This is a genomic window from Siphonobacter sp. BAB-5405, assembly GCF_002872335.1.
Lineage (GTDB): Bacteria > Bacteroidota > Bacteroidia > Cytophagales > Spirosomataceae > Siphonobacter.
Genome location: NZ_NJAG01000036.1, coordinates 346029 through 403699 on the forward strand (window position 1 = coordinate 346029; position 57671 = coordinate 403699).

33 protein-coding genes and 1 pseudogene (2 of these 34 cut by a window edge) are annotated in these 57671 nt (G+C 50.0%); 9 read left to right on the forward strand and 25 right to left on the reverse strand.

The genetic code is table 11. The features are described 5' to 3' along the window. The 3 genes from BWI97_RS20750 to BWI97_RS20755 form a co-directional block, all read left to right on the forward strand. Window positions 1-1355: the 3' portion of a SusC/RagA family TonB-linked outer membrane protein gene (locus tag BWI97_RS20750; protein WP_199182047.1), read on the forward strand. Its footprint begins 775 nt before the window's first position; 1355 of the gene's 2130 nt are visible here — the last part of the coding sequence; its start codon lies off the left edge, out of view; the stop codon is at window positions 1353-1355. A gap of 71 nt (window positions 1356-1426) precedes the next feature. Beyond that, a complete protein-coding gene (locus BWI97_RS28085; RefSeq protein WP_199182048.1) occupies window positions 1427-2269 on the forward strand; it encodes a hypothetical protein in 843 nt (280 codons plus the stop codon). A 20-nt stretch (window positions 2270-2289) separates the two neighbouring features. Continuing rightward, window positions 2290-3615: a RagB/SusD family nutrient uptake outer membrane protein gene (locus BWI97_RS20755; RefSeq protein ID WP_233207924.1), complete on the forward strand. Its 1326-nt coding sequence runs from the start codon at window positions 2290-2292 to the stop codon at window positions 3613-3615. Between the two features lie 86 nt (window positions 3616-3701). On the opposite strand, the gene BWI97_RS20760 is transcribed toward BWI97_RS20755, so the two are convergent. After that, a complete protein-coding gene (locus BWI97_RS20760) occupies window positions 3702-5345 on the reverse strand; it encodes a DUF4980 domain-containing protein (protein WP_102202619.1) in 1644 nt (547 codons plus the stop codon). Between the two features lie 316 nt (window positions 5346-5661). On the opposite strand from BWI97_RS20760, the gene BWI97_RS20765 reads away from it, so the two are divergent. From BWI97_RS20765 to BWI97_RS20775, 3 genes are all read left to right on the forward strand, one after another. After that, on the forward strand, window positions 5662-6441 hold the full coding sequence (locus BWI97_RS20765; RefSeq protein WP_102202620.1) for an SDR family oxidoreductase: 780 nt from the start codon (window positions 5662-5664) through the stop codon (window positions 6439-6441). An 80-nt stretch (window positions 6442-6521) separates the two neighbouring features. Beyond that, complete coding sequence (locus BWI97_RS20770) at window positions 6522-6866, forward strand: hypothetical protein (protein WP_102202621.1); 345 nt, start codon at window positions 6522-6524, stop codon at window positions 6864-6866. Window positions 6867-6920: 54 nt separating this feature from the next. Next, complete coding sequence (locus tag BWI97_RS20775) at window positions 6921-7829, forward strand: AraC family transcriptional regulator (RefSeq protein ID WP_102202622.1); 909 nt, start codon at window positions 6921-6923, stop codon at window positions 7827-7829. 636 nt (window positions 7830-8465) lie between these two features. On the opposite strand, the gene BWI97_RS20780 is transcribed toward BWI97_RS20775, so the two are convergent. From BWI97_RS20780 to BWI97_RS20795, 4 genes are all read right to left on the reverse strand, one after another. Further along, window positions 8466-8795 (reverse strand): hypothetical protein, encoded by a 330-nt coding sequence (locus tag BWI97_RS20780; protein ID WP_102202623.1) that lies wholly within the window; start codon window positions 8793-8795, stop codon window positions 8466-8468. A 123-nt stretch (window positions 8796-8918) separates the two neighbouring features. Beyond that, window positions 8919-9626, reverse strand: a complete 708-nt coding sequence (locus tag BWI97_RS20785; protein WP_233207925.1) for a LytTR family DNA-binding domain-containing protein — start codon at window positions 9624-9626, stop codon at window positions 8919-8921. After that, window positions 9623-11086 carry a TlpA disulfide reductase family protein gene (locus tag BWI97_RS20790; RefSeq protein ID WP_102202624.1) on the reverse strand — a complete coding sequence of 488 codons (1464 nt, stop codon included), beginning with the start codon at window positions 11084-11086 and terminating at the stop codon, window positions 9623-9625. Before BWI97_RS20790 ends, BWI97_RS20785 begins: the two co-directional genes overlap by 4 nt. 13 nt (window positions 11087-11099) lie before the next feature. Continuing rightward, window positions 11100-12149 (reverse strand): sensor histidine kinase, encoded by a 1050-nt coding sequence (locus BWI97_RS20795; RefSeq protein ID WP_102202625.1) that lies wholly within the window; start codon window positions 12147-12149, stop codon window positions 11100-11102. A 310-nt stretch (window positions 12150-12459) separates the two neighbouring features. Between BWI97_RS20795 and BWI97_RS20800 the strand changes: the two genes are divergently transcribed. Continuing rightward, window positions 12460-13470, forward strand: a complete 1011-nt coding sequence (locus BWI97_RS20800; RefSeq protein ID WP_199182049.1) for a hypothetical protein — start codon at window positions 12460-12462, stop codon at window positions 13468-13470. 117 nt (window positions 13471-13587) lie between these two features. Here the strand turns inward: BWI97_RS20800 and BWI97_RS20805 are convergent, their stop codons facing one another. Continuing rightward, window positions 13588-14586 (reverse strand): sugar transferase, encoded by a 999-nt coding sequence (locus BWI97_RS20805; RefSeq protein ID WP_233207926.1) that lies wholly within the window; start codon window positions 14584-14586, stop codon window positions 13588-13590. Window positions 14587-15114: 528 nt separating this feature from the next. Further along, window positions 15115-24189 carry a T9SS type A sorting domain-containing protein gene (locus tag BWI97_RS20810; protein WP_146010991.1) on the reverse strand — a complete coding sequence of 3025 codons (9075 nt, stop codon included), beginning with the start codon at window positions 24187-24189 and terminating at the stop codon, window positions 15115-15117. Window positions 24190-24935: 746 nt separating this feature from the next. Between BWI97_RS20810 and BWI97_RS20815 the strand changes: the two genes are divergently transcribed. Next, entirely contained in the window at window positions 24936-25118 is a 183-nt protein-coding gene (locus BWI97_RS20815) for a hypothetical protein (RefSeq protein ID WP_102202627.1), read from the forward strand. Window positions 25119-26335: 1217 nt separating this feature from the next. On the opposite strand, the gene BWI97_RS20830 is transcribed toward BWI97_RS20815, so the two are convergent. Beyond that, window positions 26336-28003 carry a RagB/SusD family nutrient uptake outer membrane protein gene (locus tag BWI97_RS20830; RefSeq protein ID WP_102202629.1) on the reverse strand — a complete coding sequence of 556 codons (1668 nt, stop codon included), beginning with the start codon at window positions 28001-28003 and terminating at the stop codon, window positions 26336-26338. A gap of 6 nt (window positions 28004-28009) precedes the next feature. Next, window positions 28010-31129 (reverse strand): TonB-dependent receptor, encoded by a 3120-nt coding sequence (locus BWI97_RS20835; RefSeq protein ID WP_102202630.1) that lies wholly within the window; start codon window positions 31127-31129, stop codon window positions 28010-28012. Between the two features lie 1126 nt (window positions 31130-32255). Here BWI97_RS20835 and BWI97_RS20845 point away from each other — a divergent pair. Beyond that, complete coding sequence (locus BWI97_RS20845; protein ID WP_102202632.1) at window positions 32256-33890, forward strand: glycoside hydrolase family 28 protein; 1635 nt, start codon at window positions 32256-32258, stop codon at window positions 33888-33890. Between the two features lie 582 nt (window positions 33891-34472). Here the strand turns inward: BWI97_RS20845 and BWI97_RS20850 are convergent. The 16 genes and pseudogenes from BWI97_RS20850 to BWI97_RS20930 all read right to left on the reverse strand — a co-directional run. Next, entirely contained in the window at window positions 34473-35459 is a 987-nt protein-coding gene (locus BWI97_RS20850) for a pectinesterase family protein (protein ID WP_102202678.1), read from the reverse strand. A 4-nt stretch (window positions 35460-35463) separates the two neighbouring features. Beyond that, window positions 35464-36434 (reverse strand): annotated as a pseudogene (locus BWI97_RS29285) (alpha/beta hydrolase fold domain-containing protein). After that, window positions 36431-37411 (reverse strand): pectinesterase family protein, encoded by a 981-nt coding sequence (locus tag BWI97_RS20860; protein ID WP_102202633.1) that lies wholly within the window; start codon window positions 37409-37411, stop codon window positions 36431-36433. The pseudogene BWI97_RS29285 and the gene BWI97_RS20860 overlap by 4 nt, the downstream one beginning before the upstream one ends. 8 nt (window positions 37412-37419) lie before the next feature. After that, window positions 37420-39069, reverse strand: a complete 1650-nt coding sequence (locus BWI97_RS20865) for a glycoside hydrolase 43 family protein (RefSeq protein ID WP_102202634.1) — start codon at window positions 39067-39069, stop codon at window positions 37420-37422. A 32-nt stretch (window positions 39070-39101) separates the two neighbouring features. After that, on the reverse strand, window positions 39102-40304 hold the full coding sequence (locus tag BWI97_RS20870) for a glycoside hydrolase family 105 protein (RefSeq protein ID WP_233207929.1): 1203 nt from the start codon (window positions 40302-40304) through the stop codon (window positions 39102-39104). Window positions 40305-40458: 154 nt separating this feature from the next. Continuing rightward, window positions 40459-40806 carry a hypothetical protein gene (locus BWI97_RS20875; protein ID WP_102202636.1) on the reverse strand — a complete coding sequence of 116 codons (348 nt, stop codon included), beginning with the start codon at window positions 40804-40806 and terminating at the stop codon, window positions 40459-40461. Between the two features lie 42 nt (window positions 40807-40848). Beyond that, window positions 40849-41409, reverse strand: a complete 561-nt coding sequence (locus BWI97_RS20880; RefSeq protein ID WP_102202637.1) for a GNAT family N-acetyltransferase — start codon at window positions 41407-41409, stop codon at window positions 40849-40851. A 110-nt stretch (window positions 41410-41519) separates the two neighbouring features. Further along, window positions 41520-41969 carry a DUF3291 domain-containing protein gene (locus tag BWI97_RS20885; protein ID WP_102202638.1) on the reverse strand — a complete coding sequence of 150 codons (450 nt, stop codon included), beginning with the start codon at window positions 41967-41969 and terminating at the stop codon, window positions 41520-41522. Window positions 41970-42784: 815 nt separating this feature from the next. Further along, complete coding sequence (locus BWI97_RS20890) at window positions 42785-43033, reverse strand: hypothetical protein (protein WP_146010992.1); 249 nt, start codon at window positions 43031-43033, stop codon at window positions 42785-42787. 341 nt (window positions 43034-43374) lie between these two features. Next, complete coding sequence (locus BWI97_RS20900; RefSeq protein ID WP_102202641.1) at window positions 43375-44322, reverse strand: hypothetical protein; 948 nt, start codon at window positions 44320-44322, stop codon at window positions 43375-43377. Window positions 44323-45185: 863 nt separating this feature from the next. Further along, a complete protein-coding gene (locus BWI97_RS20905; protein WP_102202642.1) occupies window positions 45186-46718 on the reverse strand; it encodes a RagB/SusD family nutrient uptake outer membrane protein in 1533 nt (510 codons plus the stop codon). A 295-nt stretch (window positions 46719-47013) separates the two neighbouring features. Next, a complete protein-coding gene (locus BWI97_RS20910; RefSeq protein ID WP_102202643.1) occupies window positions 47014-50361 on the reverse strand; it encodes a TonB-dependent receptor in 3348 nt (1115 codons plus the stop codon). A 116-nt stretch (window positions 50362-50477) separates the two neighbouring features. Next, complete coding sequence (locus BWI97_RS20915; RefSeq protein ID WP_102202644.1) at window positions 50478-51338, reverse strand: hypothetical protein; 861 nt, start codon at window positions 51336-51338, stop codon at window positions 50478-50480. A 213-nt stretch (window positions 51339-51551) separates the two neighbouring features. Beyond that, window positions 51552-52310 (reverse strand): SDR family oxidoreductase, encoded by a 759-nt coding sequence (locus BWI97_RS20920; protein ID WP_102202645.1) that lies wholly within the window; start codon window positions 52308-52310, stop codon window positions 51552-51554. A gap of 39 nt (window positions 52311-52349) precedes the next feature. Further along, a complete protein-coding gene (locus BWI97_RS20925; RefSeq protein ID WP_102202646.1) occupies window positions 52350-54602 on the reverse strand; it encodes a hypothetical protein in 2253 nt (750 codons plus the stop codon). Window positions 54603-54867: 265 nt separating this feature from the next. Further along, window positions 54868-57671, reverse strand: the 3' portion of a protein-coding gene (locus BWI97_RS20930) for a two-component regulator propeller domain-containing protein (protein WP_102202647.1). Its footprint extends 304 nt past the window's final position; 2804 of the gene's 3108 nt are visible here — the last part of the coding sequence; its start codon lies beyond the right edge, outside the window — the gene reads right to left on this strand; the stop codon is at window positions 54868-54870.

Here is a 57671-nt window from a genome sequence, read left to right on the forward strand (position 1 = left end):
AAGGCAAACCATCCATTACGTTCTCTACGCAGTTTCGGGTCAGTCAGCTTCGTAAGAAAATGGCCTACAACGAATATCCGTTTGCTTTCGCGAACACTACGCCGACGGACGAGACGCAGGTTCCGGTTACCCGTTACGATTATCAGGATAAAATCTTCCAGAATGCTTTTGGTACCGAAAACTACCTGTCGCTTTCGGGCGGTACGGCTAACACCAAATACTTTGTTTCCGGATCTAATTATTACAATCAGGGAATTATTAAAAGTACGGATTTCAACCGCAATGGCATTCGCCTGCGGATTCAGCAGAAAATCGGCAACAAAGCCACGATTTCAGCGGGTAGCAACTATGTGTACAGCTCCAGTAAGGAGATTCCGAACGGCGGTATTAGCGAGGCGTATGGGGCTCTGACGGGCTTCATTTTCAGCAACAACTCCGTCAATCCGGAACCCGATCCAGTCACGGGTGTCTATCCCTCCACCGCTCCCGTCAGCGTAGTACGCCGGACCAACCCGCTCGAAGCCATCAACCGTTTCAAGTTTGGACAACGAACGAGCCGGATCATTTCGGATTTCAATTTCAACCTGAAACCGATCGAAGGCCTGAACATTGATTATACCGTCGGTATCGACAACTACACGCAGTCGGCTACGGCTTACATTCCACCGAAAAACACCACGCCGACCTACGATCAGGGACTCGCCCGCCGAGCCGATGCTACGGTTTTCCAGATCAACAACGACCTGAATGTCAGTTACAATACGAAAGTAAACGACTGGCTGACCTCCACTTCGGGAATCGGCGGCACGATTCAATACGATCGTACATTGACTTTTGGAGCGACGGCTCAACAACTGGGAGCCTTTGGCGAGACGATCAACAACGGAACCATTATTGCGATGGAATTCCGCTCGGAGCGATCCATTCTCGGAGCATTCGCCCAGCAGAGTTTTGGCATTAAAGATCGCTACTTCATTACGGGAGCGGCCCGCGTGGATGCTTCGTCGGTATACGGCATCGATAACCGCTGGCAGTTTTTCCCAAAAGTGAGTGGTTCGTACGTGCTTTCCAACGAAAAATTCTGGAGTGAAGGAGCCCTGGGCCGCGTTGTCAATTCATTCAAACTCCGGGCCGCCTGGGGGCAGTCGGGCAACCTGACCGCCATTGGAGCCTACGACCGCTTTACCAATTACAGCCCCGTCATTTACGGTGGCCAGACGGGCTATACCTCTCCCGCTCAGTTCGGAAACTTTACGGTAAAACCTGAGCGTCAGACCGAAACCGAAATTGGTGCGGACTTCAGCCTGTTCAACGATCGCGTGAGTGTGGAGTTTCGTACTTCAACAAGAGCGTAGCTGATCTGATTCTGAACCGAACGCTGGCTCCCACGACGGGCTTCAACAACCGACTCATCAACGTGGGTTCAATGACCAACAAAGGCTTTGAAGTCATGGTGAAAGCCGTACCCGTGCAGACCAGTGGGTTCCGCTGGATCACTACGCTGACCTATACGTCTAACAAGAATACGGTCAATGGTGTGGAAGGCAACGGCGTACTACCCTTCGCGGGTGGATTTAGTCAGGTGGCTGCCGTCAATGGCTATCCGCTTGGAGCGTATTACAGCACCTTTTTTGCCCGCAATCCGGACGGTTCCTTACTCCTAACCGCCCCTACGGCTACGAACCCCAATCGCTATCCGCAACGGGAACGAGGTACTCAGTTGGCCAACGGACAGTACACCGTTCAGCGGGATGCCAACGGTCAGCCCACCGGAACGATTTTGAGCAAGGTCATCGGCGATCCCAACCCTTGGGGTATTGTTGGCTTTACGAATGAGTTTGAGATTGGAAAGTTCAATTTCCGGATGCAATGGGACGGCATGCTGGGCTTTGAGGTGTTCAACTTTACCCGTCGGGTCGGCGAGCGTGACCTTTATGCTTCGCTGAAAGGATACGAACCCGAGCTTCGCGGCGATGTGCCCAAGGGTACGAGTGCGGCCCTGTTTTCCATCTTTGAAAATTACATTGAAGACGGCTCTTTCGTGAAACTCCGGGAAATTTCCGCGTCGTACGTCCTGACGCCGAAGCTCTGGAAAATGCAGAACCTGCGGCTTACGCTCATTGGCCGTAACCTGCTTTCGATTGATAACTACAGTGGCTGGGACCCGGAAACCAACGCCGCCGGTCAGGATAATGCCGTGCGAGGTTTCGACTTCGTAGAGGTACCGATTCCGCGTAGCTTCCTGTTCGGCGTAAGTGTCAATTTCTAAGCATTAATCCACTGAAGATCATGCAATTCAAAACATATATTCTGGCCTCTTTTCTGGCTGCTGGTTTACTGACGGGTTGTAAACTGGATATTCCCAACCCCAATGCTCCCACCGACGAACAGGTACTGTCGAGTCGGGAAGGGATGCTCACGCTGAGTCTGGGGATGAAACAATACTATTCGACCTCGGCTCTGGAAGCTCTCATCATTACACCGGGGACGACCACGCGTGAGCTGAAAGGCATTACTACCTTTACCAATGTACTCGAACTCGAAGCCGGGGGTACGGCTCTGCCTTCTTTCAACGGCAACGTCCTCAACCTCTGGGCCCGAATGTACCGGGTAATGGGCATGGCCGACGAATTGATCGCCAATGCCCCCACCGTACTCGCTACCGACGAAGCCACCCGCAATGGTGTACTCGCTCACGCGTATCTGTTCAAGGCGATGGCTCTGGGCGGACTGGCAACGGGTTTTGAGCAGTTCCCTACGCAAACGAACAAGAATGGACAGGCCCCGTTTGTACCCCGCCAACAAGCTCTGACCGAAGCCGTAACGATACTTTCGCAGGGCATTGATCTGATTACGGCCACGGCTCCTTCGACGGAATTCAATACGCGGGTGCTGGGTACGGATTTTCAGTTGCGGGATTGCCTGAACGCGTACCGGGCTCGCTACCAGATGATGCTGGGTCGCTACGCTGATGCACTAGCCTCGGCGAATGCGGTTAACCTGACGTCGCGGTCGCAGTTTGTGTATTCGTCGCAATCGCCCAATCCCATTTACCAGCAAATTGTCGTTAGTAAAAATTACCAGCCCCGGGCTACATTAGGGTTACCGACGTCGCTGCTGGAAACGGGAGATGCCCGGATTAATTTTTACACGGCTACGCCGGAGGTTACTGTGGGTGGCGAGGTACTGCGTTCAGTAGCCGGATTTTTCAATGAAATCACCAAGCCCATTCCGGTATATCTGCCCGATGAGATTCGTCTGATCAAAGCCGAAGCACTGGTCCGGAGTAATGGTTCGATTACCGAAGCCGTAGCTCAGATCAACGCCGTTCGTACGCAAACGACGGGTGATCCCTTCGGTGTAAATGCCGCTTTACCCGCCTACGCTGGCGGTACCGATGCGGCCAGTCTGCTCACGGAGATTTATAAACAACGCAGTACGGAGCTTTTCATGCAGGGTTTACGGCTGGAAGATAGTCGCCGTTTCAACCGTACGGCTCCTGCGGTGAATGTTAACCCCATACCGCTTACGGCCGAACGCACGCGAAACTTCTATCCCTATCCGGATCAGGAACGTTTGACGAATCCGAATACACCGGCGGAACCGGCGATTTAATACTTGGTTGGATTTTCGAACGGGTGCAGAAATGAACGGAGGTGGTTCGTTTCTGCACCTTTGTTTTTATACCTACCCAACTAGCCTTACTTCCAAATCGACTTCACTTTGTATACCTGAAGGTCTTTCACCTCCATCCGATTGCCCCAGAACTGAAGCCCTTCCTGATTGCCCGGCACGGGTTTCCGTTCCAGCGAATAGGAATACCGACCGCCGTCCACAAACACCTCTATCGAGGTTCGATCTACGAAGATATCTGCGGTAATCTCCATGCTTGTCATATCCTCCGGGGAGTAAAAGGCTCCGTTCAACTGATTGAAATTCAGATCATAATTTAGGATCCGCTGACCAAAAAGCGAAATACCCGCGTCCGTCGCGTGGGAAAGTTTGAGCGTAGTTTTAAGTCGAAACGCATCCTGTACGTCCACCGATTTGAGTTTCTCCCGGGCTTCCTCGACCCGTAGTGAAGTCCATTGACCCGCTGGCGTAAACAGTTGTTCCGTTTCTTTGACGGGTACACTAAAGAGCCGGGGACCGTTTTTGGTCGTACGAAGCCGTAGCTCAGTGGGCAGTAGCATCATGCCATTGAAGGGCATCCCCGGCTGCTGTACCCGCCCCCAGCCAATCTGAATCCGTCGAGGGTCCTTTTCGGGCATATTCGTAAACGTTTGAGCGGCGTAGATGGTCCCGTGCGTATATGAGTGTTTACCCGACTCCGGCGTGAATTTTTTCCCGTCGAAATCGCCAATCATGTACGTGGTGGAGGCTCCGTACATTACCCATTTGGTTTTATTTGGATCACCATCGATGGGAAGTTCGAACAGGTCCGGGCACTCCCAAAAGCCAGTAATGTGACTTTCATACGTCCATTGCTTCATGTTTTTTGAGGTATAGATCGAATGGCCGTCCCGCTCATTCAGTACCATCACCCAGTGCCGACCCGGTTGGTACCAGAATACTCGGGGATCACGGGTATCCTTACTCTCCCATTTCGCTTTAGAGTCGATCAGCGGATTCTGGTCGTATTTGGTCCACGTACGTCCTTTATCCAGACTATAAGCCATGCACTGCACCTGCTTTTCCGGACTATCCACCGTGAAAAAAGCAACCATTGCCGGTACATTCCCCCGGTTAAAACCCGCCGTATTTTCGTAATCAATCACCGTTGAGCCGGAAAACATAGTTCCCATCCGATCGGGTGATAGGGCCGTGGGCAGTTCCTCCCAGTGAACCATGTCTTTGCTTACGGCATGACCCCAGGACATGTTTTCCCATTCGCGTTCGAAAGGATTATGCTGGTAGAACAGGTGGTATTCGCCCTCATAGAAAATCATCCCATTGGGGTCATTGATCCAGCCCCGCCGGCTGGTAAAGTGGTATTGCGGTCGATATTTTTCGTGATACAGGGAATCCTGACCCGCCAGGCGATCATCCTGGTAAATCTGGTTTAATCCTTCGGGACTGCCGTCGTAGCGAAGGGTAAGGGTTTTGCCCTGCCAGGCTGAGACATCATAGAAGACCCAGTAATCGGGTTTACCCGGAGCCAGCCGTATTTTAAAGGACCGTTCCGTCTGGTCTGGCGTCACTAAGGCCATGGTTCCCCGGTGCCGGGACTGAGCTACGGGCAGATTCAGGTAGCGTTTGGTAATTTTCAGCGAGCGAGTCTGGGCGTGGAGAGTCAAGCTTAAGCCCGTCAGGCTCAGCGTAATCCATTTTACGGCTGCGTTCATTCAACTAGGTTTTAGCGTAGAATAGTGGCGGAATCGAAAGGGCGGAATGCATGGGTACCTCTCCATTTACTGAAGATTGACTTGAGCAATCTTCGTACCCCTCTCGTTTTCTTGTCCTATACGCCTCTAAAGTAAGGCAATCCCTTGTGTTTATACGCATGAAAAACCCGTAAGTACCGTATTAAGCTCGCGGAATACGCAAAACCTCCTACCCTTTCGTGTCGAATCTTCCCTTCTGGCTACATCCTTGCGACAATCGGCTACAAGTGTTTTTGGAATCGTGACTGACCTTTGTAGAAACAAAAACGAAAAGAAAATGGACTTGCACAACAATACCATCCTGATTACCGGCGGCACCAGCGGATTTGGACTTGAATTCGCTTCCCGACTTCTGGCCCTAGGCAATACCGTGATCATTACGGGAAGAAATGCACAAAAACTACAGGAAACCCAGCAACAACTTCCGGCAGTTCATATCATCCAAAGCGATGTAAGTAAAGCGGAAGACATTGTATCCCTGTATGATCAGGTGACCCGACAATTTCCTGCCTTGAATATAATCATCAATAATGCCGGTGAAATGCGTAAACTCAGTCTGAATCAGCCCCACGAGCTTTTGGACATCACCCGTGAAGTGGAAATTAACCTGATGGGACCGATTCGCATGGTACAGCAGTTTCTGCCGCATCTGAAAACGAAACCTAAGGCGGTAATTTTGAATGTGACCTCGGGTATTGCCTTCATGCCCTTCCCCATTTCCCCGATTTACAGTGCCAGCAAATCCGGACTGCGGGCGTATACCCAGGCCTTACGCGTGCAATTGATGAAAACGAGTATTAAAGTCATTGAGCTGGTGGCCCCCGGTAGTTCGACGCCCCTCAATGACAAATTCATCGAAGAAGATGGCTTCAACGCCAAAGCCCTGATGGCTCCCGAAAAAATTGTCGATGCGGCCATCCAGGGCATGAAAAACGACAAGGATGAAATTTATCCCGGTCTGGCTGGACTGATGCGGGTGATGAGCCGGGTAGCTCCTAAGTTAATGCTTTCGCAAGCGGGTAAAATGGGGGCGTCTACGATGTATGGTACGAAGTAAAGCTGGCCAACGTCGTCCTCTGGCGTATACCCCCGATCATCTAATCACCATTCACTACCTCGAATCTTTCCTGTAATTCCATGAAAATTGTAGCGATCGTACTCCTGTTGATCTCGGCCTTTCTGAGTATTAAACACAGCTGGGACGCCTTCCAGCCCGCTAACGCGGAACAGGCAAAAATGTTGTCGGCCCTCGGGCTCTCCAAAACCATTATGCCCTACATGGGCGTATGGTCGATCGCCGTGGGGGTCCTGCTGTTTTTCCCGCAGACCTTTTTCGTGGCCAATGTGCTGAATGCGGTTACGATTGTTTTGATCATGGCCCTGTCGTTACGGGCGGGAAACAGTAGCATCGCTTTGCTGGAAATCCCTTTTCTCGCCTTGCCCTTACTACTGATCTGGTTGAAATATCCGTTTAAAGGATAGATAAATGCCGTTTGCCAGATGCTACCCTTTCGGAAGAATAATTAACTTACCCACATGGAAACCAAAACGCCACTCCGTATTAAATCCATTACCGAAGGGCATCGGCTCGCGAAACTTCCCAAACCGCATCATCCGCTCATTAGCGTGGTGGATGTGTCCGAATTGACGAGAGACGCAGGCGTTACCGCGGTCGTATTCGACTTTTACACCATTTCCCTGAAAAGAGGTTGTGATACGCTATTCTACGGGCAGCAACAGTATGATTTCGACGAGGGAATCATGGGTTTTACGGCTCCGGGACAAATTTTACGCGGTGATGGAAGTGACAGCGTACCCAGGCTGGAAGGCTGGATGTTATTTGTCCATCCCGACTTTTTGTGGAACACGCCGCTGGCAAAGAAAATCAGGCAATACGAATTCTTTGGGTACGCGGCCCATGAGGCCCTGTTTCTCTCTGACAAAGAGGAAACCCTCATCAACAGCATCGTTGATCATATCAAGCAAGAGTACCATTCATCGATCGATAAGTTTAGCCAGGATGTGATTGTTGCCCAGTTGGAACTCCTCTTCACCTATGCTCAACGCTTCTACGAGCGACAATTCATCACCCGGAAAATCACCAACAGCAAGGTACTGGATCGGCTGGAGCAGGTACTGACGGACTATTTTAATCAGGAAGATCTGTTACTTAAAGGCTTGCCCAAGGTGCAGGACATCGCCGATACGCTGCACATGTCCACCAAATACCTCAGCAGTTTACTGAAGCAGCACACCGGACAAACTACCCAACAGCATATTCATAACAAGCTCATCGAAAAAGCGAAAGAGATGCTCTCCACCACGGATTTGTCGGTCAGTGAAATCGCGTACGAATTAGGCTTCGAGCATTCGCAATCGTTCAGTAAACTCTTCAAAACCAAGACCAAGCAGAGTCCGTTGGAGTTCAGACAATGTTTTAACTGACGATATTGTTTGTATAGTAATATGTTCGTTTTACGTCCCGTAGATGGGTCTGGTCTCATTAGTAAGTGAGTGTAATAACAGTACTCAATTAATATCAAGCAACAGACAGCTCCTAACCCTAGTATTAACGATCACTATTTCGTCCCGTTGAGACGGCTGGTCATTTTAGTCCGTATCGCGAACGCCGCTGACTTCATCCTGCTTCGGGCCACCGCATTGCTGAGGGAGCCATCATGGAATGGTAGGCGGCTTGAGCCCACCATGGAATGGGATAGGACGGGGTTCGGTTTTATGCCGTCCATGTAAACTTTTGCTTGTATACCAACAACTACCTACCATAAATTACAGTTAGAAGATGAAAAGCTCTCCCGCTCAGAAGCAACGGAACGGCCTACGACAGCCGCAACGCGGTGGCCCAGAGCAGGCGGTCGCCGCCATGGAATGGTTAGTCATGGAGAGGGTTCTGGGCTACCCAACAGCCAGCAAGGAGGACCAAACTCAGTCTAGGTGAATATGAAAACTCCCAAAATAGGAATTTTTTTCGCCATCGAATGGGCATACACTAGTCATCTCTACAGGACGAAATAGGAACTATTTAACCAGACGTTTTTCCAAATTGTAAAGCCAGAAACAACCTTACGCCCTGCGAACAAACCCTATTAACGCTGAACACGCAAAGGCAATGACCGTTGAAATGCCCAAGGCCAGCAACTCTACACTTTGACGCGTCTCATTTTCGGGAAAATTGGTAAAAACCCAGTAGCCTACCCATAGAATGGCAACTTCGAGTAAGGCAAACTTCCAGCCTTTCTGGGGTTCCAGGATACCCAGCCCAAAAGCCGTCAGGATGGCTACCAAACAGGGCAAAAAGAAGGAGGTAGCGGTTTTAATGCAGTAAATGATTAGTATCCCTCCTGCAATTACCAGAGACAGGGCGAGCAGGGTCGTTTTAGAAAGGTTAGGCATGGCAACAAGCGTTTAAGGGTGGCGTTACACGACCCAGCTACCGGCTGGTTTGTCGAGTTCTACGCTTGGTGAATAGACATTTCGCGGTACGCGTAGACTCCCTTCTTGTTGCAAAGATAGCGGTTAGGTTAATCGATTCAGCAATTCATCCCGATACAAAGCGGACAAGGGTAAAACAGCACCCGTGGTCAGGGTGACCTGATGCCGTTCAATTTTCTCAACTTTGCTCAGGGAGACGATATACGACTTATGAATGCGTATAAACTGATCGGCGGGCAATCGCTCCATGGCTTCCGACAATTTCATTCGGGTTAAAGTCCGGCGGCTGGGTTCGTGAAATGTCAGGTAATTATCATCCGCTTCCACGTAGAGCAAGGTCGCCCGGTCGATGCGTGCCCAGTCATAACCCGTTTTCACGAACAGGGAATCAGGGGCTACCCATTCTGATAAATGTTGCTGCGAGCGTTTGGCCATAGCCCGCTGGCAGGCCTGAACGAAACGACTCAAACGGATGGGCTTTAATAAATAATCGAGGGCTTCCAGCTCAAAACCGTTCACTGCATATTCTGCGTAGGCCGTCGTGAAAATGATTGGCACGGACGAACCAATGATCTGGGCCATTTCCAGTCCGGATAAATCGGGCATCTGAATATCCAGGAATAGCAAATCCACGGATTCCGTCTGTAAAAAGGCCAGGGCCTGCGTAGCACTGGCAAAGCTGGCAACTACCTGTACATAAGGCACCTGTCGGGCGTGCGACTCCAGCACATGCAGGCCCATGGGTTCATCATCAATCAATACACAACGGAGCGGAGCGGAATCTTTTTTCACAAGAGTTGCCGGATTTGTTCATACAGAGCTTCCTTTTCGGAGGGCCGTTTTGCGTGTACGGTCACTATTTTACCCGATTTGTCGACTAAGATATACGATGGAAACTGAAGATGACTCCGTGGCGAATAGTGCCGCTGTATATCGTCCACCAGTGCTTTCCCAGCCAGAATGTGGTAACCCGTTAACTGATAGAACGCAATCGTCTCCCGCCAGCCTTTTTCTGGGTTCGTCGTATGTTCAACCGCTACGTACAGGAAATCAACGGCTTGTCCCTTGAACTGTTCTTTCAGAGCCTGATTGAACGTAAATTCCTCCCGACAGGGGCCGCACCAGCTTCCCCACAGATCCAGATAGACCACCTTACCCCGGTGAGCTGCCAGCAGCGAATCCAGCGTAGGTATGGACGCGGGATGCACGTGTATATCCGACCGTTCGGTTTGTCCCATACGATCCCAGTAGGGTTTCATAAGTTGTTGTACATAGGGTCGATAAGAACTTTGGGGAAAGCGGTGCATGAAGTCCTCATACGCCTCGCGTTGGTAGCCCAGCTCACCGTGCTTGATTCCCTGCGTCAGGAACGAGGCAATCGCCCGTTCCAGCGACGATCCGCTGAGGCCGTAGTTGATGGCTTTGTACTCCCAGTAACGCTCGCCCTTCTCACGTACGTCCTGATTGACGGCAGCAAAGGGTTTTTGAAACATTTCTTCTGCCAGCGTCGCAAAGGCTTCTTTCGAGGTACACTGGTGCTGGAGATAGCGGGAGTAATAGGCAATCACCTGTTGGTAGGGATAACTGCGTAGGGCCGTTGCGTCGGAAAGATTTACTGCCTGATACACTTGTTTCAGAACAGCCCGCCACTCTGGCTGACCATACTGGGATTTGTTACGGGATGTCCACACGCCATTTTCCCAAATCAGGTCCCAGACTTTACTCGCCGCAAAATAGGTAAGGTCGGCTTTTGTCATTTCTAAAAACGCCGACGTCGGCTTGAAAGCAAGGGTTTTGAGCTGATCGAAGGCCCAGCTTTGACTTTGCTGAAGCTCCGCCAGAATGGTAGCCGGGCTACTCAGTGAATCGTTATAGATCGTTCGCCCCAGTCGATTATACGTCAGGCCCAGTTGCTGGCGAAACTGGTTTTCTTTACCCAGACTTCCACCGAATCGGATGTCGCTGCGGTCGGCCCGCATTGCCAAGGTCTTGCCGGGTTCGGCGTAGAGGTACAGGCGTTGATCGGCATAATCCATGAAAATGATTTGGGGTGTCGTTACGGGTAGCTGAACGGAAAAGTTCCCCTGAGCGTCCAGATCTACTTTTTGCGAATCGGCCCGGTACACCCAGCAGTCAAAGGGTACGTAAAACGTGAGCGTTTTCACGGTTGTACTTAGCTTGCCCAAAAGTTTCAGTTGGGCATAGGCATTCAACTGCACGCCCAGGAGTGCAAAAACAAGAAATAATCGCATGATAACTAGTAGATTAGTGAAGAATAAGATGCAGATGGACGAAGTACCGATCCGCCAGAGATTGTACGCTGAGTTGATGTTTATCCGGATACAGCAGCGACAGGCGTTTTTTCGTGTTGACTAAACCGGTACCCAGGCCCGGCTGATCATTCCGCCGGGGAAACAGGCTGTTTTCAATGACCAATTCCAGCTCCTGTTGCTGAACGCTCAATCGTAGGGTAATAAAGCAGGGCTCATCCATGCGAATACCGTATTTAAAGGCATTTTCCACCAAAGGGAGCAACAGCAAGGGAGCAATCTGAGTAGGCTTTTCGTCGTAGGTAAGCTCGGTTTGAATCTGAATATTCTCCCGTACGGGCAGCCGCAGTTTTTGTAGCTGCACGTAATCAGTAATAAACGTTAGCTCTTCGGCAACCGATACCAGATCGTTCCTCGAACGGTCAACCGTATATCGCATAATGCTGGCGAGCTGTTCAATGCTTTGAGCCGTCTGCTCCGCCTGTTCGAGTAAGGCCGTTCCGTACAAGGTATTCAGGGTATTGAAGAAAAAGTGGGGATTGATGTGAGCTTTCAGGGCATGCAGTTCGGCATTGGTGAGCTGAATCTGCTGTTGCGTCTGATCCACCCGCTGCTGGATATACTGCCGCAACAACGCATAACTAAGGCTATAAGCTGCCACGACCAGAGTGGGTTCTCCGATCGGATTCGGCAAACCCCCGAACTTCCACTGGTTGAAGTACGCAAGTAGTACAGTAAAACCCACCGAGCCCAAACCGGTGCTGATCAGAAAAAATCGGATGGATTTTTTTCTGAAAATCAGGTGATAGTTGAGTTCGACCAGTAGCGTTCCTACGGCCATCACCGCCCACAAGCCCTGCCTGTAATTGTGGTTCATGAACCGTTGCCAGGCCGTAACCGACGAGCCATCGGGATTGATGAGATAGGGCCCCTCCCTGTACACCTGATAGCTATAGGAAAGAGCATCACTCAGCTCCATTCCTAGCCAGAGGACCAGGGCATGGACAAGCCATTGTTGCCAGATGGGTAAACGTGTAATAGCCATAATTGCCGAATCGCAGACGATGAATGCTTCAAAGCAAAAAGGTAAGCGGCTGTATCGCAAAAAAATGGGGTAAGAGCTTCGGAAGATGGGGTGAAAAGCTTCAGGGTAAGAATCTATACCCAAAATGAAGCAAACATGACCCCTTTTATGATTGATTCCTACTTTAAAAGGCTCCGTTCCTAAAGATCTCCGTATCGAATGCAACCACTATTTCAGGCAGGACTAAAACCTTTTTGCTTTAGATTGAGTCTCATCAGCGAACACTTCTTTTCATTGATTTTCTATCACGAATAGCAATCCTAAAGATTTGATGATGACATCCAACCCTATTTTGCTCATCGGCGGCTCCGGTATCGTGGGCCGCTGGACCGCTCATTTCCTACGAAAAGCTCATCCGGAAGTACCCCTGCTGATCGGTGGAAGGGATCTTGCTAAAGCGAAAAAGGCGGCGGCCGAAATCAGTCAGGCGGAAGGTGTGAAGATCGACCTCACGGCCGAGGATCTCGGTCTGGGCGATCGTCCGGTTAGTGCCGTCGCCCTCTTTTTTACGGATGAACGGGCTGCCGGATTGCGTTTCGCTCAGTCACGCGGCGTGCCGTACCTTACGATTTCTCCGGGTTTGCACGAAATCGCCCCGGAACTAGCCGCCTACATCCATAGGCCAGACGCCGCTCCAATCGTATTGGGTACGGAATGGCTGGTGGGTGCTACGACGATTCCTACGCTGGAATTTGCGAAGGCTTTCAGCCGTGTGCATGCCATCACCCTCAGTGCACTCCTGGACGAAGAGGACGCCGGAGGTCCGGCAGCAGATGCCGACCTGGAACGACAAATGAAAACAATGCCTTTATCGCTCACTCGCCGCGAGGGTGCTTACGTGTGGCGGAGTGGTGACGAGGGCAAAACTACCTTTCGGGCCGTGGATGGTACGGAAATGGAAGCTTTTGCCCTGGCTCCCAACGACGTGATTAGTCTGGCTACGGTTACAGGCTCCCCCAACGTTCAATTCAATCTGGCTATTGGTGTGACTTCGACCCGTCGTCGCGGGGAGCCGATGTCAACGGAAATAATAATTGAACTGGAAGGAGAAGATCATACAGGCCAGCTTTTGCGTACGCGTCATGCGGTTGTTCATCCGGAAGGTCAAATGCCCCTTACGGGATTCGGGGTGTCCATGGTTCTGGAACGGCTGATCGGGCTTGACGGGAATGCCGCAACTCCGGCAGGCTTGTATTTCCCTTATCAGTTACTGGATTCAACGGCTTATTTTAGCCGCTTGAAGCAGATGGGAGGTATCCTGTTGGATCTGGACGTTCTGTAAAAGAACGGAGGGGTTCATTTACCACAATGAAGGTCTATCAAGGAATTTTCCCGAGAACCTCATTCGCAGGAATTCGTCGCCGATAAACCGTTTACCTCTTATCGGCGACGAATTGTATTAGTATCCCTGCTTGGTCAGTACGGTAACGATGGTTCGGAAGAAAATGTAAGCCTCCAGCCGTACGCTCCAATGCTTGATGTAGTAGAGATCATACATGAGTTTATGGCGGGCGTCCTGAAGACCCGCTCCGTACGGATAGCATATTTGGGCATAGCCCGTAATTCCGGGTTTAATGATGTGCCGTTCCTGGTAATGAGGAATTTCTTCTTCGAACACCTGCGTGAAGACCCGACGTTCGGGACGGGGACCGATGAGTGACATTTCTCCTTTGAGAACACTTAACAGTTGCGGCAGTTCATCCAGCCGTACTTTTCGCATGAAGGCTCCGAAGGCAAATGTTCTTGAATCATGTTTGCTGGAAAAGGCCGCTCCCGAAGCTTCGGCATCCAGCCGCATGGAGCGAAACTTGACGCAGGTAAACTCCTGTTCTTTGCGTCCCACCCGCATCTGTCGATAAAACACGGGACCAGGCGATTGTTGGTTGATTTTGAAAGCACTCCACAGCCAGGCCGGACTGCTTACCACTAGTAAGCCAAGGCTTAAGAGGGTATCCAGACCTTTCTTAAACAGGCGTATGCCTGGCGAAAATCCGGGGAACATACCACTGGAATTGATGTGAGGAGCGGATTGAGCAATGTACACTTTACCCAATGTCTCTTCGCAAAAATCTGAAATGGTACTAATGTGAAAATTTGAACGTTTCTGGACGAGCAGGGCCTTCGAAGGTTGCCAGGAACCTGGGCAGGTAACCAGATGTACGTATTCAAAGGGTTGTACCAATGTCTCCAGATTCTGGCTTGCTCTCATATGGGCAGGTACCAGAATGATGCGTTGATAACTGATCAGCAGACGCTTCAGATCGCGTTTCGTGAGAAAGTAATCGTAATCCGTAATCACCAGAACCTTTGAACTTACGTTACGCGGAGAGCGAATCTGATGGATAACCCGTTGAGTAGAAACATTTTCGGTAGGGGACGGGAGTACAGCTAACATCATAGAGTATCAGTAATATGGGGCGTTGGAATTATGCTATACTGATTCACGAATTTCTGGCCTGTAGCGAAGGGACCGCTGGATTGAATTTCGTGTTACTAGTTTATGGGCGTAAGAGGCAAGATTATATTTCTTAAAACTTTAGACGTATCCTTCATACGTTGCCACTTTGGCTTAGGAATACGCACTAACACTTGTGCTGGGACCTCTTCTATTGGATTAGCTTCGGAACAAAAATTACTTACAGCTAAGCCAGCTAGTCATCCGTCAACAATAAAAACCAGATAACTCATAATCAGCAACAAAATCTGGATCGGTTGCCGAAACGTTAGCCAATTTTCTAACAAAGTACTTCTCTGATGGGCATTTAAACTATAGTAGTAATTGAAAATTCATGTAGTAATAGTTTACAAATTCATATAGTATTAATTGTAGTTCTCCATTTCCCGTACGGAAGTACTAAACAAAAAAGGGGCTGCTCCAACTGGAGCAGCCCCTTGGCTGGTCAGGCTACTAAACCCGCCCAGTGGTTTATTTAACAATCACCACGCGGTGGCCGTATACCGAACCATCCTGATGCTGGATGCTCAGCATGTACACCCCGGAAGGTACGTGTTGCACCGACAGATAGTCATCGCCCAGCCCCTCCGATTCGGCAACGGTAGTACCCGTTACGCTAGTCAGACGAAGCGATTTTACCTGCTGGGGATCCGTGACCCGCACGTAGAGTTTATCTGAAGCCGGGTTGGGATACACCTTCGTTTCAAAAGGTGCTTTCACCAGCACCGAGCGGCTGCGGCTGTAGTCAAAGCTACCATCCTGATCGACCATTTTCAGGCGATAGAGACTCGTGCCTGAAAGCGGCTGCGAATCTGCCAGGCGATAGCTTTGCTTGCTCGTGCTCTGGCCTTTAGCGGCCACCACGCCCAGCGTCGTCCACTCCTGGGCATTGCCCGAGCGGCTGCGTTGGACTTCAAAGTGCTGGCTGTTTTTCTCCTGAGCCGTCGTCCAGGAAAGTTCTACCTGCGATCCTTTCAACGTGGCTTCAAAGCTCATCAGACGCACGGGCAGCGGACCACCCCAGCTTAACGTATACGTCACGGATGGCGAGATACTACCCGCCGCATCGTGGTAGGCGTAGGTAAACTCAGTCGAGGTGTAGCCCGTACCGGTGAACTCCAGCTCGAGCTTCGATGGATCGTAGTTAGTCAGCACCTGACCCGGCGTCACTTTCACGCCATCGTACCAGAGCGTACCGTTGGTGGGCAGGCTGGTGATGGTTACCGTACGGTTTTTCTGCTCGCCACTCAGACGGCCGTCCTCGGGATCTTGTCCCGTGAGCTGGCCGGGGGAAGCCGTCCCTGTACCGGTAGAGACGTGACTGCTATCGAGTTTGATTTTGACATTCGGGCTCGGTACATCAATCAGGTACGTCTTCGGCTCGGCAAGCGGCGGTTGTTGCACCCCAAAGTTGGCATTGGTGACGCTCGTGGTAGCAACCGTGATGTTCGGCAGGATACCATTCACCGTACCATCACTACCCTCATTCGCTCCCAAATGCTCACCCGTGTTGATCCAGCCCGAAGGCAGACTTGGCGTGGTTGAACCACCAGCCGTCTGATGCAGTACGACACTGTAAGTACCCGCTGGGGTCACTCCGAAATCGTAAGCACCATTACTACCCACCGCTACCGTCTTCACCCCCTGACCGTTCGCGTCGACGAGCGTCACGTAGAATCCCGTCGGGATCGCCAGTTGCGAAGTCGAGTTAACGGTGGTGTCCGTCAGAGCGTTGGCATCGTGGAAGACGTTACCACTTAAGCTAACGACAGGCGTCGTAAAGGGTACCATCACCGTGCTCGTGTTACTCTTGGCTCCGCCGTTATCCGTTACATAGAACGGTACCTGTACCGTTACTTGACCATCTTTCGGATCAGCCAATACGGTTAGATTCGTCACCGGAACCGTTACCGTTCCCGGCCATACCTGCTGTCCACTTCCCGGCGTTTGTCCCACTGGCACGTAGGTCGTTCCGTTAATCGTCACGGTCGTCGTGTTGGCAGGGAACTGCGTGAAGGTGATCGTCTGAGGCGTACCGTCTACGTCCGAGAAGGTAAACTCATTCGAAAGATTCACCGTCGTCGTTCCACCCGGATTCACCCGCGAAGGCAGGGTCTTGTCCGAGGTCATCGGTGGTTGCTGCACCCCAAAGTTGGCGTTGGTGACGCTCGTGGTAGCAACCGTGATGTTCGGCAGGATACCGTTCACCGTTCCATCACTACCCGCGTTAGTTCCCAAATGCTCACCCGTGTTGATCCAACCACTCGGCAGAGCCGGAGTCGTCGAACCCGTCGACGTCTGATGCAGTACCACGCTATAAGTTGCGGGAGTTACCGTACCGAAATCGTAAGCTCCGTTTGAACCCACCGCTACCGTCTTCACCCCCTGACCGTTTGCGTCGACGAGCGTCGCGTAGAGTCCCGTCGGGATTGCCAGTTGCGAAGTCGAGTTAACGGTGGTGTCCGTCAGAGCGTTGGCATCGTGGAAGACATTACCCGAAAGCGTCACCTGAGGCGTCGTGAAAGGTACCGTCACCGTGCTCGTGTTGCTCTTGGCTCCACCGTTGTCGGTTACGTAGAACGGCACTTGTACCGTTACTTGACCATCTTTCGGATCAGCCAATACGGTTAGATTCGTCACCGGAACCGTTACCGTTCCCGGCCATACCTGCTGTCCACTTCCCGGCGTTTGTCCCACTGGCACGTAGGTCGTTCCGTTAATCGTCACGGTCGTCGTGTTGGCAGGGAACTGCGTAAAGGTGATCGTCTGAGGTGTACCGTCTACGTCCGAGAAGGTAAACTCATTGGAGAGATTCACCGTCGTTGTTCCACCCGGATTCACCCGCGAGGGCAGGGTCTTGTCCGAGGTCACCGGCGGTTGCTGGACACCAAAGTTGGCGTTGGTGACGTTCGTGGTAGCAACCGTGATGTTCGGCAAAATACCATTTACGGTACCGTCACTACCCGCATTCGCTCCCAAATGCTCACCCGTGTTGATCCAACCTGAAGGCAGACTTGGAGTTGTGGAACCCGTCGACGTCTGGTGAAGTACGACACTGTACGTACCTGCCGTAACGTTACCAAAGTTGTAGGAACCATTGGCGTTTACGGGTACGGTAGCTACCGCCTGATTCGAAGCGTTGACGAGCGTTGCATACAAGCCCGTTGGAATGGCTAGTTGCGAGGTCGAGTTAACCGTAGTGTCGGTCAAAGCGTTAGCATCGTGATAGACATTACCGGATAGGTTGACAACCGTGGTAAATGGCACCTTTACGGTACTGGTGTTACTGGTAGCTCCGCCGTTGTCGGTTACGTAGAATGGTACCTGCGAAGTCACCGCTCCGTCCACCGGATCGATGAGTACCGACAGGTTCGTCACCGGAACCGTCACCGTTCCCGGCCATACGGATTGGCCTGAGCCCGGTGTAGTACCCGGAGCTACGTAGGTCGTTCCATTAATGGTCACGGTCGTCGTGTTGGCAGGGAACTGCGTGAAGGTGATCGTCTGAGGCGTACCATCCACATCCGAGAAGGTAAACTCATTCGAAAGATTCACCGTCGTTGTTCCACCCGGATTCACCCGCGAAGGCAGGGTCTTGTCCGAGGTCACCGGCGGTTGCTGGACACCAAAGTTCGCATTGGTGACGTTCACACCCGCTACAGTGATTCCAGTCAAAATTCCATTGACACCTTCATCACTGCCCACACCCGCACCCAGGTTTTCACCCGTGTTGATCCAGCCCGAAGGCAGACTAGGCGTGGTTGAACCACCAGCCGTCTGATGCAGTACGACACTATAATTGCCCGTTGGCGTTACTCCAAAATCATACGCTCCGTTTGAACCTACGGCTACGGTCTTCACCGCTTGACCATTGGCATCTACCAGCGTTACGTATAGTCCCGTGGGGATCGGCTGCGTAGAGGTTGAATTTACTGTCACGTCCTTCAGAGCGTTGGCATCGTGGAAGACGTTACCCGTCAGCGTTACCGGTGAATAGCAGGCTTCAATCGGATTGACCGTTACATTGACGGGCAGTACCAACTGACACTTGGAAGTATTATCGGTAATGGTTACCGTATATAAACGGTCCGTCGAGGTCGTTACGGTTGGGTTGGCACTGAAGGGGTCGGAAAGTCCCGTCGAAGGGGCCCACACGTACGAGTAATTCCCCGTTGAGCTTACCGTTAACGGCATGGCCTTTGCCGAACCCGCACAAACGGCCAGATCCTGCGTCGTGGCAGCAATCGTATTGGTATTAACCACCACGACGACTTCCTTGAAGTTGCTACAACCTGTGGGCTGCGTGGTTTGCGTCAGGCGGTAGGTTTGCGTAGCCGAGGGCGTAATCACGGTTGAGGTAGCCGTCGGACTGGCCACACCCGCTACCGGGCTCCACTGCCAGGTAGTACCCACGGCCGGTGTTCCGGCTAAGCCTAACGTCGTGGCCCCCCCCTGGCAAATCGTGGTGTTGCCCGTAATTGTAAAGTCTGCGGGAGTATCAACCGTGACGGTTACCTGACTCGAAGACGTACAACCATTCGACGTAACGTTTACGGTATAAGTCGTCGTTGCCGTTGGTTTTACCGTAGGCTGAGCCACGTTGGCTGCTCCCACGATACCTGCACCCGTCCAGGAATAAGTAGCACCCGCAATAGCCGGCGTACCAATGACGGTGGATTGACCCGGACAAATCGTTACCGGAGCTCCGGCACCCGCCGTAGGCGTCACCACCACCTGATCCGTAAAGGTACAGCCATTGGCTAGCATAACCGCTACGGTATAGGTCGTACGCTGACTAACCGTAGCCGTAGGGTTCGCTGCTGTAGTGCTGCTCAAACCCTGAGCCGGAGACCACGTATAGGTGGCCCCAGTGGGTGCGGCTGGATTATTAGCCGATCCATACCCAATCGCTACCCCTCCGCTGCACTGCGTCTTATCCACCAGGCTTAAACCGGTAATAGTATTGACAGTAACGGTGATCTGATCGGTCAGCGGCGTATTACAACCGGGGTAACTTACCTGAACCGTATACGTAGTGGTAGCCGTCGGATTGGTAACCGTCGGATTCGCACAGGTCGTGCAACTCAGACCCGTAGCGGGTGACCACGCGTACTGAGCTAACGGTTCCGCCTGACGACCCAATGTTACAGGAACGCCCTGACAGGTGGTCACGCTTTGACCCGCGTATTCACCCGTAGCTGCGGTGTTTCGAAGCACTACGGTATCTGCATCCGTACAGCCCGACACGGGGTCCGTTACTTTCAGAATATACGTTTGAGGCGTAGAAAAAGCGAACTGCAACTGAGGCTGCGGCGAAGAGGCATTCGTGCCATTCGTCCAGGCGGCATTGGCTGGGGTCCAGGAATATACCCAGTTGGTCCCTGCCGGAGCGGGGGTACCCAGCGTAACCGTGGCTCCATTACACACGGCCCGGTCTCTGCCGGCATCGGCTACGGGAGCGGAGGCATTCACGCGTACCGTATCCGCCGTCCGACAACCGGAAGCCGCTTCGGTAACCTTTACGATGAAGGTTTGGGTCCGGGCTACAGTGGCGAGCGGATTGGCAATGTTGGGATTGCTTAACCCCTCGTCCGGAGTCCAGGCGTAGTTGAAACCAGCCAGCGGGCTATTGCCAATCTGTACGGGTACATTCGGACACGTGTATTTATCCGCAGCCGTAAACACGGGTAGCGACCATCCCGGCGGGTTGATCACAATCGATTCACTACAACTGATGGACGCATCGTACTTGTTGGTGATCGTGACTGTAATGGTGGCCTGCTGCGTGGAGGTAATCGTGACCGTAGCCGCCGTTGGGTTATCGACCAGATTGGCAGGACTCCACGAGAAGTTATAATTCGAACTGTTGCCAACGGTAGTTCCCAGCCGCAATACCGTACTGCCGAATACTTTCGGACAACCCTGATTAGACAAGGTAACGATGTCGAAATTACAGCTGTTACCCGAGCAAGGCTGGATCAGCACATCCGCTGTACAGGCAACTCCATTCAGGGTCGTCGTCCGGCGAAAACGGGTCACGCCCGCATTGCTTTTCAGGTACGCATTCTTCCCATTATTTGAAGTTTGAAGAATAACACCATCGCCACTGACGATACTCCAGGTGTAGGTTGTTCCCGGAGCATTGTCTTCATCCAGATGCGACGACCAGGCGGGACCACAAACGGTTTCATCCTGATTGGTGATCCGAGAATTGATCACCGATACCCGTACCTGATCGGTAAAGACGCAGCCATTCTTTTCAGCATTGACTGTATAATCAATGAAACCATTGGATACGGCAGCCGTTCCCGCTGTAAAGGTAGGATTGGCAACCTGAGAATTATCCAGGTACTGACCCGAAGTCCAGGTATAGGCAAAGCTAGCATCAGCCGTGCCGCCCAGTTGAACCGATTGATTTTTACAAATGGTTTTGTCTGAACCGGCAAAGGTTACCGTGTTGCTGGGAGCAGCTACGGGCGTAACTGTAGCTTCACTGGTGGTGGTACAAACCGTGCCATTTTTCTGCTTAACACTTACGGTCAATCGGTAGGTAGTAGCTACGCTAGGATTAGCAATGGGTTGGGCACAGGTGGTACAGCTTAGGGTACTCAGGGGCCCGCCCGATACTACGCTCCAGGCGTAGGTCACCGAAGAGCTGGCTACGGGAGCCGTCCCTAACTGTACGCCACCGCTGCCCTGGCAGACGGATTTGCTACCACCGGCATTCGCCACTGCGGGAACAACCGTTACCTGATCAATATCAAAACAACCGGCTCCGTCTTTGACTTGTAAGGTGTAGGTGGTAGCCTCCGTAACGGCGGGTGTGGTGAAGGTGGCCGTAGTGGCTACCGGTGAACCCGTCGACGTACTTCCGGCAAACCACTGGTAGGTAAAATTACCCGTACCGCCCGTGGCACTGCCGTTGAGAGCTACGGTATTGGCACCCGTACCACAAACAAACCACTGCGGGCCATTGGCACTAGCAATGGGAGCGGCATTGGCTCCGATCACTACCGAGGCTACGGGCGAAGTCGCGATGACTTGCTGATCGCAGACTTTGACCTGACGGCGGTAGTAGAGCGTCGTTTGAGAAGCCAGGGGCTGTAAGTCTTTGAAAATCTCCCCGGGCAGATCCTCCCAGGGGCCGTTGGCACTCGTGGCCTTTTGCCATTGGTAGAACACCTTGCCCTGGAACGTAGAGGGACTCGTCACCTCAACGGCACTACCCGTAATGATACCGGGAATTCCCAGGATACAGGCGTTTTGCGTGAGGGGTGAAAGGGTACTGGCAGAAGTCGTAAAGTTATCGGGCAGTCCTTGCGAATTGAACTTGGCAATCACTGCATCCGTACCTCCATTGGAACTGAACTGGTAAGAACCGGACGTGGCATGGCCTGCACTACCGGCGGGTACGTAAAACGCAATAATAGGATTACCCTGGGGATCGATGGCTAAAGTATTGTAGCGAGTAGGGCTAGTATTACTTTCCACCACCATTTCATCGGCTGCATTGCCCAGATACGTACCCCAGATGCGTTGACCAGACGTGACGTCAAAGCGGTTGATAACCAGATCTTCACCTCCCCCTGGCATGGGCTGATAGCTACAATCGCTGGCTAGTTCCCCGGTAGTTGTAGTGGTAGTCCCAGATACCAGTAGATTCCCCTGGGCATCCAGCCGGACTCCGGATAAATATGTATCACCCGCTTGGGCACCCAAGTACGTGCCTTGCTGATAAATGCCATTCAGATCAAAGCTGGCCCAAAAGCCGTCTCTGTTTGGATTTCCCAAGCTAGTACGAAAGGCATTTGCTGAAGCAATTCCTGTCGTACTACTCGTACCCCCTACGACATAGATACGAGCTCTTGCTTTATCCAGAGCGATACCGTGTATTCGGTCATGATCGGGTCCGCCCACGTATCTTCCCCAGATCCGGGTTCCGCTGGTCGGATTCAATTTCAAAATAAACCCATCTATGTTTTGTCGGGTCTGTCCTTCAGAAACACCCCCAACCAGCTCCTTGTAATAGTTGGCTGTAGATCCGGTTCCTATAGAGGTCCCCGTCACATAAACGTTGCCTTCCGCGTCCACCACTACCCCAGAGGAGACGTTTGGAGTAGTAGTGCTGTTTTCAAGAAAAGTGCCCCAGGCTTTCGTACCTGAAGCAGTATACTTTACTAGACAAGATGGATACGTATTTCTCGCAGTAGGACGAAACGTGCCCGGCGTGCCAAACCCACCTGGATTGTCTACTGCACTACTTATGATTCTTGCGATACCTACTACGTAAAACGCTCCGGTTTCGTCTACGGTCATGTGACTTGGAGTCAGCCAGCCCGTTGCGTCGCCTGCATAGGTGGTCCAGGTTCTGGCTCCGGTTGAGGCGTTAAATTTGGCAAAGTAACTGTTTGTTGTACTACCAATTCTAGTACTCTGATAAGCTCCTGGCGTGGCTAGACCATCGCTGTTAGAAGTTCCTGCTACATAAAGCTCTCCCTTACTGAACGCAACAGCGGTTGCTAGGTCACCACCAGATCCCCCAAAATACGTACTCCAGACCCGCTGCCCCTGGTTGTTGAATTTTGCAATAAAGGCATCGCTTGCTCCGGTCAAAGTACCCCATTGAGCACCCGCAGAAGCAATAGTATTGGGACTGGTCGTAACCCCCACAACGTAAACGTTTCCGCTGTCATCGTTTTCAATCGAATACAGGGTTTCATTACCGGTTCCTCCGTAATACGTGGCCCAGTCCAGATTCGGCGTGGGGTCAATGACCAGCGTTTGAGTTTTGTCGTAGGCGGGTACGTTGAAGGCGTACACATCCGAACCCAGAGCCTTGTAGTGCACGCGTACCGGTTTTTGATCCTGCTTGATCCAACTGGCGGGAATATTTTCCGACAGCTTGCCGTGGTTCAGGGACATGACGACCCGCTCGTTTTGCAGGGTGGTTGTTTTGGCCCCCTGGTAGCGAAGGTTGATCGTTGAGGCGTCTCCTCCCGGCCGAACGATAAAGTTGTACTCAACGGGCTTCTTCGTTCCCGGTTGAGCCACAAATTCCAGGTCAATGCCCGGATACACTTCATGGTACGTAACCGACTGGAACTTACGGATATTAATAAACGATCCGTGTTCGTTGATCACGTTGACGGGCTGGGAAATAGCCGGTCCGGTAGTCATCAAAGCGTTGGGGTTCGCACCGACGAGTTCAACGTCCACGCGGTGAAACCCGGTCTTTTTCGAGGAACCCTTCTGAGCATACGTATCGTAGCTAAAGCCGGAAGGCCGCAACTGAACGTTGAGGCCGGGCATGTGGAGCAGATACTTAACGGCGGGATTAGGCTTACCCGTCTGGTCCAGAAACTGGCCCTTGTTTTCGGTAAAACCCGACCGGTCCTGTCTCAACCACCGGGCAGCCTGGGCCTGCTCGGCAGGCGGCGGGCTACTCTCCTTCAGCCCGTCCTGCGTCCCTCTGGGTTTCTGCTGGGCAGAGACCGAAAAGAGGGCCGAAGCGGTCAAGAAGGAAAAGAGTAATAGTTGTTTAACCATGAAACATTGATTTGAATAAATGATGTATAAATTGAAATTGGGGTGGATTCAGGCAAAAGCAATCGGTGATCAGAACACGGCGTACTGATTAGTTGAAGGAGTATGATAAGGGCACAAAAGGGCCTGAAAAGATTACATCAAGCGTAATCTTTGGTGATAAGGGTATAGAAACAAACGGGAGTGTTTGAGGACTTTTATTTCAAGTCCGATGCAAATAGAATGGTCTGGTAAAAATTCAATAGGAAATGCGTCGACCCATTTATTCAATGGGAAAGCAGCAATGCCTCTTTTTTCTGAAAAGAGGCCTATGGAAGAGTGCAGTCAAAAAATGGACTAACGAAAAAGAATAAGAGCGTAGCTTGTACAGCTATCGAACCAGGGCAAGCCAGGTGGACACGATCCATAAGTAGCGGTTTAAACTAATGAATGCTTCGTTAAGGTGGATTAAGGTCTTCAACAAAAAGACTTGGCAAACTTATCTTTTATCTAGGGAAGCACAAATAGTATTTATTGAATACTTATGTAGTTTTACTACTACAAATTCACTCCGCTCAGTAAAAAATTACCTGTTTTTTGGTAGAAATCCATAGTATTTAAACGTCCACCTAACATTTAGCCGGTCAAACCTAACCCCTTTATACAATAAACAGCTGCAAAATTTGTCATCGAATAAGTAGATAAACTTAAACCAGAGATGCCCTGGGCTTTCTTCCATAAATCAGGGGTTTTCTAATTCCTCATACCCGTTGGATAAAGGTTTTTTGACGGATACCATTCACGCCAAAGCTCCCTTTGATGTCACGCATTTTCGCAGCACCATTCCCCGTTTTACTCCCGAAAATCGAAAGATAAATACCGTTCTGGTTGATTTGCTACCATCCAATCACCATCCGATGGCCTTGACCAGACTGCTGGCTCAAAAAGCCTGAATTGTGCCCATTACAGCCATGACGAAATTTGATCAGCTTGAAAAAAACCTTGGTACGATTTATGTATCCTTAACGCCAAATGAACGCCACCCCTTGTAAACGGTAGTAGACCAGAGCACAGTCAAAGGGCTTACTGCCCGACTAAAGTTGAACAGAAAAGCGGCCATTTAACGTATAGGATTACGTTAAATGGCCGCTTCAGTCAGGAAATTGCCCTAAATCGTAAACGAATGTTGCCGTCTGGTTGAACACACCCCGTTTCATTCGGACGTGACTGGTATCTTCGTATCGCAGCTTTGGTCCGACGAGTGGCGGCTCTGACGACTGAGTATGCTACTATAAAAGCCTATCTGTCATTACGGATAGGCTTTTTTATGTCCAGGTGACGCATGAACGACGTTCTTTTTCCCACAAATTCATTCAGGTAACTAAGTACGGTTTTCTTATAAGGAAAGGTGATTGATCGTACCTTCCATTAAAGGTTCATGTACCTGCGGAGTTTCAGAAAATACTTACTGAGATAGAATGAACCCGCCGCCATCTGGAAAGACCGTATTTTTCCAGAAAAAACAGCATCAAACTGGTCGATTCCTGGTTTTGGAATTCATAGACGTTATAAATGGATCGGGTTGAATCACTTGAAAAAATCCATACGATTCCGTATACGTTTCTGTATTTGTTCCGGGGCCGTCGCCAGTGACTCGTATTGCCCTTCTGATCATAATACCCTTGCTTCGAAAACAAATCGAACCCGAGCTTTGAGCCGGTATTCCGGTTTTGTACGGATCAGTGTTTCAATCTGTATACGGTTCAAAAAAGATCGCCATTCCGGCGTTCGACTATTTTTAGCTGACTGGAATTCAATATGTGTTGCTCGGGATCAGGCAGGTTGACTTCCTGAAGATTACAAGTCGTGGTATGATCTGAGATGTGGATAAAGGATACCTTGCTGTGTTCTGTCCAACACTTCAGTACCGCATCATATAGGGGATAAGGATTCTGCGAAAAACCGTTTCCCGTCAGAAACAGGCAATTCTTACAAGTATAATCTACCCGGCTGATTTCCGCATCTGTTTCTAATAAATGGTTTAGCGTTGATGCTTTTATAGGGTTCGGCTGCCCTACCGTGGTCAGATACAAAAATGACGATGCCCTACTTTTTCCAAACAACTCATGTAGGAAAAGTAGGGCATCGGTTCGAACCGATGAAAGCAACCTTAGTATCCCGGATTCTGAGCAAAGGCTCCCTGGTTTAGATCCAGAGCCCGTGTCGGAATGGGTCGCAGCAGTTTCGGCTGATTACCAGCCCCCATAAACGGATCGATGCCGTTATCAAACCACTTCCGTACGTCCTTATTGTACATCCGGGCCCGGGTCATGAGGGTACCCGTCCGCTTGAGGTCGAACCAGCGGTGGTACTCACCCACCAGCTCGCGACCCCGTTCATCCAGAATAAAATCAAGGGTTACGTCCGAAGACTGAATTTGCATACTGGTTTCGGCTCCTGATTTAGCGGCCCGCTTGCGTACTACATTGATGCGATCCGCGGCCAGAGCCAGATTACCCATTTTAAAGTACGCTTCCGCAGCCAGCAGGTACGTTTCTCCGAGACGGGCCACGAACAGATCCCGCGTGCTGGTATTGCTACCAAACTGAGCCGAGGGATCGTCGAACTTTTTCACGGAAGGCGTGTAATTATCCAGTACAACCGTGCGGCTGGCTTCCCAGAGCGTTCCTGAATACGGATACACCACGGCGTTATTTCGGCGAGTAGGATCGGCGGCTTTCCAGGCCGCAATAGCGGCCGGACTGTTGGCCCATTTGGGTGGATAATAATACTTCACGTTCAATTGATTACGTTCCGTTCGACGCGTATAGTAATCGTAATACCGCTGGTAAAACTGAATCATGAAGGTAGCGTCGAACCGAGCATCCGTTTCCGTAAACAGATCGAACGTATACATCGTTGGACACAGGGTATAGGTTCGATACGGATAGCCCTCTACCCCACCCTGACCACCGAAGTACGGCCCAAAATAAGCCGCCTGCGTATTACCGCCCGAGTTGGCCGTGGGCAGCGAAGCGGCATCCCATTGAATGGAGAAAAGAATTTCGGCATTCTTTTCGTTACCGGGGAAAAACACGTCCTCAAAGGAAAGCGTTAGTCCCTGACCCTGAATGGCCGCATCCGCGTAGGTCGCCGCCGTTTTAAAATCATCCGCCGTTCCAAAGCTTTCGTAGCCCCGCGTCAGGTGAATTTTAGCCAGCATGTGCCGAACCGCCCGCTTGGTGACGCGACCAAAATTGGGCGTCGTTTCGGGTACCAATTCCAGGGCTTCGGTCATTTCCTTGATGATAAAAGCATACACCTCCTGAGCCGAGGCCCGCGAGAATGATTCCACGGGTTGCGTAAAACGGTCCGTTACCAGAGCTACGCCGCCAAAGGTTTGCACGAGCAGGAAGTAATCGTAAGCCCGCAGAAACTGAATTTCTCCCTTGCGGTTCGCCAGCGTTGACGTTGAAGCCGTTTTATCGTTGAAGTACAGAGCCGTATTACACACCTGAATGGACTGGTAAACGTTGGTGTAAAAGTTCAGCACTTCGCCGTCATCCGGAATCAGGTTCTGGTATTCGCTCAGGCCCACGGGCTGCTGGCTGCGGCCTTCCACGTACATGTCCGTTCCCGCACAGAATACCCAGGGCTGGCTGTACACCGATCGCATGGACGAGTATGCCGCATTGATGAGTTTTTCGTATCCTTCCGAAGTAGCATAGTACTCGTCGGATACCATATTCGATTTGTTTTCTTCCTTCAGAAAATCATTACACCCGCCAGCCGTCAGCATCAGACCAATCAGGAGGGCGGCTACTTTTATGGATTTCATGGTCGTTTAAAATTTGAGGTTCAGACCAAATTGATACGTAATGGTGCTCGGACCCGTGTTATTGATATTGCCCGTGGTAGTATTCGACACGTTAGAAGTCGTGGTCGGATCAATACCGCTGGCGTATTCAGGATCAAAGCCGTTGTACTTCGTCCAGACAAAAGGATTCAGCACGTTGGCGTACACCCGCAGGCTTTTCACACCGATTTTATCCACCAGCGTTGTCGGTAACGTGTAGCCTAATACGATATTCTGAACTTTCACGAAGGATACATCTTTGTAATAGCCGACGCCCGATACACCCGCCCAGTAAGGACCGATGTTATTCGGCATGGGATAGGTATTGGATACCCGGGAAGGCGTCACCTTATTATCGGCCATGTAATAGTCTTCGTAGATTTTGTTCGTACCGCGATCGGAGTAGTTCAGGAAAATGCTGTGGAAGGCACTATACACCTGAGCTCCCTGGCGGGCAAACATCGAGGCCGACAGATCAAAGTTTTTATACGTAAACTGCGTCGAAAAGCCTCCCGTCCATTTCGGGTCTTTCTGACCAATGATGGCCCGGTCGTTCGCACTACTAATCTTGCCGTCATTATTCAAATCCTTGACGCGAGCCTGACCCGGTAACTGACCGTATTTAACGGCCTGTTCGCGTTCGCTCTCCTGCCAGATACCGTCAAATACGTAGGTGTAGTTCACATTGATGGGTCGGCCAATAAACCACCAGTTCCCCACCAAATCTTCTTTTTTATCCAGCAGATCGACGATTTCGTTTTTATTCCGGGCAAAATTGAAGGAGGTTGACCATGTAAAGTTTTTCGTCGAGACGTTCACGGTCCGTAACGAGAACTCGATGCCCTTATTCCGTACCGATCCTACGTTGTCTTTAATTGAGGACCAGCCCGTTTCAATGGGAATATCACGATTCATCAAAATGCCCCGCGAAAGCTTGTTATAGACATCCAACGTACCAGAAATCCGACCGTTAAAAAATCCGTAATCCAGACCAAAATCCAGCTCACGGGTACGTTCCCAGGTCAGACCGGGGTTGGGCAGTCGGCTGGGGCCGTAGCCCAGAGCAACCGTTCCACCATAATCGTAGAAGGTGGGATCGCTCAGGTTCATCTGGCTTTCGTACGCACTGATGTTGTTGTTGTTCCCCGCAATACCGGCACTCACGCGGAGTTTCAGATCCGAAATAAAGTTGGCTGATTTCAGGAAGTTTTCTTCCGACAATTGCCAGCCCACCGCCAGTGAAGGGAACGTAGACCACTTGTGTCCTTCGGCCAGTTTGGAGGAACCATCCCAACGCGTGGCCAGCGTAGCGAAGTAACGATTCTTGAACACGTAGTTCAGGCGGGCCATGTAGGAAAGAATCGACACCTGCCGGAAGTAACTCGTACCCGACTGACGGTTGGTGGAAGACCCCAGGTTGTAGTACGAAGAGTTGAAGGGCAGATCGTTCACCCGTAGGCCATCGCCTTCAAAGCGATCCTTCTGCATACTGAACAGACCCGTGAATGTAAAGCGGTGATCGCCGAGGTTTTTACGGATGGTCGCGATATTGTCGAAAATGTACGAAAGAGATTGAGCGTTAGAACGCTGAGCATCGGGTAAGAGACCATCGCCTACGCCGGTCAGGGAGCCCCAGTACCGACCGTTCCGCTCGAAATTTACACTCGGCGAAAACGTCGAGCGTAATTCCAGCCAGTCATTTAACGCATATTGTAAGTACAGATTTCCGACCCCGAACAAGCGGCGGTTGTTGTTCTCGGTATTGGGAATTTCCAGCAAAGGGTTTACCGTACTGGTAAAACTCGAAATGGTTGTGGAATTGGGTACCGGAATTTGTCCGGGCCGGAACATCAGGTTGCCATTCGCATCGTAGGGACTGAAAATCGGAGCCATGTTGAAGGCATTCCGTACGGCATCATCGCTACCCCGCTCAATGTCGGAAAGCGAGAAGTTAACGCTCATGCCGGCCGACCAGTGGTCATTCATCCGGCCATCCACGCTGGCTTTGAAGTTGTACCGATCCAGACTTTCCTGCAAAAGATTACCTTTTTCTTTCTGGTAACCCGCACCAATCAAATACTGCACGGTATTTTTTTCACTCGCTCCTGAAATGGTCAGCCAGTGGTTCATTTGCGTACCCGTCCGCAGTACTAAATCCCGCCAGTTGGTATAATCACCATTGGCTACCCGTTGTTGCACCACTGGGTTTCCCAGGCTACCGATGGTGTTATCGTAGTTAGTTCGTCCGGCAATGAGTTCGGGAGAGATAAACGTGTTTTGGCGATACTCCCACCATTCGGGACCCGTCATGAAGTTCGGCATCCGGGCTACTTCCCGAATCCCCACGTAACCGTCATAGGAAATCGTCGTGCGACCTTTGGCACTTGAACCGCCCTTGGTCGTCACCAGAATTACCCCATTGGAACCCCGTGAACCGTAAATAGCCGTTGAGGCGGCGTCTTTCAATACGTCCATTTTGGCAATGTCCTGCGGGTTGAGAAAGTTGATGTCGGGAACAATAACGCCGTCCACTACGTACAGCGGCTGACCACCCGCCAAAGAGTTCTGACCCCGAATCTGCACGGAATAACTCGCCCCGGCCCGGCCCGAACCGGCGGAAATATCCACCCCCGCAATCTGACCCTGAGCCCCCTGTAAAGGACTTACCGTACCCCGATCGGCGATCGTTTTTCCTTCAATACTACCTACGGCGGTGGCTACCTCCGCTTTTTTCTGGGTGCCGTAACCTACAACGACCACTTCCGAAAGAGCTTTGGAATCGGCTTTTAATACGACGTCCAACACCGATCCGGCTCCTACAGCGACTTCCTGTGGCGTATAACCTACGTAAGAAAAAATGAGGGTAGCTCCTGCTTCACTGAAGGTGAGTCGATACTTTCCTTCTTCGTTGGTGGTGGTTCCCTGCTGCGAGCCTTTTCGAAGAATGCTCACGCCGGGTAAGGTGGCTCCGGTTTCATCCGTAACGGTACCCGTGAGGGTTCTGGAGGTCTGAGCCTGAACACTCAGGCCCAGCAACAGAAAAAAACCAATGGTGCAAGCCAGCAGGTATTCGTACAACCTGCGGCGAGTAGGTACGTGTTTGTTCATAATCAGCGTAGTTCTGAAGTCGTATTAGGAATACGTTGAGAAGGTGGGGATCGAAAGACCCTTCGATACACAAGACGTAATTCATGTGACTTATCCAGTAAAAAATTTATTTTTTTTTAGAATAATTTATTTTGTCTTGGTACGACCTGCATGGTTCAAAGTGAGATATAGGCGGTTAAGCATCTGCTCAAAACCATCGTAGTACTTTATTCAAGGACAGTGCTGTTTTCGTCCCGATGAGACGGTTGGTCATTTCGTAATCGAAGTTTGCTAGATTACTGGACCACAACTTCGTCCCGCTGAGGCGGCTGGTTTTTCAGTCCGTATGCATTCCATGCCGGCACGCCCACCGCTGACTTCCTCTTACTCAAAGCCACCGCATTGCTGAGGGAGCCACCATGGAATGGTAGGCGGCTTGAGCCCGGCATGGAATGCGATAGGACGGGGCCTGGATTTAAGTCGTCCATGAAGGTTTCGGCTGTCTTTTAACAACTACTAACCACAACTAATAACTTGAATAGATTACAGTTACAAGAAGAAAACCTCTCCCGCCCCTGAGCAACGGAACGACCTACGACAGCCGCAACGCGGTGGCTTAGAGCAGGATGTCGTTAGTCGTGGAGGGGTCCAGCCTGGAAGGCTCAGGGGCTACCGAACAGCCAGTAAGGAGGACCAAACTCAGTCTAGGTGAATAACAAATTTCCAAAAGGGTAGAGCTTACTCTGCCTTGGAATAGAAATAGACTAATAGTCGGTCGTAGTGATGAGTAGAAAATTCCTTCTATTCAAGACGATATAAAAAGATCTTTTTTAGAAACACTTCCAAGCGACAACACCCAGAGAAGCTGAACTAGACGCTCTGGGCAGGCAATAAAGTAAGGGGCACCTATTCCCTCTAGCGTCTTTCTTTCAACTAAGGCATGTTTACGCTCACCAGTACCGACAGGCATTAGCCATCATTTGCGTTATCTGCTCGGTCCGCCCGAGGTAAGCATCGCTGGTTTACCCATTTCGTATTTCCGTTCGAATTCTTTTGATATTGCTTGCGAGTACTACCCCTTACATAGACCCCTACAGCCGTTTATTTTCTGTACAGTCAAGATTGCCTAAAGGCTAATTTTTCAGCTATGTTGCGAATCCCTTTTTTACTCCGGTTGGCCAGTTTAGGTTTACTGCTACAGCCATTCTTCGCTCAGGTTCAGCAGACCTATAGCTGGGAGAATCTACCCGTGATCGACCAGCCCCGCTTTCGGGCCGATACCTTTCTGGTTACTTCCTACGGAGCCAAAGGCGATGGTCTGACGCTGAATACGAAAGCCATCAACCGGGCCATTACCGAGTGTAGTCAGAAAGGCGGTGGGGTTGTCGTGATTCCAGCGGGTTTGTGGATGAGTGGTCCGGTCGTTCTGAAAAGTAACGTCAACCTGCACCTGAAAAAAGCTGCGACGTTGCTTTTCACGCCGGATAAATCACAATATGCTTTAACCGAAGGCTTTTACGAAGGTAAAGCGGCCGCCCGTAACCAGTCCCCCATCTCGGGTACGGATCTGGAAAATGTGGCCCTGACCGGTCAGGGTATCGTAGACGGTAACGGCGATGTCTGGCGAGCCGTCCATCAGCGTCAGCTAACCGATTCGCAATGGAAGGAAAAATTAGCTTCCGGCGGCGTGTTGAGCGATGACCAGAAAACCTGGTACCCGAGTGTCGCTTTTAAAACAGCCAGTCAGGAGAATAAAAGTATGCTCCTGACGTCGGGCAAATCCCTTTCCGACTTTGCTGACATGAAGGATTTTCTACGTCCCAATCTGGTCGTGTTGTTGCGATGCAAAAAGGTGTTACTCGAAGGACTCACCTTCCAGAATTCTCCGGCCTGGTGTCTGCATCCGCTCCTTTGCCAGCACCTGACGCTGCGTAAGCTGACCGTTAAAAATCCGGAATACGCTCACAATGGAGACGGTATGGACATTGAATCCTGCAAAAACTTTCTCGTAGAAGACTGCTCGCTCGATGTAGGCGATGACGCCATTTGCATCAAATCGGGGAAAGACGAAGAAGGCCGTAAACGCGGCGTTCCGACCGAAAACGGAATCATTCGTAACAACATCGTTTATAATGGTCACGGCGGTTTTGTGGTAGGCAGTGAAATGAGCGGCGGAGCCCGGTATCTGTTTGTATCCAACTGTACCTTCATGGGAACGGATAAAGGGCTGCGGTTCAAATCCGTACGGGGTCGGGGCGGCGTGGTTGAACATATCTACGCCCGTAACATTTTCATGAAAGACATTGCTCAGGAGGCCATCTTTTTTGATATGTACTACTTCGTAAAATTCGCGACCGACAGCCCCCGCGACGAGCGACCCATTGTCAATGAAGGCACACCCGTTTTTAGAAATATGGTCTTTGAAAATATCGTGTGTCAGGGAGCTAAAAAGGGGGTTTTCGTTCGTGGATTACCTGAAATGCCCATTCAGCAGGTGCGTATGAAAAACCTGATTCTGGAAACTGAACGGGGTGTAGAACTCATTGACGCCCGCGGGATTAGTCTCGATCAGGTACAACTGGTAACGAATACAGTTGAGCCGCTGGTCTTTATTGAAAATAGTCAGCACCTTACGTTTAATTCAGTCGAATACGCGGGTAAGATGCCGATTCTATTTTCGGTAAACGGCGAACGCAGTCAGGATATTCACATACAAAAAACGGACGTTCAGACCAATCAGACCGTCTTTGCCAACGGAGCAAAGGCCTTTTCGTTAAAGTAGAAAAGTTTGTCATCCGAGCCTGGTTGTGCGGGTATGCCAAACGATCCGTTCGCTTAATCTGATAAGCGAACGAATCGTTTGGCATGCACTAACTCTTATATATATACGTCTATAAATTAAAACGTCTTTACCCATGAATCTTGCACTAGTTCGAACTCAACAGCCCGTATGAAATGCGGGGTGCGTCCAGTCCGGTAGGCACAGCCTACCAACGTTTGCGTCCGTAGCAAATGCTACGGACAACGCGTCCTGATAGTTTATACCGAGTTTCAGGGAGAAATTTGGAATGGGAAAGAGTGAATTTAAACTTCTGTTCTTTTCCCATACTCCTCTTCGAGCAAGTAGTTTAATTCTGGAGAGTTCAAATTAATATAACCCCGTAGCAAATGCTACGGACAACGCGTCCTGGTAGTTTTACCGAGTTTCAGGGAGAAATTTGGAATGGAAAAGAGTGAATTTAAACTTCTGTTCTTTTCCTATGATCCCTCCAACCCCGAAGGGGTTCAACCTCAATAGCCCCGCATGCAATGCGGGGAACCAATGCAGGAAACCGGGACCGTAGGATATCACGTCATCCCCCAATCACCAGGGCTTCCACCCATCCCCGCCCGCCAGAATCCGTTCCGCTGTATAAGTCTTGGCCTGAGCTGCCGTTAACTGTTTCGACCATTTTGCCCGTTCTGTGGTTCGAGCTCCCGGTCCCCGGCTCTGGAATTCAGCGTATAGCACGGTTTGTTCATTTTCCGGGTTTCGCCAGTTATCCCAACCCACGGGCAAAATATGGACTCCCATTTCCGTACGGATAAAGATCGTCTTCGCCTGCGGTCGCCAAGGACGACCCAGGTATACTTTCGTAGCCGACGGGTCGGCAGTTAGGGTACAATCCAGAAACGTAAATCCGTACGTTTGATAGGCAGGTGTGGCAGCGGCAGTGATATACGAATCCGACAAACTTTTGATCGTACAATTCTGAAAAACGGCCATGCACTTACCAAAAATGAAGTCCGTCGTTCCCTCAATCTGACAATTCAGATAATACTGGCGACTCCCTTCCCGAGCGGCATACAGCGTATCCTGATTTCCCAACAATACGCAGTTCTTGCACACAAAACGATCGCCCTCTACGTGCAGGGCCACGGCCTGTCCCACCCGACCAGCGGTATTACGAATCGTGAGATTTTCCAGGATAATGTCGGGAGCATCCACCAGCACCGTATAGGAAGTATAAGTACTGAATTTGTCCTTGCCCGTAGCGTCTTTACCGCCCGGATACGCTTTCCCTGAGAAATCATCGCCCGTAATAATCACCCCTTCCTTACTTTCACCCTGAATGTGAATGTTCGGTTTCCAGGAAGGAATGACGAGTTTTTCGGTATAAATACCATTTTTAACGAATAGCCTGACCCGTACCTGCGAATGATCGCGAAAGGAATTGACGGCCTCCTGAATGGTTTTAAAATCTCCACTGCCGTCGGCGGCTACGGTAAAAGAGCTTGGGTAGGTTACGGTTTGGGCCTGACTTACGTACGCCAGCAGGTACAGAAAGACAAAAATCAGAATTTGTTTCATCAGATTAGTTGGAAGAGGAAAATACCCGTCGCAGAAAGCCATCTATGTAAGCCAGCGTTGGCGTAAACCAGGGTTCAAAAAACAGAAAGGTATGCGGGGCATTTTCAAACGTATGTACCTCGGAGTAAATGCCGTGCTGATTGAGAACGGCGATAAAGTCATCCCGTCCGGCGTGCATTCGGGCTACTGAACTATTCAGAAAGAGTGTCGGCGGGGTTGTAGGCCCCACGTATGTTAAAGCCGACCCCTGTTTCCATAAGTCCGGTTTTTCCGTTTTCGAATACCCAAACCAGTACGTAGCCGCCGAGGTAGACTTCGAATCATCCCCTTCGCCCGACTCCGGATGAATGAAGCCCAGGATTCCATCCAGATCGGCAATAGCCTGAACGTTACTGGAATCCGAAGCACCTGAGGCATCAAAGGCGGCGTTACCGTTCGTAGTGCCGATCAACGCTGCCAGTTGCCCACCCGCCGAAAACCGAGTACGGCAAGTTTACGTGGATCAATCGCATAGCTTTTGGCGTTGCGGCGAATCCAGCGTATCGCTGCTTTCAAGTCATGAACGGCGGCAGGATACAAAGCTTCGGTCGATAAACGGTAGTCGGCCGTTACGGTTACGTACCCCCGAGCGGCCAGTTGTCCGGCCAGGGTATAGTTATGCGAACGGTCCCCCGACCGCCAGCCCCCCCCGTGAATCATCAGAATGGCTGGTCGGAGCTTCCTGGAGGTGGGGTGAAATACCTCAAGTTGCAGTTCCCGCCCCGCAGGGGTCCGGGTATACGTCTGTGCAGCTGTTTTACGAACGTTAACTGGTAAATCCGGAGGAGCTAATTGTAGTTCAGGATGGTATTTTAGCTCTCGGATGAAAGAACCCGCAATACTAAAGCTGGTATCCCGACCGCCCGTAGGCCCCAGCTGAGCCCAGCTCGTTCCAATGAAAAGATTACTCAACAGAAGCAACAAATACCGGCTCATCGTTTATCCGTGGTTAAGGGATTCCAATGATCCTCACCCGCCAGAATCGTTGGAATTTGGTAGGTTTCGGCTTCTGCTTTCGAAAGCTGCCTGGCCCAGGCAACGCGACGTTTCGGATTGGCTCCCGGTCCTTTGGAAGCGTATTCAGCGTAAACGACCGTCTGTCGGGCCTGCGGTTTATCCCAATCGTGCCAGCCTTCTGCCCGAATGTGTTTCCCTAATTTGCAGAACAGAAAAACCGTTTTCGCGTAATCCCGCCAGGGCCTTCCCAGGTAGACGGTACCCGCCGGATCGTCACCCGTGAGTTCGCAATGCAGAAAAACCAGACCATAGGGCTTACCTTCCGGCGTAGAGGCTGCCGTGACGTAAGGTCCGTTTTGTTTGCTGTGAATGGTACAGCGATCAAACACCGCTGTCGCCGAACCAAAAATGAAATCGATGGTACCTTCGATGTAACAGTTCTGGTAATACTGCCGTCCGTACTGACCCGGCATACCCAGGTACAACGTATCCTGAAAACCCAGAAAACGGCAGTTGATAAACGCCGCCCGGTCGCCGGGAACGAATACCGCCACGGCCTGACCTACGGGGCCGGAGCTGTTGGCAAAACTGAGATTCTCGGCCCGAAAATCGTTGGCTTTCACCGTAAAACTACTCGAATCGAAGGTTCGGAAGGGTTTCCCCGAAGGGCTGATCTTGCCGTTGTAATCATCGAACGTTAAAACCGTCGTTTGGGCATTTTCGCCGATCAGGGTGACGTGATGCTGGGTTGAATCCAGCACTAATTTTTCTTTATAGACACCTTTTTTAATTCGAATGGTTACGGGTTCGGCATTGGGACTGGGTACGGAAGAAAGAGCTTCCTGTACGCGTCGAAAGTCGCCGCTTCCGTCCTGAGCCACGGTAATCACCCGACGCTGACACCAGCCCGACAGATTTAACAATACCAGAAAGATAATCAGTAGATAGCGGTTCATGGGCTTTGTTAAGGTAAGGGTTCAACACGAAACCAGTCCACATCGGCGTATCCGGAATCATTGATCTGGGCGGTTCGTGTACAGAACAAACCCATTTTGGCTCCAATCCAGCGGCCTACTTCGGCCTTAAATTCGGCTCCGGCTTTTGTGTACTGCGTTCCGTTGAGACTGTAGCTAAACTGACAGCGGGCACCGGGGCGTACTTCCAGTCGCAAATAGACGGGTTGTCCGGTCTTCAGTGAGGTAAGATGTTTTTCGCTTTCCGGCTGATTGTCCGCCGCTTTTTCACAAACCGCTGATACGAGTTCAATATCCTGCTTCTGACTCTTCAAATACAGGCTGGCGTAACGCAAGCCCATCACTACCAGTCCCGCTTTCTCGTTGTCGAGCCTGGTATTGGGCGTGAATGTCAATTTAGTGGTAACCTGAAATGTTTCCGCCGGAAATTTTTGCAGAAGTACATTGGGAACGTTCCACAGATTCCGGGCCTCGGCAGGAGCCTGGTAGGAATACAGTCGCAGAAAACCTTCCGGCTGTAGCATGTGCCAGATGCCCTGCGGGTTGGCCTGCCATTGCCACTGCCGCCCGAGGGTCAGCTGATTGAATTCATCCGATTCGGGTGGCGTCGCTTTGGGGTAAGTCTTGCCTACATTCGGTTTCCGGTGGGTTAGTACGGGCTCGCCCTTACCGTCCTTGTCCGCATCCATGCCAATGACTGGCCAGTCGTTTACCCACTGCATGGGTTGCAAATGCACGATTCGCCCGTAGGCTCCTTTGTCCTGAAAATGGATGAACCAATCCTCCGATTTACCCTTAACGGGAGGCGTAGTTACCCAAGCCCCCTGGTGCGGCCCATTGATGGGCGACTTTCCCTGATCCATGACCACCCGCCGTTCGTAGGGTCCGTAGACGTTTTTCGAGCGAAGCACCAGTTGCCAGCCTGTGGAAACACCTCCCGCCGGAGCAAAAATGTAGTAGTAGCCGTTTCGCTTGTAAAATTTAGGCCCTTCCACCGTCGGGTCCAGGGCATGTCCGTCGTAGACCAGCACGCCTTCATCCCGTACCTTCGTTCCGGCGGCGTTGAGTTTTTTAACGGTCAGGACACTCTTGATGCCGGCCCGACTTCCCGCCCAGCCGTGTACGAGATAAACCTGGCCATCGTCGTCCCAGAGCGGACAGGGGTCAATCAATCCCTTTCCGGCTTCCACCAGCACGGGTTCCGACCAGGGGCCCGCCGGATTTTTAGCTTTGGTCAGGTAAATACCAAAATCAGGGTCCGGGTAATACAGGTAAAATTCATTTTGGTGAAAGCGTATTGCTGGAGCCCAAACGCCATTGCCGTGCTGAGTTTTGGAGAAATGATCGAAAGGCGGCTGCCGTCGCAGGGCATGGCCAATCAGTGACCAGTTAACCAGGTCTTTCGAATGCAGAATGGGCAGGCCCGGAACGGCATCAAAACTCGAAGCCGTCAGGTAAAAATCAGCTCCCACACGGCAGACGTCCGGATCGGAATAATCGGCATGCAGTATCGGATTTTTGTAGGTTCCATTCCCCTGATCCGCTACCCAAACGGTTGAAAGTTCAGCCGAGGGTTTGACCTGTGCCAGGGCTGAGCAGCCTAGCGACAATCCGGCGGCTAGTAATGTAATTTTTTGCATAGACCTAAAAATAGAGTACCGGGAGAAGATGCCTAACGGCTGGACCTGAGTTGATCCATTTCCAGAGCCAGCAGAATAAAAGGCCCTACGGATTTAGGATCGTTATCGCGTTTGGCTTCCTCAACGTAATATGTGAAAGTCCCCGAGCGGTAAGGTGTGCCGCCCAGTCCCGCTCCAGCACAGGCGTCGGTAATGGCCAAGGTTCCATCCGATTCCGTGCGTAGTTGATGCATAAGAATTCCCTGATAGGCTTTCCTGCCAGCCTTCAAAGCAACCTCGGGGGCATAGCCCTGCCGCCCCGCTTTCACGAGAAAATAAGCCAGCATGGTGGAGGCCGAAGATTCCAGGTAATTGCCTGGCTTGGCTCCGACGTCCATGACCTGATACCAAAGGCCCGTAGCGGGGTCCTGGTAGTGTTGCAGCGTTTCGGCCAGGGTTTTGGTAATACGGAGAATGTTCGCCCGTTTGGGATGGTTTTTCGGAAAATAATCCAGTACATCCACCAGCGTCATAGCATACCAGCCCAAGCCCCGACCCCAGACGTGCGGTGAGCGACCCGTCAGAGAATCGGCCCAGGCCTGCGTACGGCTTTCATCCCAACCGTGTACGTAGAGATTCGTACCGGGCTGTTTATGATGCTGATCGATCAGCGTGATCTGTCGGGCTACTTCGTCGAAAAGCTCTGGTTCTCGGAAGGTTTGGGCGTATTGAGCCAGGAATGGCGTCGCCATATACAACCCATCGAGCCACATTTGGGAAGGATAGCGTTTTTTGTGCCAGAAGCCGCCCTCACTTGTTCGGGGATGCGTCCGCATCTGGTCCCGTAACATCGCCAGAGCTTTTCTGTACTTTTCGTCACCCGTCTTTTCGTAGAGGGCAAAAACGAACTTGCCGGGATTGACCCAGTCAATGTTATAGGCTTCCAGGGAGTAGGTTTTGATGGTCCCATTGGGCTGAATCATGTCATCGGCGTACTCCTTGATGTAGGCGTAGTATTTGGCGTCGCCCTGTCGTTTCCAAAGTTTCTCCAGCGACGTACAAACGAGACCGTGACAGTAATTCCAGCGGGGTTCTTTCGAAAAATCCAGCATCCAGCCCTTCGGATTTCGCTGCATGTCCGAATCAGCCATCCGAACGGCCCAGTCGAGCGGCGTTGAAGTTTGGGCGTTCAGTCCGGTAATAGCGGCCAAGGCAAGTAAACCAATTCCCAGGGATCGAATGAATGCGGGCATCATCAGGCGTTTATCAGGTTCCTTACAACGTAGACGGAATCTGAAGGTCCTTTCCCTTTTTCAAGGTCCTGAATTATGATGGCTAAATGTGCTGAAGAAAGAGTTAGGGTAATAACCGTGCATGTTCGGAGTAACTTTTACTACTCCCCTTTGTCGATTACTCTTTCAATTTAAAATTATCCGGATGAGGAGCGACTAGTACGTGCGTCGTATACAAATCCGGATGACCCAAATCTGTAATCGTATATTTAATTTGCCGGGTAGTTGCTTCCGTAATCTGGCACGTGTACCAATCCTGATGCGTTTCATCAAAAAAGCACCACCGCTCCATCAAGACTCGCAGACCATTGGTTTGCAGGAAGTTTTCGGCCTGTCGTTCGGTATCAAATATTTGTAAAGAGTATTTGAACAACGTGTAGGCCTCAAACGGGCCGGTTTCGGAATGAGCCCTTACAAAACCCATCAATTCATCATCTTCTTCCCGTAGTACGGCTTTAAATTCCATGTCATCTATTGTTTACAAAAGCAATAAAACTAGTTAATGGACCTAATACGTCAAATTTTCTTCGAATTGCGAACGATTAATCCGGTACAATACGTGCTCCCGTAAAGGATGACCCACAGGCAGTTTGGGATGCTCAAAATTCTCCCCCGGTTGCATACCCAGCCGTTGCATCAGTCGGTACGAACGTACGTTCGCCGGAACGGTGAAGGAAACAATTTCCGGCAAATGCAGGCGTTCAAAACCATCCCACATGGCTGCCTGAGCGGCTTCGAAGGCGTATCCTTTCCCCCAATAGTCCCGGGCCAATCGCCAGCCAATTTCAACGGCTGGCGTGAAAGGAGTCTGAAAAGGTACGGTTGCTAACCCGCAGAAGCCTAACAGCTTTCCGGTCTTCCGTTCTTCCACCGCCCATCGGCCCCAGCCGTGCGTTTCGAAATGATTTACGAATCTATCCATTAACCCATCACTCTCGGTACGGTTGAGGAGGGCTGGAAAATGGAGCATGACTTCCGGATCCGCGTTCATGGCCGCAAAAGCTTCCTGATCAGATTCCTGCCAGGGTCGTAGGCATAGGCGGGGCGTTTTTAAAGAAAATGCATTCATTGTTTCACCATTAATTAAATCATGACCCACTAGCATGAAATTAGTGTTGCACGTAGATTCCTTACTTTAAACTTTTTGGCTACTTAGTTGCCGGAGCATAAATTACCTTATCAAACGGGTGGATTAAATAGCGTTTTAAAAGTAAAAGCAAAGGGCGTAGGGCCGTGCTGATTCAGACAATCAAGCCGCTGCCGGGCCTGTTCGACCGTGGGCAAAGAACCCGACTTAATCCACCATAAAGCTAGCGTTACGGACTTAATTTTAGCAAACCATTCCCACCGACGTTTCATGATCGTGGCGTGATCCGACCGGTACGTATACGCTTTCAGCGTTTCTATATCTTCCCAAACCGAAAGATTAATGAGAATCATCGGATCCTCGTATGCCTGAATAGACGTCGCATCTCCCGTATCGCTTTGCAACCGCCAGACAAAACCAGGACTGCCATCGGCTAAGGTATTAAGAGGCTCCACACGGGATGTATAGTCGGCCAACTCGGCACTGTCGAAGGGAGCTAGTAAGCGAACGATGTTTACTTGAGCTAATTGATGCGAAATCATCTCTGTGCTACAAAGCGATTAAATAAAACGCCAAATTGTTTCAAAAAGCATCTCCTCTTCAAGTATTCTCGGAATGAACTGGTCAAAAACAGGAATGAATTGTAGGCAGGGTCGCCCTGAAATCGTAGAAATTACTTGTGCAACTGAACATAAAAAACCGCCCTTAGAAGCTAAAGACGGTTTAAATAATCACACCTAAACTACCGCTAGGTAGTTGCTCTTGATTCATTACTGTTTTTTGATCGGGATACTCTTAAAACGTGGGTAGGTATAGACTTTCTTCCGCTCATTTTTTAAAAATACGTTTCTATCACCTGATAAGAAAATAACGTATATGCTATGAGATATATAAATGATTGTATGGGATGACTAGCTAAACTAGACAAACGGACCTGGATTGAAAGTTGAACAGATTTGTTAAATATCGTTGAATTCCCAAGAGCGAACTGCGGGTAGAATAGTTGGAATGATAGCGGTCATTCATAAGGTGTAACAGATTAAGGTAGAACAAGTATTTGTAGGAGTAGGTGTTTTGTACTTGCAAAGGAATAGCTTTACTGTAGCTAGATCAATAGTACACATTGATAATTTTGTGTAGGATTACTTGTACAGCTAATGGATTAATACTTAAAAGAAAATCAGGCATTTGCATGAAATAAGTGGAGGCGTGACTTCTTTTATACCGCCAAAGGGTTTAAACCGAATTATTTTTTGAAAGCAAACGAAAAATGCGAAAAGTCCTTAAATTCCATGGCTTCGTAAACCTGCGTTGGTTTGTGTTTTTATCCCTTCAAAAGAAAGTAGTACGCATGCAGTCAATTCTGCCATAACCATTGGCCGGGCGGGCAGTGATAGAGCTTTTTAAAACCACGCCTGAAGGCCGAAATACTTCGCCCCGTCAGATAGGCAAACGGTGTGAGGGAGAGGTTAAACCAGAAGTTTTGCTCCGTAAAGGAGGCCCGTTTTATTTTATGCAGTTTCGTAAACTCAAAGAGCAGGCTTTTACGTGCGGGCTGAATTTTCAGTAACACCAGCAATGCTTCTTTGAGCTTTCGTTTCCCCAACGCTTCGTCGGCCGTATCAGCCAGAGATGAATACGCCTGCAGAGATGCGATCAGGTTATGATACAGGAGGATAATCCTGTAGCGTCAACAGCGGGGACGCATCTACTCGTCGACCCGACCATATCTATACGCACTGCTAAATTCCTGAAGCAGTTCCTGGCTAAAGGTCAAAAAATGGCTTTGTATGTTTCGTTGGTGCGGCAAAATTCGGTACCCGCGGGTGAGGCTCTCGTATTGTATCGTCCCATTTTATTTGTTGTACAGCTCACTTTTCGTTTCTATAAAAAATCAGGCATCCCTTGATTGAAAGAGATGCCTGTAAGGATAATACGGCGAAGAATCTACGGAATATTTACCCTTGAAACCGTAAACGGCAATACGGGTGGCGTTGAACCCATACGACGGTTCAGTTGCCCATTTACCACCAGGAAGTACGGTCCGGCTTTGGCCATGGTGGTATTAAAGAGCAGGTTTTGGCCAAAGCCCGCTCCTACCGTTCCTTGCAGGTAATCGCTACTGAGGGTGACTGGAAAGAGCTGATTAACGGCGTTTCGTGATACATATAAGGTATGATGCTCCAGCCATAAACCATCGCCCGCCATGACCGGTGTGTTGAGCTGAATTTCCGAAATGGCCTTGGTAGCCGTGTCAATCCGGTACAGTTTACCCGAGGTAGAAACCACCAGAATGAGGTATTTCTGATCATCGGTTAATTCGATTCCGTTGGCATTGACACCCGTCGCAGCAAAAGGAATTTGATCCTGAGTGAACGTCAGCCATTTTTCCACGTCACCCGGCTGATTGGTCGAGACGTCGATGCGATAAAGGTGTTGGTTTTGAGAATCCGTGAAGTAGGCGTAGCGATCGCCAAGAATCATATCGTTGACAAAACCCGTAGCCGCAAAGGAAGCAAGATCCCAGTTTTTCAAGAGGCTGCCATCGGGATTAAGCACCTGGATTTTGTTCTGGGTACCGCCACAGACCCATAAACGCCCTTTTGCATCCAGTTTCAGTCCATTACAGGTCGGACGGTTGGCCACAGCTCCGCTGGAGAAGAGGCTGGTTGCTCCCGTTTGTACATTTACTTTTAGAATGTCGCCAGTGCCGATGCTTCCTACGTAAAAGAAGCCGGTGGTGGAGTCATAGGCAATACCTTCGGGGAAGAAGTTGTCTCCCGGAATGGGATACCGTTCCAGGCTGACCCGAATGGGCCCCTCGATGTGGTCTTTGACGCAGGCGGCTACGAGCACGACAAAGAAAATTCCTAACAGAGCAGAGTAACGATTCATACGCAGGAATTGAGTGGTTGTTTAGGATACCAGGAACTAAAAGAATCATGCTCAGGATTTTAAACCTAAATTACCCTTAGCTGAGCCCCCCGGCGTTCGCCTCAGAAGCCACTACACCCTACGTAACGGATGGTAAAGAAGCCAGCTTTCTTCTAAAGAGCTACGATCAGGAATTACACAACTCGTCTGATTTTTCAGGGCTACAGGCCAAAACATTTTACGGGTGAGGTTGTTATTTTACTTGAACTCCACACACGAGTAGCTTCTAATCATTCAGCCCTTCCGATTACTTCAACCAGGCTATTTTAGTCAGATAGAGTCTTTATACTCAGCACGATAAGTATTTTTTTCAAGCCTTGTCAAACTAATACTACAGTTAATAACAAGTACTACTATTGTACAGCTTTTTTCACTACTATACTTTTGTAGTATCATTAAAGGCAACTATAAAGCAACGACACTTCTTAACTCCTTGCTTATACCTGCACAGCTTTAAAGATAGGCTCTCAATTTAGTATTGATAATTGAAAAGGTGTTCTGCATAAGACTTTGTCTTAACACAGAATCTTAAGGTTACTTGTTTGGCGGCAAGTAACCTTTTTTTATTCCAGTACTAACCCGTAGTACGCTTCCATCCGCGTCTGTAGCAAACTTTACTTTTAAATCGAATTATTATTTTGTCTCCGTAGGAATTAAAATCAATACTTGCCGCTTCTACCCATCATTCTATTTTCTGCTAGTAGATACAGAACTTTATACGTCATCAGCTTAGTTTAATTAATCCTTTTTACTTAGCTATAAAAAATAAGATTACCCCAACTGGATAATCTTATTTCTGTTGAATCTATACTTTTAAAAGGACTTTAGTACCCTTTATTTTGGTACATCCCTTCCGGATTGAGTTTATTTTCATCGAAAGGAATGGGATAGTATTGATCCTTGGTACCAAAGTTGGAAAGACGGGCCGTACCGAAATTCGCCTGAGACTTACTTCGCATATAGGTCACCAGTTCGTCGATGGTAAAAAAGCGTAGCAGATCAAACCAGCGTTGGTGTTCAAAGGCCAGCTCTACCCGGCGTTCGTGCAAAAGAGCCAGTTTCAACGTCGGAAATTTAGTCCGGTAGCTTTCCTGCTCTTTCATCGCGGCGTACTTCGGACGATTGGCCCGTTCGCGTACCATATCCAGATACGTAATGGCTGTCGCTTCATCCCCGAGATACACATGCACTTCGGAAAGCATCAGGATCACATCGGCGTAGCGGAGCAAAATCCAGTCATTGCCCCCGTAACCGTTTACGCCCGCCCCGGCACTCACATCCCGGAATTTGGTAATGAAGTAATCTTTAACGGCCGCATCATTGGCGAACTTGATCGAAAAATCCTTCCGCAGATCGCCTTCTTCGTATTCCAGCACCAGATCGCGGGTTACGTTACCGCCGATGCCCGTACCGGGTTTCAGCGAATTGATCGTCTCGCCCTTGGCTTGCGTATTGGCCGCAATACTGGAAGAGAAATTGATGTCGCCCTGCCGGTTCACAATCTGGAAGATGATTTCCGGATTGGTGGATTTCCTGGTCACGTCAAAGACATCGGCGTAGGGAATGTCTTTCAACTCCTTGAAGGTCCGACGATTATACGCTTCCATCAGATTGGTCTTGGCCAGATTTAGGTTAGCCGTCCGATTAGTCGCGTCGAGCGTGGTCGCCATCGTCAGATACACTTTTCCCAGCAAAGCAAAAGCGGCTACTTTCGATACGTGACCTTTTCCCGACAGCGGCTGGTGATCGGGCAGCGTACTAGCAGTGGCTTCCTTTACATCGGCCACAATCTGTTCGTAAACCTTTTCTTTTTTCTCACGGAAGGTGTTGGCCGCTACTTCCTCCGTCAGCAGTAATTGCCGCGTTACCAGAGGTACATCGCCCCACTTCCGTACGAGCTGAAAATAGAGGAAGCCCCGAATGAACTTCACTTCAGCCTGGTAGTTCGCCTTCGTTTCCGGATTGGCGTAGCTAACCTTGTCCAGGTTGTCGAGCACCTGATTACAGCGGGTAATGGCTTGGTACAGGTTCAGCCAATGCCGTTTCAGGTAGGTATTACTCGGCAAAATTGAGAAGTCATTGAACTGAAAGGGTTCTCCGGCGTTCGACTGGTTGTCGTTTCGGCCCGTATCATCGGAGCGTTCGTCGGTATACAGGCCGCTGTTTTCGCCAACGGTCTCGGAACTTCGTAGATACTGGTACACGCCGTTTACCGCCAGTTTCACATCATTTTCCGTCTGAAAAAATACGGCGGAAGGAATGGCATTCGGATCACTTTCTTCGAGAAAACTCTTCGAGCACGAACCTAGCCCCAGCAGGAGCGATAAGCTCAGAATAGAAAAATATGTTTTGTTCATCGTTGTATGTCTTGGAAATGGGAGGGAGTCTGGTTGGAGCAGTTTGAGGTTGGCATGGGTTTGATCAGGTTTGAGTTTGAGTACATATAAAGTTTGAGCTGGTACAGGGTTTGACTGGATATACGGATCAAGACGTTCCGGTTAAAAGATGAAACTCCCGTTCTGGTCCTTGACAACAATCCTCTCCCAACCTCTTTTTAAACACGTTCAAACCTTTCTCAAACCTCCTCAAACTCTTTTTTAAACTTGAAACTTTCTCAAACGCTTTCAAACCTCAAACCTCCTCAAACCAGTTTTAAAAACTCAGTTTCACGCCTACATTGTAACCCCGAACCAGCGGGTATTTTCCGTAATCCACACCGGGGGTGAGGTTTGCTCCGTTGTTGTAATCTACTTCGGGATTGTAGCCTTTGTATTTCGTGAGGGTAAAGGCATTGTCCACCGATACGTACAGACGGGCGTTGCTTAAGCCTTTGTCACTGAGCCACTTCGAGGGCAGACTATACCCCAGCATTACGTTGGTGCAACGCAGGTAAGAGCCATCCTGCAAATAGAAAGTCGAGAGCCGCGTACTGTTACTTTGCGTACCGCCCCGGGAAGCCCGGAAAATTTTGCCATTGCCCGGCTCGGCCTCCGAGCGATACCGTTCCTTCACGATGGAATACTGGTTGCCGGAGCCCTCCATGTTGAAGAGGTAATAGTCCTGTCCATCGAGTACTTCATTTCCGTAAGAACCGTTAAAGGAAGACGAGAAATCAAAGTTTTTGTAGCTGGCCGTCAGGGCAAAGCCGTAGATAAACTTCGGATACGGCGAGCCAATCACCCGCTTGTCGGCATCATTCACTACGCCATCACCGTTGACGTCTTCAAAGTACAAATCGCCCGGTTGCAGGGGGTTACTGGAAGCGGTAGAACGGGCCGGACCTTTCAGTTGATACCCGGCCGGGAACGACTGCGTGGCGGAATTGTAGTTAGCATTGTCGATGGCCAGATTTTCCATATCCGATTCACGGACCATGCCTTTCACCTTAAAGCCGTAGAACATCCCAATGGGTTGACCCTCCTGCGTGATGTGCGTCAGGTACGACCGCTCGGCACCATTGGTAATGATGGTACTGGCTCCACCCATGTTCAGTACCTTGTTGCGGTTCAACGAGAAGTTTCCACTCAGGTTCAGTTTGAAATCAGGCGTTGAGATCAAACGACCATCGAGTTGCAGATCCAGGCCTTTGTTTTCTACGCGGGAATCGCGAAGGTTGGTCAGGATCGTTGAAGCTCCGGAAATCGCCGAAATGGGTTGATTGAACAACAGATTAAACGAGCGACTGATGTAGTAGTTGGCAATGACGAAAAGTCGGTTGTTGAACAGTCCCGCATCAACACCAAAGTTGAATTGCGAAGTCGATTCCCAGCCCAGTCGCTGATCCCGGATCCCGTTCGTCCACATCGCCGTTTCGATGGCATTACTCCCGAATACAGCCCCACCCGGACTTGCCATCACCTGCTGGTAGTTGTAATTACCAATGTTGTTATTGCCACTTAAACCCCAGCTAGCCCGTAGTTTGAGCGAAGAATTTTGTCCCAGAAAATCATTGTAGAAATTCTCTTTGGAAATATTCCAGCCCGCCGATACAGAAGGGAAAGTACCCCATTTGTTAAGCGGACCAAAACGAGAAGAACCATCCCGCCGGAAGGAAGCCGATAGGTAATACTTCTCATCGAAGTTATAACCGACCCGAGCCAGATACGAAAGCAGGGTCCAGGCGTTTTTCTGCGTACCCAGATCACCGCCGACGTTTAACAGAAAGTTGGTCGGATCAGCTCCCTTTCCAGTAATTTCCTTGATTCGGTCGTTCTGAAAACCCCGAGCCGAAACGCTGATGACATCCCCTTCAAACTTCTGAGCCGTATACCCCGCCAACGCGTCGAGGCTGTGTTTCCCAAACTGGCGGTTGTAATGTAGCGTGTATTCAGCCAGTCGATCTACCTGAGCGATGGTACGGGCCGTAGCCGTGGCGGCGGCAATGGCCTGGGCTGAACCTGGAGCGTTGTTGCCACTACTCAGGCTCGTGGGCAGGTAGTATTCGTACTTTTCGTTGTAAGACTGCATCCCCAGGTTGATCCGGGCCGATAAGCCCGGCAGCAGATCGTAGGTGGCGTTTCCGTTGTAAGTACTCCGCGAGCCCCGACGACGAATAATCGTTTCCATCGCTACCGCCACGGGATTTTCAACCGTCTGGTAGGCGTACAGGGGTCCCTGCGAAGAGGATTCAAATTTGGACAGCGTACCATCGTCGTTGTAGGCCCGGAAGTACGGAGCGTAAATCAAAGCACCCAGAATCGGTCCTTTATCAAAACGGCCTTCTTCCACTTCGCGGTTGGTATTGGAAGTCAGGGCCAGGTTTGCTCCGATCTTCAGGCGTTTGTTTACCTGAGCATCTAGATTGGCCCGCAGGTTCATCCGTTCCTGTCTGGTACTCACAATGATCCCTTCCTGATTCAGATACCCGCCACTCAGGGCGTAGCGAACATCCTTGGTACCGCCCGAAAAGCTCAGGTTATGCCGCTGTACGGAGGCCGTGCGGTAGAGTTCATCCTGCCAATCCGTATCGTACTTCGGTTTGATCATTTTCTGGTTAGCGAAGTCATAGATCTCCGCTGGAATACTCACGCTGCTGGCGTTACCCACCCGGGCAATCCGTGTCGCGTTGTTATCGGAAAACATGGCGTCGTTCCAGGTTTGCCCCGAATTGCGAACCAGATCACGGTACGAGTTATTGTGACCGTCGATGTGCAGCTGGGCGAATTCCTCGGCGTTCAGCAGATCTACCTTTTTGCTGAGTTGATTCAGGCCAAACTGGTAATCGTAATCCAGGCGGCCCTTGCCTTCTTTGCCTCGTTTGGTGGTAATCAGTACAACGCCACCGGCCGCCCGTGAACCATAAATGGCCGCCGAAGCCGCATCTTTCAGGATGTCAATCGACTCAATATCATTGGGATTGATGAAGACATCGGGTCCCGCCGGGTAACCATCAATGACATACAGCGGATCCGCACTGGCATTGATGGAGCCGACGCCCCGTACCCGAATTTTGGTACTGACGTAGGGAGCCCCACTCACCTGCGAAATCTGAACGCCGGCTACTTTCCCAACCAAGGCTTGTCCAACCGTGGGCGTAGAAAGGTTCAGCTCCTTGGCTTTTACACTGGAAATGGCCCCGGTTACATCGCTTTTACGAACGGTTTGATAACCCACGGCCACTACTTCGTTGAGCTGACTGGCGGATTCCTGTAACTGTACGTCAAGTACCTGCCGATTACCTACGACTACTTCCTGAGAGACGTAGCCGATGAAGGAGAACACCAGCGTACTGCCCTCTTCCACTTCGAGGGCATACTTTCCCGTAGCATCCGTAATGGTACCACGGGTGGTGCCTTTGCTGCTCACGGTTACACCCGAGAGGGATTCTCCTTTTTCATCACGAACAATCCCCGTGATTTTGACCAGAGCCCGCGAGGAGCTAAGCCGGGACTCGGGAGTTCGGGAGAGAGCATCGCTGGTAGTTGCCAGAACCACCAACAGGCAAAGCGGACTCAGGAGCGTCGCCGCTTTACGCAAGGGAAAAGATACACGTTTCTGCATGTATAGTGTAGTAGTTGAATGTGCTGAAAACAGGCCATAGCCAGCGGTTCTGATTCGAGGGAACCAGAGGACTTTAGCTAGCTCAAAGGGTTGGTTAGTAAGAAAAATGGCGGATACTAGTAGTCGAACGCTACCCAGTGAACGTTCTCTTGTTTGGATGAAGTCACCAGAATTCCCTCTCCGTTACGCGTGAGGGTAAATCCTTCGAGTTCATCGGTTTTATCAAAGTCTATTACTTTCAACACGTGTTCTTTGCTCTGAGCAATGGATTGATTCAAATCCAGAAAAGTCAGTCGCCAGCGGCGGCCCTCGATCTGATTTTGAATCAGTACCAGAATATTTTTATCCGGGATAAAATGGAGATTTTGTACCCAGGGCGAACAGATAAACTTTTTGTAAAGAACGCCCGGATCGGAAGTTTTTATGGCCTTTGTCAACGCCTGCGGATCATACAACCGGACTTCGTTGGCCTTATTCCCGTAATCAGCCGTGGCTACGTACCAGCGGCCCTCATACTGTACGTACTCCGGACGAGTCCCCTGAATGCAGGCATCATCTTCAATGGTACGGATGAGATTTCCCTGGAGGGTTCCGCTCTGGAGTAAGCCGGCCCAGTTTACCTGATAGATAACGGCTTTCCACTGCGTTCCTTCGGGATTAAGTCGAATGCTGTTTCCGATGAATACCGGTTTTCCGGGCTTATGAGCGATCCCCGTTGGGTGGTTGATAATGTCTTTGGAATCAATGCTTAGCTGTACTTCTTTTTGCGTATACTGAAGTTCGTGGTCTTTCAATATATACTCCCGAATGATTCCTACTTCCCGATCGCCGTAGAGGTACACGTTTCCATCGATATAACTTACCCCCTGCCCTGCTCCCAGCGAATCAATGGTCATTGATTTTTGGACCTGCACCGACTGACCGTAGGCCGCGAATGCTCCCTGTATCATCAAAACCAAACTCAATACCTTCTTCATTCCTGCAAAATAAAGGTCGCTAGATTACCCTAAAACCACGCGAATGTTATCTAATTATGAAGCTAAGAGCTGATTAAAACCGATATTGAATTATCCGTACGATCTTTTGTTTTTTTATTTCTATACGTACTAAAGATGATGGCATTTATACAAAACAGGGCAGGCTCCGGACGATTGATTTTCCGAGCTGCCCTGATAAAAATAGAATGTACCTTAAATCAATTGTAAGTGCGGACGGATCTGGATGGAAACCACGTCGCAGCGAAGCGGTTGGGTCAGGATATAATGCACGGAAACCGCAATGTCTTCTGCTCTCAACATTTCTCCCGTTTTCTGTTTTTCGCGTTCTTCTTCGGGCGTAGTCGGCTGCATGTCCGAGCCTACCGCTCCGGGTTCAACCAGACTTACTTTGATGCCGAGTTTATTGACTTCTTTTCGTAAACTTTCGGCAAACCCCTGGAGGGCTGATTTGGTAGCCACGTACACCGAACTACCTTCCTCCCGTACATCCGCACTCATCGAGCCAATCAATACGATGTGGCCTTTTTGCTGAGGCTTCATGCGGTTTAGAGCTTCTTTCGTCGTAGCCAGATAGCCCATTAGATTGGTTTCGATGACATACCGCCACTCTTCATCGGGCATTTCATCAATAGAACCCGCTGCCAGAGCCGCCGAGTTAATCAGAATATCAAGTCCGCCCAGCTGCTGATCTACCTGCTCAAACACCTTTTTGATGTCATCCGGCTTCGCTGCGTCGGCGATGATGCCTTCGGCTTTTCCGCCGGCTTCCCGAATGGCCGTTAGGGTTTCGTCCAATTGTTCCTGATGGCGTCCAAAGGTGAAAAGCGTAGCTCCGTAGGAACCGAGTAAAATTCCAATTGCCCGACCGATACCCGTTGTACCGCCCGTTAGCAGAATACGTTTTCCTTCCAGGCTTTCTACCCGGGTGTGTGCTTGCGTAGCTTGTTGCATTGTTGAAAATTATCTAACGTGAGTAAATAGAATTTGACCTTACGAACGTGACCACTCCAGCCGTATTTGCTGGTCGCCCTGTACTATAAATTCCTGATACTGGCGGGTTTCGTCCTGTGGCTGCATGGGTTCCTCCGTTACCGAATCAAAAAGCTGGATAAGTGGAAACGACCTACCCAGAGCGATTACCCGAAACCGACACGTAAACCCGGTTACCCCGCCCAGCCGGAATAATGCGTATCCCTGGTGTGGACTTACGACGTCGTATTCGGCGTGGTAGATGGGATATTCGCAAAACACCATCACCGGCATCGGGTCGAAACGTTTATACGCATACGTAGTCAGGATGTACGGCAAAGCTCCTCCGTATACTTCCTGGCCTACCGAACCCGCCTTTTGTAGTCCGGTGGGAATGTCCTCCAGCGGAATGGGCAATTTCGGAGCAATGTGCCCCTCCCGCGGTTCTTCACTGATCATGTCGGGAGGTAATTCCGTTGGGAAATAATACTTTCCACGATGCAACAGATACTTGAAGTACTCACTAAAAATCTGCCGGATGGGAGCCGGGACATCGCTGCCCAATTCCTTCAGGTAATTGAGTACGGTAGCAAAAATTTCGGCTTCTTCGTAAGCGGCCAGGTATTCGGCATCCCGCAAGGGAGCCACGCCCAAAAAGGTACTTCGGTATTTACCCAGGCCAATGCTACATTCCCAAACCCACATGCGGGCAATGAGGTTAGCAATGCTGAGTTTACTTAACTTATAGTACAAGTGATTACCGGTTAGTTTCCACAACTTCACCAGGGTCAAAGCACTCATCATGGTAATGTTGGACTGGTACAGCAGGTCGAAGCCTTTGCCGATTAGTTGTTCGGCTGAACGAATTGCTTCGTCCAGATACATCGTATCCCGGGTCATTTCATAAGCCTGAAGCATGATGTGGCAATAGAGTCCGGGCGTATCCAGCTCACCTCCCCTACCTTCACTGGTTTCTGCTTTGAGTACTTTCAGGCTCTCGGCGTGGTAAAATACGGGCCACTCGTACTTGAAATGATGAGCCGCATTCCTAACGTACTGGAGCGATTTCAGGAACAGGTCTTTCGCCTGCATATCGCCATGCTCGGCCAGCCGTGCCAGATTCATGAGGATATGAACGAGGTACCAGGAATCGATTTTATCCGGGTCTTCCTCTTCACTCAATTCCTCCTTTTTAAAGGTTTCGCCGGGCAACCAGCGAACAATCGTTTCCTTTTGTTCATCGTAAAAAGAAGGAATGCTTTGTCGCAGCCTTTCTACTAATTCCACCGGCTCGCCCAGCCACTGCTGGTACTCCCAAAGCGGTACCAGAATCGCCAGTTGCACCATACTTTCGGGAGGCTTTTCCGTGGAACCTACGTAGGCATTAACGTAGAATTTATTATGGATCTGACGGCCGCATTCACCATCTTTGGTTAACGCTTCAACGGTTCGCTGGGAGGCCTTGGGCCAGTCGTAATACGCCGTTTCGGGTTTCTGTACGTGAGGATAGATGAGTCCAATCGCCTCTAAAAACTGTTCCGCTCCCTCAAATTCATCCGTAGGAATGACTTCATTCAAATACAGAAACGCATCGCTTAGCGTAATTTCCTTCTCCGCGGGTAAAGGCTGTTCGGCCGCTGGTAAGCTAAAACCCAGCTCCGGCCATTGGGCCGATACACAGCCATTGGGTTCAGTTTGCGTTACATCTCCATATTCGTTTAAAGAAGTCAGGTTCTGAAAGTAAAAAAAACTACCTTCCAGCGGTTCCGTGACCGAAGCATACACCAGACCCGCCGTAGGTCCGCTTTGTTTGATGTACATCTTACCCGCAGTTTCCATGGGATCATTGTCGGCGTTGAGAAAATAAATATCCCGGGGAAAACCCTGTACGGTAAACGCTTGCCAGGGTGTCAGTCGGGTGGTATACCGTAACAAGCCGGACTCGTAGATTTCCAGGTTAATACGGAAAAGTCCCAGAGACCCTTCTACTTCCCATTCAGCCGATTGTTTGTTCTTCCTGAGGTTGCGTACGTTGCCCGTCAGGTGCTGATCATAACAGGTACGAATGGCCAGTTTTCCTTTATTGGGAAATTCATAGAATAACCAGAACGAGTGGTCATCCAGGGCCGTCTGTAGCTTTCCCTGGGCCCAACGAAAAGTGGTGGCTTCTATGCTCGCTTGCTTCAGTTGTTCTTTCACCCCTAACGCCCACTGTGAAACCTGTTCGGTACGAACGAAGGGCTGCCCAAAAGCATTTTTGTCAGTAGTCAGCATAGCTTGTATACTTGCTTATGTAATTACAAAAAGTGGGGATCGATGCAAACGTTAAAAAAAACATTCCCTGAAAAAGCGTGACTTCTTCAGGGAATGGATAACCATTTGATGCTGAATGTGACGGCGAAAAAATATAGTCGCTCAAGAGTACCTTACTATCGTATACGTTAAAATGGCAATGAGCTGTTTTGGGCTAAACTATCCACAATCTACAGGTACTTATACCCTGAATCAGGCGGGTAGGAACGAAGGTCTGTTCGTAGCTTTAAAAACTGAACTGGGGGTCCACGAGAAAATCTTCCACCGCCTGCTTTCGAAACATCAGCAATACTTCGGTACCCACCTTTTCTTTAGAAACCACGACGAGCCGAATTTTCAATAACTGGCTTAAATCCTTGATGATGATTAACCCCAAGCCCAGTTGTGGGGGCAGTGCCTTACCCGCCTCTTCCAGACTACGGGATTGCGGTTGGTTGAACCATTTCACTAACTCCAGAGGCATTCCCGGACCCGTATCCCGAATGGACAAATGAATTTCTGATTCCATCTCCAAGGCTTTTAGGGTGACGTGGCCATTTTTTGTGCTGCGGATGGCATTGTCCAGCAAATTATGAATAATGATGGCCAATAATTCCGGATTGCTCGTGACGCTCACCTTATTTTTTACCTGGTTTACGACGACTGTACCATTCCTTCGGGCACTGTCCTGAAAAAATGAAATTTTATTGGTCAGAAGATCACGAAGATTAACCGCCTGCAACGATACACTCCCTGACTGCTTCATCTGGGGTTTTACGTATTCCAGCAAATTGTTGATCAACTGCTGAATTCGATACGTCGAATCATAAATTCCCTTGGTCATTTCCAGCATGGTTGCCGAAGTACCTTCTTTCTGGAAATGCTGGTATACTAACTGATTTAAATCGACAACGTATCTTAACGGTGCTTTTACATCATGACTGATGGCCGCAATGATATGGTCCTGAATGAATTTTCGCCAGAGCAGCTCCTGTTGGGAGTTCTGTACGAGGGCGAGCATTTGCTTAATTTCGCTGGTTCGTTCGGAAATCACCGCCTCCAGGTTACGATTTTTCCTTTTCAGATACGAGGATCGAAATTCAATGATTCCATAAATGAATAGGATTGAGGCTATTCCCAGACCTATCCAAAATCCTATTTGCAGATACCAGGGCTTCTGGATGATAACGGTAAGGTGGCAAACGGAATAATTATCCCTACCAAAACCATTGATGAGTTTAACGGAGAGCTTGTAAGTACCCGGACTTAAATGGTTAATCTGAAAGGTTTTATCCCCCCCGTGCAACGTATTCCAGGTTTGGGGTTGTTCATGGTTATCGGTAAATGCATAAGCAAGGCGAAGGTTATTGGCATTGCCGAAGTACGGCGTAGTCACGTGAACCGTCAAGGGCGTATGATTTGGGGGAAGAGTTATCGTGTCCGAAGCCAGGAATTGCGTTGTACCATCCCTACTGATGCGATCGATAAGTATTTGACGTTTTGGCAATTCGGGTTGGATCTTCTCCGGTTCAAACCAAACCAGGCCATTCAAAGTAGGTAAAGAAAAGAAACGATCCTGAACCCTTAGGCCGCAGGGTTCACACCCTCCGTTAAATTCATTGATTCGAAATCCGTGTTCTTTGGTATAATGATGATAATAGATTTCTCCATTAGTCTGTCCTTGGGCAAAATCGAGTAAGTCCTGTTTAGCAGCCTGAAACAAGCCTTTATTAGTCGTAATCCAAAGATACCCCTTGCGGTCCTCCATGATACAATGGGCCTGGGCCAAATGTTGCCGGGGACCTAATGGAAGATTCGTGACTTTTCTTTCCTGGATTAAATAGATTCCATTCTCAGCCGTGCTTACCCACACTTCTCTGGCTTTGGAGCAGTGTAAACTTCGAACGTAGATGTCTTTGAATGCAGGTACCCAGTTGACCTTCCGGGAAGGAAGATCAACATTGAAAAGGCCCGCGTACGTACCTACCCATAATTTATGCGTTTTTTCATGAAGAAAATAGGACACGCGAACATTCGGCATGTTGAGGTAAAGCTGGGGTACCTCCTGCTGTTGCTCCAGTTGAAAGACCCCATGCCCATCGACCCCAATCCAGAGTGGACCTGTTTTGCCCTGATATATACAGGAAATGTGGCCGGGAAGTTGCCACTGCTTCAGGAGACGATCTCCGGTTGCGTTAAATTTATAAAGTTTATTTTCATAGGTAGTCCAGATGTTCTGATGGTGATCCTGGGCCATCATATACCGATCGGATTGGCTTTGAGCCAGAGCGGTTAACTGCCGGATTACGGTACTTCGGCCATTGGTTCGCATGGCCACCCCCTTGCTGGTTACTACGCTGGAATCCTGGAATAAAGACTGAGCATAGAACACATTCCTTTGACCGCCTTCTTTCACATGCAGGGTTTGAAAATCCATTCGGGTGCATACATAAAGCCCCTGACTTAAACTTCCCAGAAAAACCCGTTTATGAGCTGAATCGTAGTATAAACTGGAAATGTTGATTAACGAGAAGTCAAAGTCTTTCAGAATCAGCTGGGTCTTTAATGCATTGGTCGTTTTACTCAGTTCGTACAAACAACCATTGAGGTATAAAAAGGCCTGATCCGCTGCGTTGTTCCAATACAGTTGAATAGCCTGCTTTTGCGTTCGGTAAGCTGAATTGTGGAGAATATCTCCAGTTAACGGAAAGATCCGGGGTTGTTCTTCACTGACCAGCAACGTTTTCCCCTCAGGTTGAAATTCGAACAAACTGGTCCCCAGCCTGAATACGTGTTTGAAGTCCTTGAATTGTTTTTTTAGACTATACGCTTTTTTCCAGTGTACATACGCATCCAGAGAGGTATGCGTACATAGAAAAAAGTTGCCATTTTTCATGGGAATTAGATACTTGCGGACAGTATCTAACATGAAATAATTATCGGGTAAACCGGTAGAAATGCTTAAAGGGAAAGAGGCTAACTGGGGCTTAAGATGCGGACGATAATACGTTTGTTTGGCGTACGTTTTGCCGTTTTCAATTTTTATAAACT

Bases quoted from the DNA above. Each gene is read 5' to 3' on its own strand.
- BWI97_RS20865 (WP_102202634.1), bottom strand. From the start codon at position 39,069: ATGCAAAAAATTACATTACTAGCCGCCGGATTGTCGCTAGGCTGCTCA.
- BWI97_RS20925 (WP_102202646.1), bottom strand. From the start codon at position 54,602: ATGCTGACTACTGACAAAAATGCTTTTGGGCAGCCCTTCGTTCGTACC.
- BWI97_RS20875 (WP_102202636.1), bottom strand. From the start codon at position 40,806: ATGGAATTTAAAGCCGTACTACGGGAAGAAGATGATGAATTGATGGGT.
- BWI97_RS20775 (WP_102202622.1), top strand. From the start codon at position 6,921: ATGGAAACCAAAACGCCACTCCGTATTAAATCCATTACCGAAGGGCAT.
- BWI97_RS20805 (WP_233207926.1), bottom strand. From the start codon at position 14,586: ATGATGTTAGCTGTACTCCCGTCCCCTACCGAAAATGTTTCTACTCAA.
- BWI97_RS20900 (WP_102202641.1), bottom strand. From the start codon at position 44,322: ATGAATCGTTACTCTGCTCTGTTAGGAATTTTCTTTGTCGTGCTCGTA.
- BWI97_RS20810 (WP_146010991.1), bottom strand. From the start codon at position 24,189: ATGGTTAAACAACTATTACTCTTTTCCTTCTTGACCGCTTCGGCCCTC.
- BWI97_RS20920 (WP_102202645.1), bottom strand. From the start codon at position 52,310: ATGCAACAAGCTACGCAAGCACACACCCGGGTAGAAAGCCTGGAAGGA.
- BWI97_RS20880 (WP_102202637.1), bottom strand. From the start codon at position 41,409: ATGAATGCATTTTCTTTAAAAACGCCCCGCCTATGCCTACGACCCTGG.
- BWI97_RS20800 (WP_199182049.1), top strand. From the start codon at position 12,460: ATGATGACATCCAACCCTATTTTGCTCATCGGCGGCTCCGGTATCGTG.
- BWI97_RS20915 (WP_102202644.1), bottom strand. From the start codon at position 51,338: ATGAAGAAGGTATTGAGTTTGGTTTTGATGATACAGGGAGCATTCGCG.
- BWI97_RS20870 (WP_233207929.1), bottom strand. From the start codon at position 40,304: ATGATGCCCGCATTCATTCGATCCCTGGGAATTGGTTTACTTGCCTTG.
- BWI97_RS20835 (WP_102202630.1), bottom strand. From the start codon at position 31,129: ATGAACAAACACGTACCTACTCGCCGCAGGTTGTACGAATACCTGCTG.
- BWI97_RS20905 (WP_102202642.1), bottom strand. From the start codon at position 46,718: ATGAACAAAACATATTTTTCTATTCTGAGCTTATCGCTCCTGCTGGGG.
- BWI97_RS20850 (WP_102202678.1), bottom strand. From the start codon at position 35,459: ATGAAACAAATTCTGATTTTTGTCTTTCTGTACCTGCTGGCGTACGTA.
- BWI97_RS28085 (WP_199182048.1), top strand. From the start codon at position 1,427: ATGACCAACAAAGGCTTTGAAGTCATGGTGAAAGCCGTACCCGTGCAG.
- BWI97_RS20765 (WP_102202620.1), top strand. From the start codon at position 5,662: ATGGACTTGCACAACAATACCATCCTGATTACCGGCGGCACCAGCGGA.
- BWI97_RS20910 (WP_102202643.1), bottom strand. From the start codon at position 50,361: ATGCAGAAACGTGTATCTTTTCCCTTGCGTAAAGCGGCGACGCTCCTG.
- BWI97_RS20845 (WP_102202632.1), top strand. From the start codon at position 32,256: ATGTTGCGAATCCCTTTTTTACTCCGGTTGGCCAGTTTAGGTTTACTG.
- BWI97_RS20770 (WP_102202621.1), top strand. From the start codon at position 6,522: ATGAAAATTGTAGCGATCGTACTCCTGTTGATCTCGGCCTTTCTGAGT.
- BWI97_RS20755 (WP_233207924.1), top strand. From the start codon at position 2,290: ATGCAATTCAAAACATATATTCTGGCCTCTTTTCTGGCTGCTGGTTTA.
- BWI97_RS20795 (WP_102202625.1), bottom strand. From the start codon at position 12,149: ATGGCTATTACACGTTTACCCATCTGGCAACAATGGCTTGTCCATGCC.
- BWI97_RS20780 (WP_102202623.1), bottom strand. From the start codon at position 8,795: ATGCCTAACCTTTCTAAAACGACCCTGCTCGCCCTGTCTCTGGTAATT.
- BWI97_RS20760 (WP_102202619.1), bottom strand. From the start codon at position 5,345: ATGAACGCAGCCGTAAAATGGATTACGCTGAGCCTGACGGGCTTAAGC.
- BWI97_RS20790 (WP_102202624.1), bottom strand. From the start codon at position 11,086: ATGCGATTATTTCTTGTTTTTGCACTCCTGGGCGTGCAGTTGAATGCC.
- BWI97_RS20830 (WP_102202629.1), bottom strand. From the start codon at position 28,003: ATGAAATCCATAAAAGTAGCCGCCCTCCTGATTGGTCTGATGCTGACG.
- BWI97_RS20860 (WP_102202633.1), bottom strand. From the start codon at position 37,411: ATGAACCGCTATCTACTGATTATCTTTCTGGTATTGTTAAATCTGTCG.
- BWI97_RS20885 (WP_102202638.1), bottom strand. From the start codon at position 41,969: ATGATTTCGCATCAATTAGCTCAAGTAAACATCGTTCGCTTACTAGCT.